Below are 57671 nucleotides of genomic sequence, written 5' to 3' on the forward strand. Positions count from 1 at the left end.
CGTAGCGATTGCCGAAGGCCTGAAAGGCACTTCAATTTTATCTACAAACTTGCCTGTCGACCCATCTATAACGGAAATGATGTTTGGTTTGCAAGTGCAGGCATAGGAAAAGTAGATCTTATTTGTAGCAGAGTTTACGGCCAAGTAAGTAGGAGGGGAGTTTGCAGTCAGTGTTGAATTGGTATCAGTCCAAGTGATTGTTTGCTTGATCTTTTTAGTTTCATCGTCAATGGCAAGAATTGAGAATTGTTGAAAGTTTGCTACATACACGGTGTTCGTAACTGTATTAACAGCAATGCTCTTAGAAATTACCCCGGTCGTTACGGGCTGAGGCAGCATTTCTGCGAGAGCGGGCCCGGGGACAAAATAAAACATTGACAGAATTGTCGCAATCAAAGCCATTATCGAAATGGATTTTTGTTGACTCACGCCAAATCTCGTCTTTTGTTAAAAAATAGGCCAGGGCATTAAAAAATTCACCTTCATAATTGAATTATTTAACAAAGCTGGAGCGCCTCTGCTAGATTCTATCGCGACAGTAGTGAACAGGACAGTTTATGTATTTTATATACTACGGGCAGCTAACTAGGTTAATTCATGCAACTTGTGCAGCTGTCAGACATTCACATAGGCGGGCTGTTTATTCAGGAGATTTTTGACAAGGTCGTTAACGAAGTTAACGAGCTCAAGCCCGACGCGATTATCATCACAGGGGACTTGACCGACGATGGGCTTCTTGTGCAATTTGAAAAGGCCAGACAAGAGATAAAGCGCTTCAGCTGTCCGAACATAATCGTCCTTGCGGGCAACCACGACTACCGGCATACCGGCTATTTGCTATTCAAAAAATTCTTTCCCTCAAAGCAGATTTATGAATTCCCCGATGCTGCGATAGTCACTCTTGGCACTGCAAGGCCAGATAGAGATGAAGGCGAAGTCGGTTATAGGCAAAACCAGTGGATGGAAAAGACTCTTGCAAAGTTTCATGACAAAGTCAAGATCGTCGCGATGCACCATCATCTTATCGGAATACCGGACACCGGCACCGACAAGATTATCATCCTAGACGCCGGCGATGCGCTTCGCACCTGCCTCCAGTCGAGAGTGAACCTGGTCCTTTGCGGACACAAGCACCGCCCTTGGGTCTGGAAGCTAGGCTCTCTAGAAATTGCCTACGCCGGTACTACATCCTCGCTGCGGTTCCGGGGTTTTTTTGAGAACTGCTATAACATAATCAACATCGAGAAAGGGAAAGCCCCGCGTGTGGATTTGAAAATAGTCGGCAAGAAGGGTTTTCCCCTTTCCGAACTAGTCGAGATGTACAAACCCTTCCTCGAACAATGACTTTCGGAGGAAATCTTCCGTGAACGCCCGCAATGCGTGGGATGCCCAAGCTTACGAGCATGTTTCCAAAGTGCAACAGGGGTGGGGCATCAGGCTTCTCAGGTCAAGAAAGTGGGGCGGAAGCGAAACGGTCATGGATGCCGGCTGCGGTCCTGGCACTTTAACGAAAGTTTTGGCAGGCGTGGTTGCACGCGGAAAGGTCTATGCCGTGGATAAGGATGCAGGGATGGCTGGAAGGGCCAAAACAAACCTCAGGGGGATTGGCAACGTCGAAGTGATTTGCGCGGATATGTCCAGGACTGGGCTGCCAGGTGCCGTGGATGTCGTATTTTCAAACGCGGCCATCCACTGGGTCATGGACCATAGCACGCTGTTTGCCCACTTCAAAGAGCTCCTAGCGGAAGGAGGCGAACTCTTGCTCCAGTTCGGAGGCGAAGGCAACCTAGAACATGAATTGCAAATTGCAGATCGGGTAATGGAAAATGAGCATTTTGCACCGCATTTCTCCGACTGGAAGGCACCGTGGAATTTTTCTACTCGGCAGGAAACGTCTGACCTGCTCGGCCGTCTCGGATTCCGGGATATAGTTTCAGAGATCTCATTCGAGTCTCCTGTATTCTCGACAAAGCGCGAATTTGAAGATTTTTTGCGGACTGTGATTCTGCGCCCATATCTCCAAGGCCTGCAGCCTGACGATAAAGACCGATTTGTACAAGAGTTTCTAGCCCTGTACGCAAAAGACCGCGCTAAAATGACTCTTGATTACGTCCGGCTGACAGTAACTGCCAAAAAATAATAGTCCGGACGAACCTTCCGTGGTTGGCAGCAGTGAAGACTCAGAGTTAATACTGATCGATGAAGTGAAGGCATTTGACTGAGCTGCCTTATTTTTCGGCATTGACTCATATTCGAGTGTAGGCCTATCCGGTTCAGAATGGGATCGAGGAGTCTATTGCTAGGCACTGATGCTAATCACTGATGCTCATTCTCATGTAGCGACATTTTATTGATGATTATATGGTATTGTTTGCGTTTCTTGCATCATTGTTCATGATATACTATAGTTTCTATCAGCATCTTTTCTAATTCTAGAATGTCATGTTAATATACCACTATTGCAAGATGTTATTCATGGCTCAGATGCCAGCACTGATACCAAAAGAAGTCGAAATTCAGAGACTGAAGAAGATCTACATCATGGTCATCATGCTGGGTTCTATTGCAGCCTCAGTAGAAGTCGACAACTTTGTCGACGGCTCACTGCACCAGACCGCAATCAGAGACAGTGCCTTTACGCCGGCACACTGGTGGCTCTACAGCCACTTCGTAGCTCTCCCGCTTGGATGGGGCTTTGTCGCTATGTACGACAGAAGAGTACCAATCCTGAGGGGTCCAGGCAACTCGATGAACACTGGTCTAAAGATCACGATCATCGGTTACTTGGCAACAATGTTCACAATCGGCGTTAACGAGCTCTGGCACTTCTGGTTCGTCGAAGAAATCTTCTCAGTTCCGAACCACTGGATGTTCAACATGGGTGTAGTCGTTGCATTCATGGGCGCTCTGGCATACGTAGTCAGAGTATACGCCAGACTGGTCGAACTGGGTGCAGAAACACCAGCAAAGAACCCATACGTCGCAGAAATGTACAAGCTCGCACTCGAAGGCAAGCTGTACAGCAGATCCATACCTTAGAATTTCGACACATCCTGGAGAAATCCAGGCCTTTTTCCTTTTTATCTTACAAACTCAGCCTTCTTGCGCTAGCCATTAAGCGTAAACGAGTTCTCGATGAGGTTTTCACCCATCAATTAAAGAGCGTATCGAAAGGCAATTGGACAGCTGTCCGACTCTGCATTACCACCATGTATTGATGTAAGGGGAAGCGCAGCTGGCTACCTTCCACAAACCGCATGCTAGCCGCAAGTTTCTCGAGATCTTGGTGACTTATTCTCTTCTCAGAGCAACTATTGGCGGCAGTCTTGATGCTTTCCAGGCAGGATAAATTCCTGCGAATATGGCGAGTCCTACTGAAAGCCCCCATACTTGTGCGAGGTCCGCCGGCCGAAAAACCGGTACAAGGCCCGCCGTTGCGTCCGAGCCTCTCGATGCAAAGCCTGTTACGAGAGCGTATCCTCCGCCTATTCCGGTCAGGAGGCCCAGAGTTGCACCTATAACGCCAATTATCAGAGCCTCCACGAGAAACAGGACAAGGATGAAGCTGTTCTGCGCGCCGATTGCCTTCATCGTTCCGATCTCCCGGATTCGCTCGGTGACTGAAGTGTACAGCGTCGTGATAATGCCTACGCCTCCAACCAAAAGCGCCACAAGGGCAATGCTGAGAATAAACGAGGTAAACCCGGTGGTAAACTGCTGTATGGTTTCAAGAATCGCCTTCGGGGTCGTGATCCCGATGTCATTCCCGTAAAGCCTCCTTATCTCGTCCTGAACGACGTCAACAAACTCGCCGGACTTGGCAGCCACCAAAAGCGCGTCGAACTTGCTGTTCTTGTTCAGCAAATCGTTTCCTGCAAGCCGGTTAAACACAACTGCCGAGTCCACGGTCGGGTTCCCGGTCGGCTTGATTATGCCGGTTACGACAAAACTCTTGGTGTGAGTGACCTCTTTCCCGGTCTTGTCGTCAACGTAGGTATATTGAGCAAGGATGGTCTGCCCCACCGTGGCAAAGGGCGTCTTGTCGCCGGGCGGGTTTGCAATCTTGTCGGAAAGAATGATGGCCGACGGGTCGTTCTGCCGGACAGACGAGCCGTCAACAAACTTGATAGTGGGCGCTATGACGTACAGCTTTTGCGGGTCTATCGAGAACACCGTTGTCTGGATGGTCTTGCCCTGCGACTTTAGTGCGACCTGCCCCTGATAGGAAGGGATGACGTCGCTTACAAAGGGAAGCGACCTTATCCTCGATACGACGACCTCGTTCAGGGTTATCTTGGGGGCCGGAGGAGGGCCGCTACCGCCGAACGGGTTTGAGTTGCTGGCCTGCGCGCTTGTCACAAAGAGCACGTTTGGGGCCAGCTTGTTGAACTGGTTGTTGATAAAGTCGCCAAAGCCTGCCCCAAGGCCGTTCAGGGCGACCATGAGGCTACTCCCGACCACTACCATCAGGACTGTGAGCGCCGACCTGACCTTGCGCTCGCGGAGGGCGTCAAATGCGAGCGAAAATATCTGCGCGATATTCATTTGCGATCTTCAGTTCTTTTTTCGGGCCGGTGGCTGTCAAGGACGGACTCTATATTGCCTTCCTTTCTTGACTCAAACCGCTTCTTCAGTGCGCTGCGCTTGCGCCTTCTCGCAATTACAATGCCTGCGATTATAGCGACTATTACTATTGCAATGATTGCTATCATTGGTGCAGACTGGCCAATCGGGCCGGCCGAACCCTGCGATGATTGCGTGCTGTTTGTCTCTGCGACGAAATTGGCGCTCTGCGTTGTCTCGAACGTATGGCTCTGCCTGAGACTGTCTTTGTATGTGACTTTGAGGGAGACAGGATAGTTTGTCCCAGACGTCGCCCCTTTGCTTACCTGAATTGGAATGCTAAACGGAAGTGGCGAATTCTGATCCAAGTCGCCCAAATACTGCTGCGGGGGGAGGGACGTTACGAGCCCTTCTGCGTTTGTGAGCTCGATGGTCGTAAATAGCGCCTGCGTGTTTCCTTCGTTTAACAAATTGCCAATGACGTTTGGAATGCCTCCGATGTAACTGACGCCGACGTCGTACGCGGTGACGTTTATCTGGCCGTCCACATACGATCCAACGCTTACAGACTCTGTCCTGGACTGACCGCCGGATAGGTACTTGACGCTCAGGTTAAAGGTCACGGGACTTCCGATCATTGTAGTCGGCGCAAATACCTGCGTGGCAAATTCCTGGCTCGCACCAGCATCAAGAGTGGTGATTGACCACTTGGAATCTTTGAGAATCTTGAGCGTGTCGGAAGGCGATGCCAATGTGACCAGCAGGTCTGACAGCGGCCTGTCGGAGTTGTTTGTCACCTTGAACTTGTAGTCATATATCTGCCCTGCAGTAATGACATTGGAGCTGTTGCTGCCAGTCTCTGGAGTGATTGTTACTTCCGACTGGACGGCCTTTGGCAGCACGATAAGTCCGAAGGTAAGTGTCTGAAGCTGCTTGATGCCGTATGCGTCCCGGTACGACACTTGGAGCGAACCTACCTGCAACGTGTCAGCTGCATTGTTGCTTGCGTAGATTAGTGGCTTTATTTGTACTGACGAGCCTACTGGGATGGTCCCGATGTTAAAAGTTGAGACGCCTACACCCGCAACCATCGAACTAAGGTTGCTGGGGCCGCCTGCTCCCAGCGTAGCTATAACAGCCGAAGCGTTCGTGCTTCCGATGTTAGAAAGATTGATGGTGACCGGACTTGACGTCCCGGGCGACAGCTGGTCGCTTGAACTGGCTGACAGAACTATCTTTCCCGTAACCCTGAACGGCACGTCAATATTTGCATGCCGTGGGCTACCCGTCTCAACTACGCGCGAATAGTCGATGCCAAGTGAACCGGTGTACGCGCCCACCTTGGCGCTGTCTGTGACATCTACCTGGAAGAAAAGCGTAAAAGAATCCCCTGCCTTGACAATGCCACTCTGGCTTGCGTATGCGGTCGCCTGGTTTGTTCCGCTTGCCTTAAAACCAGGAGGGAGCGAGAGCGCCCCGGAAATCGATGTAATGTCAGAGAGGCCTCTGTTAGTTACAATGACTGCGAGTATCGAAGGTCCCTCGCCAGGACCGACCTCGACCTTGTCGAGACTGGTGCCAACAGGCGGAGCAGTTGTCCTGTCAGTCCAAAAAGCGTCGACAAAGACCGGGCCGCTTATCGGATTGTAGACCTGGCCCTGAACGCCGCTTTCCTGCGCGAACGATAGAGCAGGCGAGGATACCAGAATCGCAAATGAAAGCGCCGCCAATACCGATACGGTTAACCTTCTGTTCAATTTTTGTAGGCCACCTCTTTTTCGACAACGCCATCTCGTATAAAAATTGCCCTGTCGGTGCGCTCGGCAAGCTCTGGGTTGTGAGTAACCATTACGATTGTCCTTCGGAACTTGCTTGAGAGCATTCGCATAAGGTCAAACACCTCCCAGCCAGTTTTTGTATCCAGATTCCCTGTAGGCTCGTCTGCAAGAATTATCGCTGGGTCATTCATCAGCGACCTGGCAATCGCGACCCGCTGCTGCTGTCCACCGCTGAGGTTTGAGGGCTTGAAGCCGGCCTTGTTGCCTATCCCGAGAATCTCAAGGAGCTTGGCAGACCTCAGAGACCTCTGCGCGCCGGGCATGTCTGCAAGAATTCCGGGGAGCTCCACGTTCTTCTGGACCGTGGTCCTGTTTATCAAATTGTAGGATTGAAAAATAAAGCCGATGAGATGGTTGCGCATGGTCGCAATCTCACTGTCTGCCAGTTCAAAGATGTCGACGCCGCTGATAAAGACCTTGCCGGTGGTAGGCCGGTCAAGGGCCCCGATGATATTGAGCAGAGTGGACTTGCCGCTGCCAGACGGACCGACTATGGAGACGAACTCGCCCCTGTTTATTTCGATGTTGATCGAGTCCAGTGCAGTTACAACGCCGGCGGAGGACTGGAAGACCTTTGATATCCCGTCCACTTTCAGTACGGGACCCTCGGCTGCTGCATCCTCAAACACTTCCGAAGTGGATGAAACCTCATGACGGGACAATTATCGCTTCTATCGAGCCGTTTGAGCCTAATAAGTATAACTGACTTGCCGGTCAGTTTTAGATTATCTTTGAACCGGGTTCCTGCAGTTAGAATACTTGCGGGTAAAAATTAAATACGAATTGCATACTCTGCTTGCCAGCGTGCCAGTTGATCCGGTATGTGGTATTGAAATGGCTCAGGAACTGGCTGTGGCGCACGATCATAAGGGCAAGACCTACTATTTTTGCTGCGAGGGCTGCAAGCGGATTTTCGTAAAAAAACCGGGCAAGTACTCCCGCTAGGCTACCGTGGGTCGACGGGAAAGGCGCCGCAAGTTCTGCAGAATTTCCCCGCAGTTCTGAACAGCGCCCGACATTCCGGGCAGCGGCCTGCGGAATGATCCATTTCGGAAGAATATGAGTCTGGGGGGTCGAAATACTTGAGATAGCTTTGGTAGTAGAACATGTGTTCCTTTGACCTTAGTTTCACTTTTTGCGCTGCGGCGGCTTTGGCTCCTCTTGCAAAGTCATCGTCGCTGATGCCAGATTCCAGAATTGTCTTGATTTCACTCATCCCTGATCCTTCTTCCTGAGCCATCTTGCGCCTCCACGCTAGCTCTGGTCCTATCACCTCTTCAAAGCACCTCCGCAACAAGAACTTGCCCATAGAGACGCCGTCATGCGTCCCAACTTTTTCAGAGACATCAAGTGACTTGGAAAATTCCACGAACTCGCTGTCAAGATACGGGGTTGAAATTCTGACTCCTTCCGCATGCCCGAGTGCCAGGGATGAAAAGTGCATTACGGACCATAGCCTTTCAAGTTCTTTCTGCAGCCGGGGCAGGTCCGAATGATAGCGGGTTAGAAAGTTGTAGCCTGCAAACAGTTCGTCTGCCCCGTCGCCTGTCATTAGTTTATCGCATCCTTCGAGCTTGGCTGCGCGGATTCCTTCAAGCACCACAAGGGAATTTCTTATCTCTATAGGGTCAAACGTCTTCAGAGTTTTGATTACAGAGTCCACAAGCAAAGGAATAGACTTGTCGCTGACGATCGATATACTGTGACGCTTGCAGAACTTCACGGCCGCCATTTTAGAGTATGCAAAGTCCGGCGCATGAGCGGAAAGGACGACTGTCACTGCCAATTCAGGCCTTGACACCGACGCAAGGATTGCGCTGTCCAGGCCGCCTGAAAGCAGTACGGCGCAAGCGTTGTTTCGCGCACTGCACTTCTCCAGTATGCTGATAAGTTCGTGGCATCGGGTATTCTGAGCGCCGCTGTAACTCGAAAGTGCAGATGCGGAAGAACTATCCGGGAATCGGTTGCTACTGGTCAAGCTGCGACCGGCCCGCAGAAAGGCTGCGCTACTCGTGCTCTTGTCCGGAGGGTGCTTCGCAGAACTCTGTAAGAACCCCGTGCAGAGATTTTGGATGAATGAAAGTTATTCTTCTGCCGTACGAGCCGGTCCGGAGCCCCCCGAGCATCTTCATGCCGTTTGCGGATGCCCGCTCGACGTCCTTTTCAATGTCGTCGGCCGTTATGGCGATGTGGTGAATTCCCTCACCGCGGTCTGTCAGGAATTTGGAGATGGGGCTGTCCGGCGCAGTGGGCTCCATAAGCTCTATTCGGGTATCCTCAAGCATAAGCATAGCGACCTTTACCTTTTCGTTTGGCACTTCCTCGATTTTCAGCTCGTCAACATTGAGAATCTTCTTGTAGTCTTCAAGCGCCTTTTCAACGCTGCTTACCGCAATCGCAATATGGTCAACTCTCATGTCCTAGCCTAACCTGCGAGTAGTCGGTCTCTGATCGTTTTATACGTATTGCAGGATTGTTGGCGATTTATCTAGAACGATACCCGGGGTTCGTACCTGCCAAAGACTGTCCTCAAGGTGCTGCTGATTTCTCCAAGCGTTGTGTGGCTCTTGACTGAATTTATGATAAGGGGCATCAGATTCTCGTCCGGCCTTTCGGCGGCCTTTTGCAATTCCGACAATGCGGCTGACGCCTTTGAGGAGTCCCGGCCATTCTTGAATTCGCGAAGCCTGGCCAGCTGCTTTGCCTCAAGCTCGGGGTCGATCCTGTTCAACTTGGGCTCGACGTCATGTGCATCCTGGTACTTGTTGACGCCAACAATAACCCGCTTGTTTTCATCGATCTCCTTCTTTAGTCTGTATGCATTGTTTCGGATTTCCTCCTGGAAGAACCCTTTCTCAACGGCTGCGAGCGCGCCTCCCATTTTGTCAATTCTCTTGAGGTATTTTTCAACCCCGTCTTCGATTTCGGAAGTCAGGTACTCTATGTAGTAAGAGCCCGCCAGCGGGTCGGCGGTTTTGACAACCCCGGTTTCGCTGGCGATTATCTGTTGCGTCCTCAGGGCGACCTTTACGGACTCCTCGGTCGGAAGTGCCAGCGCCTCGTCGCGAGAGTTGGTATGCAATGACTGGCAGCCTCCCAGTACTGCGGCAAGTGCTTCCGTTGCGACTCGGACGATGTTATTGTCCACCTGCTGCGCTGTAAGCGACTCGCCAGAGGTTTGCACGTGGAAGCGCAGGTGCATCGACTTGTCGTTCTTTGCCCTGAAACGCTTCTTCATAATGTTGGCGTAAATTCTCCTGGCCGCCCTGAACTTGGCAATCTCTTCGCAGAACTCCATCGTGCAGCAGAAAAAGAATGAGAGCCTCGGGGCAAAGTCGTCGACCTTGAGTCCCCTGTCAGTACAGGTCTCGATGTAGGCGATGGCGTTTGCGAATGTAAATGCGAGCTCCTGCACCGCGTTGCTACCAGCCTCGCGCATGTGGTAGCCGGAGATACTGATAGGGTACCACTGTGGAACCTTTTTGGAGCAGTACTCTATCATGTCTCCAATGAGCCTCATGGAGGGCTTGGGGGGATAGATGTACGTGTTTCTGGCAATGTACTCCTTCAGGATATCGTTCTGCGTAGTGCCTCGAAGCTGGTCCGGGCTAACCCCCTGTGATTCTGCGACGGTTACGTACAGCGACAACAGAGTAGAGGCAGTAGAGTTGATTGTCATTGACGTGCTAACCTTGTCGAGAGGAATCCCGTCAAAGCAGGTCAGCATGTCCTTAATGGACGAGATGGCGACGCCGGTTCTTCCTACCTCGCCTTCAGATTGTGCTTCGTCAGAGTCCCTGCCGGTTTGCGTCGGCAGGTCAAAAGCAAGCGAGAGACCGGTCTGACCGTGGTCCAGCAGGAATTTGAAGCGCTTGTTTGTTTCCTCGGCGCTGCCAAAGCCGCTGTACTGCCGCATGGTCCAGACGCGCTCGCGGTACATGTCGGGGTACAGGCCGCGGGTAAATGGAAACTTGCCGGGTTCCTCGCTGGCGCCGGCTGGTATGGCATCCTTTCGGGAATAGAAACGCTTCACGGCTATGCCAGAGTCTGTGACAAAGTCAGCCTGACCTTTGGATGCCGAAGCGGGGGCCTTTCGAGCAGTCTTTTTGCCTGCCAACTTGATCACCTGATAAAATTGGCAGAAATCCTTTCTGCCGCCGTGTACGGGTCAATTTCCTTCCGGGCCAGACTCTCTACTAGCTCTGAAAATTTCGGATCCTTTTCAAGAATCAACGCGACCTTGCTTTCAATATTGTCAAGCACCAATTCTCGCAGCTCCTCTTCCAACATCTTTCTATTGCGTTCTTTATAATTACTGCTCTTATCCTTTAGCGACTTTTCTACACTTCTTGCTAACTCTTTCAGTCCGGCCCCGGTCTTTGCGGAGACCTTGAGAACCGGGGGTTTTCTTTCAGTGTCGCCTATCAGGTCAAGCAGTGTCGTATAGAGCTCCGACGATCCGTCCAAGTCTGCCTTGTTTACCACGTACATGTCCCCGATTTCAGTCAGTCCCGCCTTGACGGCCTGAACGTTATCCCCGGTGTTGGGAGTGAAAACAACTATCGTAAGGTCCACTACCTTCGAGATCTCTATTTCCAGCTGGCCGGCGCCGACGCTTTCCACGAGAATGAGGTCGTAACCCGCCGCGTCGAGCACCCTGATTGCGTTTCGGAGCGACTTGGACACGCCGCCGACTGCCCCGCGAGATGCCATGCTCCGCATGAATACCTCGCTGTCCAGACTGCTCTGCATCCGGACCCTGTCGCCCAAAATTGCTCCGCCAGTAAGCGGGCTAGTAGGGTCCACAGCAAGGACCGCGACTTTGTGCTTGAGGGCCACAAACTCCGGGATCAGCCTGCCTACTAGCGAGCTTTTACCTGCGCCTCCCGGCCCCGTCAGGCCGACGGTTTTGGCCTTGCCGGTCTTAGCGAATATTTCGAGTATTATCTTCCGAGAGTCTTTTTCGTCATTATCTATCGACGAGATGGCCCGGGCAAGAGAGCGCCGGTCGCCGGCAAGAAGTCCCTTTACGATAGGGAGCATGCACGCGGTGGTCTTTTCCGAGAAATATTAACGAACTCCTATGCCTCACTCTAGAGACTGCAAAATGACCCTTGCAAGCGACTCCTTTCCGCTGCGCTTGTATATCTCTGCTTCGTGAAGCAATTGTTCCTTTAACTGCTTGTAAAGGTCGACCTGATGACGGACGGAGTCTTCTTCCTGGCCTTGAAGCAGTCGCCGTTCGCTTTCATCTGTCGTCATGCACACAGGTACTTTTTGATATTATTTATGGCGTCAGTACGTAAGGACTGGTATTTACTTCTCGGATTTGAACTGAATAAATTATTTAAGAGGCAGACTCGGATCTAGTGCTAGAATGTCATCGCACTCCCTTCAGGAGCAACAGCTCGCAAAACGCCCCATCAGGGTTCTCGTTTCCAAGCTCGGACTAGACGGACACGATAGGGGCGCGCTCGTCATCTGCAGGGCATTTCGTGATGCAGGCATGGAAGTCATTTACTCTGGGCTGTTTTGCACACCTGAGCAGGTAGCAAATATTGCGATTGACGAAGATGTTGACGCCGTGGCAATGAGCCTGCTAAACGGCGCCCATCTAACGCTCTTTCCAAAGGTCGCCAGACTCTTGAAGGAAAAAGGCGCCGAAGACATACTGGTAGTAGGAGGCGGCATCATACCGGAAAGCGACAGAAAGGAGCTTGAGAGCCGGGGCGTAACCGGCAACTTTGGTCCCGGCACCCCGCTGCCGGTGATAATAAGGCACATTCAGGAGAACGTAAAAAAGCCGAGAGACTAGACCTCTTCGGCCTTGGGCCACATCATCCTTCGCATCTCCTTGCCGACCTTTTCTATCTGGTGGGCCTCTATTTCCTTCATGTAACGCGCAAACGAGTTCTTGCCCTCCTTCTTGTACATGCTAACCCACTCGTTCGCAAACTCGCCGGACTGAATTTCGCCGAGCACCTGCTTCATCTTCTTTTTGCTCTCCTTGTCGACAACTCTAGGTCCGCGGGTAAGCCCGCCGTACCTTGCAGTCTCGCTGACGCGGTTGTACATGCCTGTTATGCCGTACTTTTGGATTAGGTCCACGATGAGCTTTAGCTCGTGCAGGCACTCAAAGTAGGCGACTTCAGGCTGATAGCCGGCCTCAACAAGGGTTTCAAAAGCGTTCATGACAAGCGCATGAGCACCTCCGCAAAGGTCGACCTGCTCGCCGAACCAGTCGGTTTCGACCTCCTCCTTGAAGTTGGTCTGCAGAACCCCCGGCCTTGTGCTCCCTATCGCCTTGGAAAGCGCTAGAACCCTGTCAAGCGCCTTGCCGGTAAAGTCCTGATAGACGGCAACAAGCGAAGGTGTGCCAAAGCCTTCCTGGTAAAGCTCCCTTACTCGCTGGCCCGGACCCTTTGGGGCAACCATGATAACGTCTACGTCTTTTGGGGGCACTATCCACTTCCAGTGAATTGCAGCGCCATGAGAAAAGCAGAGCGCCTTTCCCTTAGTGACGTGCTTTGAAATTTCTTTGCTGTACGTGTCTGCCTGCTCCATGTCGGGAATCAGGACATGGATAATGTCGCCTAGCTTGGCGGCCTCTGACACTTCCATTACCTTGTGGCCGTCGTCTTCAGCCTGCTTCCATGTCTTGCCCCCCTTGCGAAGTCCCACAACTACCTTGAGTCCCGAGTCCTTCATGTTTGAGGCCTGCGCGCGGCCCTGGATGCCGTATCCTATTACTGCAACCGTCTGATTCTTGAGAGCGTCAAGAGTAACTTGGTCGTCAAGCCATTTCTTGGCTGGCATAAGTTGAGACGTCTTGACGCATAATATTATCCTAATGAGGCGTATCCGGCCATGGTTCTCTGGCCGCGGTTTTGCAGGATCAGTAGGTTTTTAATGCATGGAGGCGTCTTCATTTCGTCGTCTGATGCAAGCCAGACAGCAAGGACTCGACGAGATTGACAAGGCGTTGCTAAACGACATACAGTGGGTTTTTCCTCTCGCTGAAAGGCCTTACCTTGAGATCGGCAAAAAGCACGGCATATCCGAGCAGGAAGTAATGAGCAGGATTTCGGGCTTGAAGCAGATGGGACTAATCCGGCAGATAAACGCGATTTTTGATACGAGAAGGCTGGGCTACAAGAGCGCGCTGGTAGCATTTTCAGTAATCCCCGATAAACTCGACTGGGTGGCAGAACAGGTCAACAAGCACCCGGGAGTCAGCCACAACTATGAGCGAAACCACGAGTACAACATGTGGTTTACACTGGCTGTTCCCCCCGGCTCCGACATGAAGGCCGACCTGGACAGGATGGCTTCGCTTGATGGCGTGATAAAGTACCGCCTGCTTCCCACCCTGAAACTGTACAAGATAGGCGTGAGGCTGGACATGGTAAATTCGGACGCCGAAAAGCCGCAGCCGACAGACGAGGTCAAGCACATGAGCTCTGAAAAGTTGGAGATAACAGAACGCGACAAAGAGTTTGTCCGCCAGCTTCAGAAAGACCTTCCGGTAGTCGAAGAACCGTTTGCATCTGCCGCTCGGAGCCTGGGCATAACCACAGAGGAACTTTTTGCCAAGGCACGCGAGTACGAGGCAAGCGGCCTGATGAGGCGCTTTGCAGCGATTCTCAGGCACAGGGACGCGGGCTTTGTAGCAAACGGCATGGTGGTATGGAACGTGCCCGAGGACAGGGTGGACGAGGCTGGCTTCAAGCTTGCCGAGTTTCCACAGGTCAGCCACTGCTACAGGCGCCCCGTGTATCCGGACTGGAACTACAATGTGTTTAGCATGGTGCATGCAAGATCGCTTGCCGCCGCGGAAAAGATGGCCGCTGAAATGTCCGCAGCGATTCGGATTGACGATTATAGAATCCTGTTTAGCTCGCGGGAATTCAAAAAAGAGCGCGTGAAGTACTTTGAATAGCTAGCCGGTCGGGGATACGGCCTGCTGTTCAGGGCGGGGTTGGACGTAAAAGTTGCTTTCGTACATTCGCTCGATTTGCTCCAGCTCCTTGTGAGTCAGGTAGCTCCCGTCAGAGTAGGAGCAGAATAGCTCTATTTCCTCGATGCTAATCATAGTCGGCAGCACGACTGAAACCTGCTTTTGCGAGAGAATGAACTTGATGGCTAGCTCGGGAACGGTCCAGTTCCTGTTTTCTGCTATTGGCCGGAGGTGGTCAATTTTTTCCATTGCCTCCAGAATGAACTCCCGCTTCCTGAAACTGCGATGGTCATTCTTGTCAAACTTGGTCTCGGCAGTAACCTTGCCGGTAAGGAGGCCTGAAGCATCCGGCACGCGGACCATTATCCCCACGCTGTCATTGCAATTTGAGGCTTCGGACATGAAAGCCCTCCCCGGATCCTGCTCCAGTATATTATAGACAGTTTGCAGGCATGTGATGTTTCTTTTCCTTATTGCCTCGAGACCTTCGTCCTTCCAGCCAATTGCGGGCCCAAGTGCCACACCGTGGCTTTTTATTTTGCCATCCCTTACCAGTGCGTCGAGGGCAGCGAACAGCGAGTCATTCTGGATGGCATCCATCTTTGGATTATGCAGGCTGTAGACGTCGACATAATCGGTCTGGAGCCTTGACATGCTCTGAGAGAGCGCATAATCTAGAAATTCAGGGTTGTGTTTTTGGGGCAGTTCGCCGTGGCCGATCTGTTCGGCGTTGTACATGTCATAGCCCCATTTTGTAGAATAGACAACTTCCCCTCGGCGGCCTTCAAACGCCTTTGCAAGCAGCTTTTCGCTCCTGCCCTTGCCGTACATGTCGGCAGTCTCGTAAAAGTTGATGCCAAGGTCAAATGCGCGGTTGAGCATCTTGATGCCCTCCTCTTCGTCAATCTTCTTGCCCCACCAGTCAAGGCCGATTGTCCATGCGCCAAAGCCTATTTCGCTGACCTTGAGGCCGCTTCGACCAAGTCTCCTGTATTTCATGCCGGAACTGATAACACCCGCCTCACCTTAGAAGCTACTCTTGAAAAGTCGTGCTCGTCCATGACCGGAACTGCGCTTTCAAGTTCAATATCAACAGGAAGCCAGGACTTGCAGCCGGCCCACTCCGGCTTTGGATCGACGGCAACAGGACTTGCCAGCCTGTAAATGCGGAGTAACAAGACGCTCATTGGTTTGCTAGGGTTATATTCCATCCTCGCGTTAACATAGCTTTCGGTCCAGATGTGAAAAGGCTCGAGAGCAGGGAGCACGGATTTGTCTGAAATCTCCTTAACCTCGGCGACCTCTGCATAATATTCAAGGGTTGTGTGATTTGATCGGGGGATCTGGCTGCCAGAAAACTCGGCTTCAAAAACGTGGCGATAGTCGCCCTGTATATAATTTGCATCTTGGTGCTCGAATGTCGGGTAGAGCAGGAACCTGTCGTGCTTTACCTGAAAGCCCTGTCGGTATTCCATGATTCCTCCCTTGCGCAGCAGGACAACCTGCCGGCCGGTTCCAAGGGCCCTGCACACTATGGCCCATTCCTTGAGTGCCTGTACCCTCATGCCAGACTCTTGATGATGTCCTCGATTGGCTTATAAACGCAGACAATCATGGGAGTGTCCCTCACCACGTGACGGCTTACCTGTGTCTCCCGAAGCTGCATGATAAGGTCCTGAAAGGCCCTCAGGTCCTGAGTCTCAAAGGCAAGCATAAAGTCTTGATCGTCAAGGCCAAACGAATACGTCGTGTTGAGCCTTACCTGCGGGAATTTCCGGCCCACGGTAATGTGCTCTTCCATCATTTTCTTTCGCTCCTCAAAGGGGAGAAGGTACCATTCCCGTGTCTTGACGAAAGGATAGACAACGACGTACTTCATTGGCAACTCGTCTGTCATAAAGCCGGGGACAATCTGCCTCTTCGAGTAGGCCGAGGGGCGCGATGCCGAAAGAAAAACATGGGCCAGCTCGACGTACTTGCCAAGAACAGTCGAATAGATTTTCGATGCAAGGACCTGCATTTTTTCTACCGACTCGGATATCATCCAGATCATAAAGTCGCAGTCCTTGCGAAGTCCCAGCGTCGAGTAGGTCCTCACCTTCATTTTGGTATTTGCGACCTCGATTAGCGTGGCAAACTCTTTAGCCGCCTCGTCCCTCCCAACTTCGTTTAGCCACCTCCACTTAGGGTCAACCTTGAAGAACGAAAAATTCAGAAAGAATTGCGATGCCTCGGCGCCTGCTGCCTTGTCAACCTTGCCTGCCTCGCCAGACATTGAAAAAAGTTAAGGCAAAGCCTAATTTAACTTGAATCTGACCTACGTGTCCTCGAGGCCGAGCCATCCGTAGCCCTTGGTTTCCAGTTCCTCGGAAAGCTCTTTTCCTCCTGACTTGATTACCTTGCCTTTGGCCACGACGTGGACATAGTCGAGCTTTTTCAGGTATCGGAGAATTCGAGCGTAGTGGGTTATAACGAGGATCCCGGCGCCGGCCTCTATGAGCTTGTTAATAGCCTCGGCGACAGCCTTGACCGCGTCGATGTCAAGACCGGAGTCCGGCTCGTCAAGAATGGCAATGTGAGGTTTGAGCACCAGCATCTGCATAACCTCCGACCTCTTTTTCTCGCCGCCTGAAAACCCTTCGTTCAGGTACCTTCCCAGGAACGACTGGTCAAGCCCTACGGCGGCAAGGTTCTTCTTCACGTATTCGTGAAATTCCCTCACGGTGAGAAACACTTCGCGGTTCTGATCTTCAGAAAGAGATTTGTTTAAAGTGTTGTAGGCGTTGCGCAGAAAGTGGCTGTAGCCGACGCCTGATATTTCCGTCGGGTACTGAAATCCAAGGAAAATGCCCTTCCTCGCCCGAAGGTCAGTCGAGAGGTCCTTGATGCTCTCGCCTTTGACGAGGATGTCGCCGCCTGTTATCCTGTACTTTGGGTGCCCGAGGATTGCATTGGCAAGCGTGCTCTTGCCGGAGCCGTTGGGACCCATGATGGCGTGGACTTCGCCCCTGTCTATTGACAAGTTGAGCCCCGTGAGAATCTCCTTATCGTCGATATTTACCCGCAAATCCTTGACTTCGAGAAACGCCATATAACGGTGTTTTACCAGAACTTGATATAAGCGTAATGGTCTTTCGGGTGCCGTTCTGCGGGACGCAAATCACACTGCCGTTGCGAGGTACACTCAAAAGGCGCCTAGCATTTTAGAGCCACAAAACATGAGACTTGGTCGATCTGAAGGCGTATTAGTCAGGCCGCTTGAGAGGTCCGAATTGGACGAGGCCGACAGGATAACCAGACTGGCCTTTGGGACGTTTCTTGGGATGCCGGATCCCATGAAATTCATGGGAGACGCGGATTTTGTAAGAACCAGGTTTGAGACAAACCCGGAAGGAGCACTTGCAGCTGAAGTAAACGGCAGGCTCGTGGGCTCGAACTTTTTGCTCGACTGGGGAAGCGTGGGAATTTTCGGGCCTCTCACAATCCACCCTGACTACTGGCAGAAGGGTATCGCCCAAGCGCTGCTCGACAGGACCTTGGCTATATTCGAAAAGTGGGGTACGCGCCACGTGGGGCTATTTACATTCGCCCAGAGTTCAAAGCATGTCCACCTCTACCAGAAATACGGTTTTTGGCCGCGTTTTCTCGTCGCAATCATGTCCAAAGATCTTGCCGCGGGCGATCCAGGCAGATTAAGTGGCAACTCTAGTGTCGTCATGTATTCAGAACTTTCAGACGACGAAAAGATGGCGTCAACTAAAATGTGCGCTGAAATGACTAACCAGCTTTTTTCTGGCCTTGACCTTCGCAGGGAAATTGCGGCGGTGCACAAACAAGAGCTCGGCGACACCCTGCTGCTAAGGTCAAGGGAAGGACGGGTTCTGGCAATGGCAATTTGCCATCTGGGGCCGGGCACCGAGGCCGGCGGCGGAAACTGCTACGTAAAGTTTGGCGCCGTCAGCCCAGTGCAAGAATCTGACACGGTATTTACCGACTTGATTGCCGCGTGCGAGCGTTTTGCCAAGTCAAGAGGAATTAACCGACTGACAGCCGGTGCAAACACTGCCCGGCATAACTCATACAAGAAAATGATCGAGCTTGGATTCAAGACCGACATGCATGGTGTGGCGATGGACAGGCCAAATGAGCCTGCATACAACAGACCTGAAGTCTATGCCCTCGATGACTGGCGATGACCGGTGTGCGCAAGGTAACCGTAGGGGCATGAGAAATTAGGTGCGAGCTTTGGACGGCTCTTATTCCTCGTCCTCCCCGTTGTCCTCCTCTTCTTCCTGGTCTTCGTCCTCGACCTGATGGGTTTCGTCTTTTATTTCGTCTCTTTCGGAGTCCTTTTCGCTCATTGAAGGCATCTTGGCGCCGCTTGACTAATTGAGCTTTCGCCAAATATCTCTCGGCAGAGGCTTCCGCGAGCAGAATGCCCGATCCCCTTGTGTCTCTAATTCAGTGCGTTTTGCCAATGCGGCATGCCTGGCATGCCTCGCAACTGTCACAGTCGACTATTGAAGCGGATGATTCTCCAACTGCGTACAGCATTGAGGCGTGAACGGAGCACAGCAAACCACCTTCGCCCAACAGGCCGCCCGCGGCGGGCCTTTCGCGAGTGCTGTTTTTTACGGGCATGCAAACATAATCACCAACGATGACTATAATTTTTTCTCCCCTTGGAAAGCAACAGAGACCTCCGCGTTCCAGCATCCGGACTTCGCACATGTGCGCCTGAAGGTTCTTGCGAAGAATTCCCACAGAGCAAGCATCATGAGTTCTTGCCTGCCAGACTGACGGGCGATTCGATTCAGGATTGTTTATGTAAAACCGGCGCTAAGTGTTACTCCAATGAAAAGCCTTGACGGTCAGGGTTTCAAGTACCAGAACTACGCGTCAAAGGAAATTAACGGGTCTTTTGGCAGGCCCGACTGGATTTGCGACAAGTGCAGGGCGGTTTTTTCTGGGTATGAGCGTCTTAGGGAGCACAAGCGCGAGAATCACGCGTATGCCATTATCGCCGCCGTGTGCGGGGTCGAGTTGCTGAGCGCAATTTCGTCGGCACCTTGCTGCTAGATTCCTTTCCGGATTTTGCAAAAGAAAAGGTAAGCGCCGGCTACAGAGGCGTGATGTTTACGTTGCTAAAAGTCACCTGTGAATCCTCTGCATAAAGTCCGATGGTCCCGCTGCTGTATGTCGACGTATCGTAAAAGTCAAACACCTTGACACCGTTGACAATGATCACCACGTGGCTGCCCTGAACCGTAATGTCCCAGTGCATTCCTCCGCCAATTGTAGCTCTGGGGGTTGTAGAGGTCTGGAGTATTTTCTGGTCAGTGGGATTTACACCTCCGTCGTACTTGCCGGATTCAGAACCATCGGTCTTTACGAGAAAGTACTTGAAGTGCGTGTTGTCATTGTAATGCCAGAATATCCAGGCTACCTCCCAGTTGTTAGGGGAACTGTAGAGCCGGGTCTGCTTGTTGGTAGAAACATCAAGCGACAGTTCAAAGTTCTTGAATGTTTGCGTCGAAAGTGTGAGGGCTGATTGCGATTGCGAGCTTTGAGTCACAGGATTTGTGTTCTCAAAATATACGTTCTTGCCGCCAATCGGCGTCACTCCAAATGCTCCGGCTCCATTCCAGACGCCATACCACTTACCGTTTGGACTGGTATAGGTAGGCGTCAGGGTATAGGTAGAGGGAAAGCTGTCATAGAGGGAATAGGTAACGTAGACCTCGGACCAGTTCTGGTTTCCAGCGTTATCAGTTGCCCTTGCCAGAATTCTATAGTGTCCCACCGCCAGCGAACTCAGGTCAATCGAGACAGACCATGTAGACCAGTCGCCCGCAGCGCGGGGTGTAGCCAGACGATATGCAGTGTCGTTCAACCTCACTTCGACTCGGTTTATGCCGCTTCCAACGTCTTGCGCGGTGCCCTGCACTAGCAGCGCGCCGGAGCTGACCTTCGCACCCCCCACCGGACTTGTTATGGATAGGTTTGGAAGAGTCGTATCGGTTGGAGATTGCGAGATCGCCGAGGCCTGATTCAAAAGTCCGGGAATCACAGAATAGGGCGGTGTCAAAGTGCAGATCAATAGTGCAGACAATATTAGATAAGATTTCTTCATTTTTCGGGGAAGACGAACCCATGCGATATAGTGATTGATGAGCGCTTGGCTGAGAACACGAGAATTGCCAAGGATTCTGGCTCATGCTGAATTCTTGAGTTTCGCATTCCATCGCGGGTGCGGGGTTATTATACGGCGGGCGATCACTCAAGATGTTGGCCTTGCGCCTTGTAGAGATCGCAAAATGAAACCGATAATTCTAGTGACCTATCCCGACGATTTTGCCATGGAGGAGGCAACCAGCCTGGTCGAATCTGCAGACAGGACCGTGCTCAAGGTTTACACCCAGAAATACCTTAACCATTCAAAGTACGGAATCGGGGCGGGCAAGGCCGAGGAAATCACCGAGTTTGTGCAGGAATCAAAGGCCGAACAGGTGATCGTTGACGAACACCTGACATCAAAGCAAATTCACAACCTGGAAAAATTGACAGGAGTGCAGGTCATTGACAGGGAGCGACTGATACTTGACATTTTTTACTCCCGGGCAACAACGAACGAGGCGAAATTGCAGATTCAGCTGGCCGAGGTTCAGTACGAGATGCCGCGCGTAAGGGAGATGGCCAAGCTTCTAAGTGGCGACGAGAGGCCCGGCAAAGGCGGCAGCGGCGAGTACACAGTGGACGTCAAGTTCCGCGACCTGAAAAGAAGGATGGGGTTTATCAGGGCAAAATTAAGGGAAGCAGAGAGCAAGCGGCAGCTTTACCAGCAGCAGAGAGCAAGGACGGGGACGCCCATCGTTTCGCTGGTTGGATACACAAGCGCCGGCAAGACCACGCTTTTCAACCTGCTGACGCAGGAACAAAAGGAAACTTCGGCCAGCCTTTTTACGACGCTCTCGACAACCACCAGATCTGCAAAGCTTGACGAGCAGACCGGCGTGCTTATGACTGACACGGTGGGTTTTATCAGCAGGCTCCCGACGTACATGATAGACGCTTTCAAGTCGACGCTTGAAGAGTCGCTTCATGCAGACCTTATCCTGCTGCTCGTCGATTGTTCAGAAAATCTGGATGAAATCCGGATCAAGTACCACAGCTGCCTAAACGTGCTAAAGGAGCTGCATGCCGACGAATCCAAAATCCAGGTAGTGCTGACCAAGCAGGATCGTGCTGAGAATCAGCCCGCGGATCAGGTCGCCAGTATGCTCGGCCTTCAGGATCCCGTCATCCTTTCGTCCAAATCCGGCTATGGGCTTCGAAAGCTAAAAAATACAATTCGAGAGCGCCTGAAGGCAGTTCGTCAGTAGGATCAATTTCGCACAGCGAGCTGCGAAATGGAGACGCCGCTTAGGCTCGAAGGCACTTGGAGGTTGTCGACCACAAACACCCTCAGCTCATAGTTGCCTCCAGCTGAGGGGACCCATGCGCCGGTTGAATTGATTGCAAAGGTTTGTTCGTTCTTTGCAGGGTCGGCAGCGCCGTAGTCAAGATATTCCGTGACGCCGGTTTCAAGCGATCTTACTTCAAAGATAGCGAATATTTTGCCAGTTCCGGACGTGCGGATCGAAGTGGCGTTTATCGCAAAGTGAACCTTGTCGCCGGCTGCAGGTGTGACAGTGGAAGCAGGCATTTTTCCCTCGATAGACCCGAAGGGTTTTGAGATTTCCACCGAGCGCGAGGTCAGGTTATCCGCTGTCACGACCAAGCTGATAACATAATCCTGCAGATGCGGCTTGGAGGTGCTGGTCGGATATGGTGAGACGTTTTGCAGGGTCACCGTAAGGCCATCAAGCGCGCCTGTAACTGAAGCGCCCGACCCGGCTGGCGCGGTCAAATTCAGTTGCGCCATTGGCTGGTCGCTGTCCGCTGCTTTGGCGTTTAGCAACACCGAAACACGTCCTGCCCAGATGCATCGAACGTCAGATGGACAGCGCGAGTCCTCGGTGACATTTGCAAAATGTAGCGCAAGGTTAGCATCCTTCACAGTCACCGACTGGTTATAGGCGAGAAGAAAAGGCTCGCCGAGTGTGGCATTTGCCGGCAAGATGTTGACCGTCAGAGACTGCGTCACGTCGGAGGGAGAACCGGCACCGCCCCCGGTCTGGTACTCAAAGTGGACCGTGGCATTATCCGATCCTGACTGGTTTGCCTCGAGGTACTGGCCAACCAGGCCGGGGATTTTTACGCTATCTGTCTGGCCGGGCTGGAGCTGCCTGAGCACTGGCATGATGTTGCACGGCCTACCCTGATAGCTTGCCAAGCCTTTGGCAAAGGAAACTGAAAAGGACGGGCTGCAGGAAGGGCTGTATTGAATCGTCTGGGTCGAGTTGTTTACGACTGTTGCGTTAATCCAGAAGGGGACGCCCGCTCGGATTACCGGTGGAATAATCCTTGCCTTCAGTGTGACAGGGTTCCCGGTTTGCTGTCCGTTTGATTGAGGCGGGCTTACGATGCTCACCACCCCACCAGAGTTCTGCAACACCACGTTCTGGCTCGAGCTTGCCTGCGGATTTGGAGTCACCGCGTTATAAGGCGGAGTTGCGGCGGGAACCGAAGTATATACGTCAAAGCCGTGCACCGTAAACTGGGCCACGCTTGGAAATTCCACGCCACTAAGCGTGGCGCCGAATGGGGGATTTTGCATGTTTTCGGTACCGCTTGAAACTTGAATTACGAGGTCAAACATGGCGGTGTTCTGTCCTTCCTCGATAAACATGGCGCCGGTATAGTTCATTGTCCCGCCAGTAACTGAAAGTACGGATGCATTGGCTGGAAACCGATCTATTGCGGTAGGGTCAATGTTTGCATTCTGGTCCGAGATTGTAAGGACAATCCTGTTGCCATCTCCTGCGGTAGTCCTGTCGACGCTTGCGACTGCGATTGACTTGGAAAACTGGATTATCTGTGACTGGCCGCCATAACTCACTGATACGGAATCCCCGTCGCGCATGTAATTGCCCGAGCCCAGTGCAAGCGAGAAATCTCGCGGTCCGAGCTGCGGGCTCGAGTTAATCCTACCAACCTCGTAATCATTTGGGAAGGTTGGGTTTGCCGGAACGAGTGCGTTTGAAGTGGTGAGGTAGAGCTCGAAAGTGCCGGAAGAGCCCTCGCTCGCAATCAGGGTGTCGGCGCTGGCAAGGACTGTAGAACCGCGTCTGGCTTCGATATGCGGCGTGATTGTCGAGCCGGCGGTGTTCTTGAGCGGGTCGGAAATAACGACCCGGACAAGTCCTGGCCCGTACCAGTGATCCGCGCTCGGGGTAATGGTTGTGGAAAGCGCTGAAGAGAGATTTGGAGGTGATACAGCCAGCATTAAAGTCGCTACAAGGCAAAGCGTCCCGGCCAAAATCCGGCGCAGTGGCAGGGTTCTTGAAAAATTTTGAAGCATTAACGGCAGCAATTATGGGCCCTGCAGGTTATAACCCATCCGGAGCTGCCACTCTTGACTTGAAATTCCCGTAGCCTTCCTCTGGCCCGAGGGTTCCTAGTGATCATGTCTCCTTTGCGCGGTCTGCAGCACTCATTAGTCATTTTGTGCATACCAAAGCGTTGGCGGCCAAACGGAAAACCACGCTTGTAGACATGTCGGGAAAGAACAGACTCCCGGCGTGGAGGGCTGAAGAAAACGCCAATACTAGTGTATCAGATTGCCCAGCTCGGCCAAGGCTATCGCAACAGCGGCGAGAAGAGCCCCAGAGCCAAGAATCTTGAATATGCGTCTGCTTCGAGGCGCGTCAAGGACGCTTGATGTCTGCATCACAGGAGCAGTTCAACAGGCATTCAATAGCTTAGTGGTGAAAGTGATTTCACAAATAGCTAACAATTTACCGGCACATTCTACTTGGACTTTGAGTCCACTGCAGGAGCTTGCCCATCAGCGCGGATTCAGCAGCCTGCATGGAGGCATGGGAATTGCACTGCAAATTCATTCTGCCGCTTGCCAGAGAGACAAAACCCGAATACGCATGAACCCCGTCGGCAGCCGCCGAATAGAGATTCGCACACAAGAAAGTACAAAGTTCTAGAACGCTTCTGCCTCTGATCTTAAATTAGAGTTCTTTTGTAGCAACGGTATTTGACGCTTATCTCGGATAAGGAAATCACCCAGGTCTGGGAGGGCGCGGACATCACGCTTCGTGAAAGCCTGAGGGTCCTGTACGGGCTGAAGAAGAGCCTAGACGTATGCGGTGATGCAATTAGCCCCTCGGTGATGCTTTCTGTGCATCCCGTCAAAGCTGCATACACCGCCATTCATAACCGGGGCATCAGGATACGCTTCATTACCGAGATCACTCGGACCAATCTTTCATTTTGCAAAGAAATGATGCAGATAGCAGAAGTGCGTCACCTTGACGGTATCAAGGGGAATTTCTCAATCGCAGATAGCAGCGACTATGCGGGCATCTCTAATCTTACTGACTCAAGGCCGATAACCCAGCTGATTGTCAGCAATGTCGAAGGCTTTGTTGAACAGCAGCAATATTTCTTTGAAACGTTGTGGGGCAAGGCCATCCCGGCAAAGCAGAGAATTGCGGAGCTGGAGGAGGGACGGACTCGGACAAGCACGAAGGTCGTCGAGGAGCCGGGCAAGATACTATCAGAGACCAAACGGATGGTGTTTGAATCAGAAAGCTATGTAGTTTGCTCTGTTCCCGATGGCCTGAAATATGCATACTATTACGCAAGGGATGTTTTCACCGAAGTCCTTGAGCGCCACAAAGCCGGCAGGCATGGAGGCATCAGGTGGCTTACCACAATAGACGGCAAGGACGCCGAGGTGCTCGAGCTTGCAAAAAAATTTGCATCGCTTGGAATGGAGGTCCGGCACACCGATGTCCTGCCGCCCATGAGCTTTGGTGTTTCCGACAGGGAGACAGGCGTGACTATAGAAAAACTGGAAGGAGGCGAGCTGAATTCCAGTGCGATATTCAGTGACGACCCGCTGTATCTAAAGTACTATTCCTCAATGATTGACGAGCTCTGGCGTACGGCAATGCCCCTTGAAAAGAGAATACAAGAGATCGAGTCCGGCGTGGAGCACGCCAGGGTCAGGATAATCTCTGATGCCAGAGAATCGCTTGCGATTGCCAGAAGCACCGTGTCCGGTGCAAAGAATGAAGTGCTCGTGATGTTTGCCTCCGCCGCCGCGTTCATCAGGCAGATGAGGATGGGCAGCTTGCGGCAGCTTTCAGAGGCGCTGACAAACGGGGCATCAGCCAGGATTATTGTTCCCGACCACCTAGGAGTCGTAGAGTCTGTCAAGATAGCAAGCGATGCATGCCCCCGCGCTGACTTTAGGATTGTAGACAGCAGGCTCGAATCGGACATGACGATCGTGCTGGTTGATGGAACAAAATGCATCGTATTTGAGCTTGGCGACGACAGCCTTGCCGACTCGCTCCAGGCAGTGGGGTTTGCCATCTACATGAACAGCCGCAAGCTGGCTTCGTCGTACAGGGCGATCTTTGAAAGCTTTTGGAAGCAGACTGAATTGTACGAAAGGATCCAAAGGCATGACGCGATGCAGCGAGAATTTATCAATGTCGCCGCTCACGAGCTCAAGACGCCAATGCAGCCGATTGTAGGTATTGCTGAACTTGTCGCAGAGAGGTCTCCAGGTCAGGAGGTGCTTGAAATTTCGAGGACTGAGATGGAAATAATTCTGCGAAACGCAAGGAGGCTGGAACGGCTGTCATCCGCTATTCTCGACACGGCGAAGATAGAGTCGGGGACGCTCGCGATACACAGGTCGCGGTTTGAGCTTGACAGTATAATTAGGCCTGCAGTCGAGGAAGCCAGGCAGAGGCTCAGTGGCAGGCAAGTAACCGTCATTTACCTCCCCGCTCGAATGGAAATCGAGGCAGACAGGGACAAAATCGCGCAGGTCGTGCAAAACCTCTTTGACAATGCCATAAAATCGACTGCTACCGGAACCATCGCAATAGCGATCACGCAGAGCGATGACAGGGCGATATTTGCGATAAAGGATACGGGCCGCGGGATCCCGGCCGAGATACTCACCAGGTTATTTACCAAGTTTGCCACAAGGTCGGAAAGGGGAACGGGTCTTGGGCTGTTTATCTCAAAGAGTATCATAGAGGCCCACGGCGGAACTATTTCCGGACAGAACAACGCCGACGGCCCCGGCGCTACCTTCACTTTCAGCATACCAATGAAGGGCGACTAGCCGCCTTGGCTCGGCACCATACCGTCATAAATCCCACCGTGCAGCCATTAACTGTATGAAAGGATATCAAAAATTTCTGATAATAGGCACCATCCTGCTGGTAGCAGGGATTGCTATAGCGGGAGCCTCAATCTTTGGCGTTGCAAAAGAAGTGCTGCGAAACTCTGTTCCGGTTGACAGCACTCTTGACGCGGGAAAATCCCAGGTGTTTATCCTGCCAAACCTTCCCGCCGGACAGCAGGTCCTGATGTCTCTTTCGGGCGGGGGCATTAACAAGCCCTTTGAGGCCAGCGTTACTGGGCCGAACGGAAACAAGGTTGCCTCATTTAACGTAACGTCAACCCCTTTTGTAGGGCAGGCGACAACGAAGGAAGAAGGCAACTACACTGTGACGCTGGCTAACGCCGGTCCGGGCCAGGTACTTGTACAGGGGCAGGTTACCGTTCTGTCCACGGGCATCCAGGGCGGCTCGGCGCAGGGCGCAAAACTGCAATCCGTCGTCGCATACGGCGCTGGCGTTGCAGGAGGCTTTGCCATTGTAATCGCGGGCATTACGATGCTCGTAATCGGATTGATCAAGTATTTCAGGGACAGGAATCCGAGCCACCAAGGATATGGCAGATAGCAACTTCCCCAGATTTATCGGGAAAGCAGATCCCCAGCGGGGATTAAATACGCGTCTTGCGGATAAGAATCGTGTCCGAGAAAACGGAGCAGATGGTCCCGATGTTCTCCATCGTCTCAAACGACTTTGAGAAAGACCTTGGAGTGATCAGGGGACTTTTTGCCGGCTTGGAGAGAATGAGTCATAGCGACAACGCATACAGGCTAAGCGAAAGGGCTGAATTTGCGGCCGGCTGGTGGTTCTATGACGTCTATATGACAGAAGAATTTGCAAAGCAGCTGTTCGCTTTGATAGTCCCAGGCGCGATGCGCAACCCAAAACGCGCGACAGCTGAACTTGTCGAGGCGCTTCAGGGACAGCTAAAAAAGTACGGTACTGACGCCAAGATAAAGCTGCACGGCAGTCACCCGTTTGCCGCGCGCTGGTTTGCATGGCTCATGAGCTAGCGGCCAGCTGATCTTCAGAGGATTCGCCGGCCTGATATGAAATCTTAATCCGCAATGTCTGCGTCTTTGACTGTCGGCAATTGAGCTCAGCCTTTGGCATCTTCCTCCTAGTAGTACTCTTCTTTACATCCCTTTCAGCGATCCTATTGGAACTTGCGCTTACACGCATATTTTCCATAGTTCTCTGGTACGACTACGCATTCATGGCAATATCTATCGCCTTTTTTGGCCTGGGGGTTGGTTCTCTCGTCTCGCACCTGCAGGGGCAGAGCGCAAGATGGAAGGACAGGTACGGGACCAGGGAGGGCATCAGCGGGAGGATTGTGTACTTTGCCGTGGGGTATGCCGTATCAGTTCCCCTTTTTATTTTTGCGTTATCCAGGATTCCACCAAGCACGGCCGATATTTACCTGTTCTACATCGTCTCTTCAGTACCTTTTTTCTTTGCGGGAATGGTGATGGCACTAGTATTTCACGCGATGCCCAGGAAGATCAACAAGCTGTATTTCGCGGATCTTGTAGGCGCTGCAGCGGCGACTCTGCTGCTCGACCCGCTCATGCAGGTGGCAGGGGCCGAGCAGGTCATCATGATAACGGCGCCGCTTGTCGCTGGCTCGGCCATCTTGGCTGCGGCATTTGCGCGAAGATTTGCTCCCGCGGAATTGGTGTCCATCTCGCCGCGGCTCCAGGCACTCGGCATTGCGGTTCTGGCATTTACGATACTTGCGCCGGCCCTTGAGAAGGCATCCGGCGCCGGTTTTCTTGACGTAAACCCGGGTCCAAACAAGGGCCTGTACTATCAGCTGGTAAATCCGTCGCGCTTCCAGCATCTTTCGGAGCAGTGGAATTCTTTCTCAAGGATTGACGTCACACGCAAGACGCCCCTATTGTCAAATGCGACCTCGGGAATCGAGTCGCAGAGGGAGCTGGCATCCATAATCATAGATGCCGACGCGGGCACTCCGATTTTCGCCTGGAACGGCAGCAGGTCAGACCTTTCCTGGCTTCGTTCCTATGCGGACTATTTGCCCTACAGGCTCGTAGCTGCAAATTCCTCGCTTGTCATAGGGGGCGGGGGCGGAGAGGACATCCAGATGGCCCTTGCGGGAGGTTCAAGGAACGTGACGGTGGTGGAGCTGAACCCGCTGATAGTCTCGGCCGTCAATAGGTTTGGAAGCCAGGGTCCAGGCGACGTATATCACAGAAACGACGTGCATCTTTACATAGACGACGGCAGGCACTTTGTCGGCGCAAGCACTGAGGCATATGACGTAATAACTATCAAGCTGGTCGATTCGTGGGCCGCGCAGCTTGCAGGCGGCTATGCACTCTCCGAGAACTACCTATACACGACGGAGGCTTTTCAAAAGTACCTTGGCCACTTGACCCAGCACGGCATGCTTGCCATGGTAAGATGGAACTTTGAGCTGCCCAGGCTGATGCCTCTGGTTGTTGATGCGGTCATGAAGAGCACAGGCGAGAGCCGCGAGGAGGCAGCAAAGAACATTGTCGTAATTGAGGACAGGCCGGGTCTCTATTTCGGCAGGAGCTCTGACAGTCAGACATACTACCCCATGCTTGTCATGGTAAAGCCCACGCCCTTCACCCCTGCTCAGCTTGATACTGCAGCAGGAGCAGCTGCTCAGGGAAGGGCGGACGTGGCCATGCTTGGTGGCAGGTACGTCAGCCAGCATTACGCGCCGCTGTTCGACTCTCGGACATATCAGGGGTATCTTGCAGCCCTTGAAAACCCAAACATACCGTCTGACGACTCGCCGTTTTATTTTGCCAAGCAGCCCGTGCCCGTGCAGATGATTACGCTGCTTGCCACTGTTATTGCGTTAGCGGCTGCCCTTTTTGCAGTCCTTGCAATGTGGACCAGGCGCAGAAACGCAGCTTCAAGGCTGCCCTTTGCAAAGACTGTGCCCTTGCTCTTTTTTGCAGGCCTTATCGGCCTCGGCTTCATGGCCCTTGAAGTGACTTTTATCCAGAAATTTCTTCTTCTCCTGGGGACCCCCATACTGGCGCTTACCGTCATATTGTTCTCCATACTGCTTTTTGGCGGCATAGGTGCATACCTGAGCGGGCGGCTTTTCGGCGGCAGGCCTTTTAAGGCTGCCCTTGTCACCCTGCCGCTGCTCGCAGGAGTCGTGCTGTTTGACGTCGTGTTTTTGCAGCAGATTATAGACTCGGCCGTCGCCGGCGACATGACCTACAGGATTGCGCTCACCGTGGGCCTGCTTATGCCTGCAGGGCTGCTGATGGGATTTCAGTTCCCTTCCCTTGTCGGCATGGCTGCCGCCGCGAAAAGCAGGTACGGCGACATTACCACGCTTCTCTGGGGAGTAAACGTCGTAGCATCCATCATTGGCACCGTGCTTGCAGCGACTCTGGCAATGGTCATCGGCTTTAGCGGCACCCTCCTGTTTGGTCTGGCAATGTACGCGGCCGCTGCCGCCTCTGCACTCGCCGCACACCATTCGTGGAACCGGCTGCGCGTTACAGTGCCCGGCAGCAGGCAGTCCGAGAGCGCTTAGCAGCTTTTTCGCTAAGAAAGCACCAGAGGGTTCAATAGCTTGCAACCGCAACCGGCTTGAGGTTTGCACCAGGCATTGAAAGAGACTATTGACAGGACATACAGATGCCTGAGGTGTGGCGCAACTTTTCTTTTCAGAGAGGATGTGGAGCGCCACAGGCAGGCGAGCTGCCGCGGCGGCTTTTCGGAACGCACGCTGCGAAGGCATTAGGCGATACTCTCAAGTAGCACATGCTGTTCACGACCAGTGTTGGGAAATGAGGGCATCAGCATTGCAGACTTTCTGATAGAGCACGGACAGAAGGTGCGCCTTGACAAGACTGACCCCGACGGGACGAAAGCGATAAAAAAGCAGGCGGTGCTTGCGGAAACCGAAAAGCTGGTCGAGAAGCTTTCAGGCCTTCAGGAGCTTCTCTATGCAGGACAGGAGCAAAAGGTGCTAATAGTCCTGCAGGCGATGGACACCGGCGGCAAGGACGGAACCATAAAGCATGTCTTTCAGGGCGTCAATCCGCAGGGCGTGAAGGTCGTGAACTTTAGGCAGCCGAGCCAGACAGAGCTGCAGCACGACTACCTCTGGAGGGTGCATCAGAATGTGCCGGCAAGCGGAGAGATTGTAATTTTTAACCGAAGCCACTATGAAAGTGTCACTGTCGTCAGGGTGCACAGACAGATATCCGACGAGGAGGCGAGCCGCCGCTTCAAGCAGATAAACAAGTTTGAGCGGTACCTGACCGAAGAGGGCATGACAATCTTGAAGTTCTACCTGCACATCGATTCCGCGGAGCAGAAAAAACGCCTAATCCAGCGGCTAAACGATCCTACAAAGCAGTGGAAGTTCAACATCAACGACCTCACCGAGCGGAAGCTGTGGACGAAGTACATGGAAGCGTACGAGCAGGCGATAGAAAACACCTCGACGGATTATGCGCCATGGTACATTGTTCCCGCGAACCACAACTTTCTCCGGAATTATATCGTGTCCAAGGTGATTGTCAAGAGCCTTGAAAAGCTCGGCCTTCGGTACCCGAAATTAAAACAGGACGTCAACCCCGCCGATATCCAGTAATCGGGCCTGCGGCCGTGGATCCGAAAGAAGCTTCAAAGGGGTCCGGCCTGCGGATAGATAAAACCCGGGTCAGGGACTCATGTACGTTACTGACTCGGGGCTTATCTTGAGCAATACCCGCTTTTCACCGGGCGCTCGAAATGGATACTTGTCCTGGTTCAGGTACTTCTTGGCCATCCGGTCGATGTGTGCGTCAGCGCCGCCTGTGTCCTGCTCGACTATCCTGCCACGCACGGAAACCATGGTGTAGGGATTTGAGCTGTCAGTGACTGAAACCGCAACCTTGGGGTTTCTCGAAACGTTTCTGAGCTTCGTCCTTCCCTGCGCGGTGTTTATCAGGATTCTTCCCTCAGCATAATCCACCCAGACCGGCGTGACCTGTGGCGACCCGTCTTCCATTACTGTTGCAAACGATGCAAAGTTTCGGTCCTTGAACAGCTTCTCGACTTCAGGCGTGATCTCTCTCAGTATCTTCATGGCAAGAGTAGCTGCCTCGTCGCTAAAATAACTTTGCAGTTTGCCCGGGAGGCCGGAGCGGCGCGGGCAACTTGATATAGCGAATGATGCTCTCCATTGCAGAGAGTCGTGGCCGGCAAGGCTGAACAGAAATTGTACTGGTCGCAATCTGCGGCTGCCATGGAGCGATGGCTGCCGGTTTCCAGGCAGGCTTCAGGACGCCTGGTAGAAAGAATGATCTCGCTTTCAAACATCCGGCCTAGAAGCAATGTTCTGGATATTGCCACGGGAATAGGCGACCCGGCAATTGACATCGCACGGAGCAACCCTTCCGCGCGCGTTGTCGGAATCGACATATCGCCGGAGAGGCTCCAGGTCGCCAGAAAAAGGAGTATCGAGGAGGGGCTGGGCAATACCGAGTTTGTGGAAGGCGACTTTGAGGAGATGCAGCTCGATAATCACTTTGACGCCGTGTTCTGCAAGTGGGGATTGATGTTCTTTGCCGACGTTCCAAAGGCGATACGCAAAGTCCATTCCATCCTGAGGCCCGGCGGCACTTTTACGGCCGCCGTCTGGGCAGAGAAAAGTCAGGTCCACAGCACAAAAATGACATCCGACTTGCTCGCACTGCTTGAAATTGCGCCCCCTCCGCAGGTAGTCGACCCTTTCCGGTTTTCAGACCATTCAAAGCTGGCAGGCATGCTGTCGGCCGCCGGCTTTGCCGGAACCTCGGTCGAGGCCGTTTCGGTGGACTATAGGTATGAATCGATAGAACTGTTGCAGGAATTTCTGTACGATGCAAACTATACCTTCAGGGAGGCGCTGAGCCTGGCAAAAGACGGTCCAGGCAAGGCAGAGGTCGAAAAGGCAATCCGCGAGGCGGCAAGACCGTACATGAACCGGCTGGCAGTGGTACTGCCGAACAAGAGCATCCTGCTTCATTGCACAAGGCCATGATCGCCTCCTGGCGCTTTGCAGGATTCCACTAGGACCTGCCTGCGGGGTAAGCAATTAAGTACAAAATTGTGATACTACTAGTGCGGAGAATCTTCAGTGGCTGTGCCCTGCATTTTGGCCCAATGGTTTGCAGCGGGAAGTAGCGGCATATGAGCCGGCCCGACCAGCCGTCCTCGGACCTATCGCCGCTTCGATATTCCATCTTTAGGGCGCTATGGCTTGCGGCAATTGCCTCCAACATTGGCTCGCTGATGGAGGCGGTCGGAGAAAGCTGGCTTATGGCATCTCTGACGTCGTCGGCCCTTTTGATAGCCCTTGCCTATGCCGCTGACAGCATCTCAATAGTGCTGCTCGCACTCCCAGCAGGCGCGCTTGCAGACATCGTAAACAGGCGGAGGCTCCTGATTGCAAGCCAGGCATGGATGCTTGCCGTTGCAGCAGCTCTCGGAGTAATGACTGCGCTTTCGCTGGTTACACCAGGAATGCTCTTGGCGCTGATTGCGCTCTTGGGAATCGGAGAGGCGGTAAGCCTTCCCGCCTTTTCACCGTTCATGCTTGGCAGCCTGCCAAGGTCTGAAACAAGGGGAGCAGTGACTCTCATAGGCGTCGCCATGAACCTTGGACGGGGGGTCGGGCCGGCTATCGGAGGCCTTGTCATAGCACTGTCCGGACCTGCGGCCGTGTTCTTCATAAACGCGGCTTCCTTTATGGGCGTGATAGCGGCGCTGTACTGGTCAAAAGACCAGTACAAGAACCCGACGCAGTCCTCCCTCCCGGCAGAGCGCATTGCAGGCGCGATCAAGGCAGGGGTAAGGTATGTTCGCCATAGCTCCCAGATTCGCGCCGTGCTAGCACGGTCCGCCGCTTTCACGGTCCCCATAAGCATAGTGCCGGCGTTGCTGCCGACTTTTGTCAAGTACGACCTCCGGCTGGGCTCCGAGGCGTACGGCATATTCTATGGGATTTTTGGCCTCGGGGCAATCGTGGGGGGCCTTGTTATAATACCGCGTCTCTCAAAACGCTACTCCCCGGATAGACTTGTGTTTGCAGGCACGCTGATGTTCATGGGAGCGCTCGCGCTTCTCTCGGTTACAAGCAGCCCCGTGCTTATTGCGCTGGCAATGGTTGTCGCAGGGACTGCACAACTTATGTCCTATGCGTCGCTTGGATACTCGCTCTATGGTTCGCTTCCAAACTGGGTGACTGCGAGAGTGGCATCTTTTTACCAGCTGGTCGTGCAGGCAGCGCTGGTAGGCGGGAGCATCGCATGGGGCTCGATTGCTGACGTGGTCGGTGTGAGAATATCCCTGATTGTTGCCGCTGCCTCGTTTGGGGCGGGTCTTGCAATCCGATACCGGTACAGGCTGATGGGCGAAAAGGCGCCGGACCTTTCTCCATCGGTAAGGTGGCCCGCGTCAGAGCTTATATCGTCGGCGGGGTATGACGAAGGCCCGGTAATGGTCCTGATTGAATACGTCATTGACCCGGCGAGGATTGAAGAATTTACCGCCGCGATGGACAGGGTGAGCGTAATTCGCAAGCGCGACGGCGCCTTCTTTTGGGGGCTCTTTCGACACGACTCAAAGCCGAACGTCTTTGTCGAGAGCTTTTTGGTCGACTCGTGGGTCGAGCATCTCCGCCAGCACGAACGCGTAACGGTTGCAGACAGGCAGGTGTTGGACAGGGCAATTTCATTTCACACGGGCGCAACCCCTCCGGCAGTGTCGCACTTTATTGCCGAGTCTTCAGCCTGACGGCTGGCGAGAATAGTAAAATTGGTCGCGTCCGGATGCAATGGTATTGCAGCTTCGTTGGGGCACATCTAGCATAAGCATGCTGAGGGGTGACATCGTGGACCAGGACGCCGACGCGATCGTGAATGCCGCGAACTCGAGTCTTTACGGCGGTGGCGGCGTTGATGGCGCAATTCACGCCAGAGGCGGGCCGCAGATACTCGCAGAGTGCAGGCGCGTCAGGCAGACCCTGTGGCCAAACGGGCTGCCGACAGGGATGGCGGCTGCCACCGGCGGAGGGAACTTGAAGGCCAGAATTGTGATCCACACCGTCGGGCCAGTATGGTCTGGCGGCCTCCTCGATGAGCCCAGGCTGCTGTCTGGCTGCTACCGCAACTGCCTGGCGATTGCAAACCAAAGTTCAGTGAAAAGCATTGCATTTCCCGGGATAAGCATCGGGGCGTACGGATATCCTTTGGAGGCGGCCACAAGAATTGCTTTATCGACTGTCTGGGAGTTTGCCGAAAAGAAAGGGGCCCCAGAAAGGATTGCCTTTGTTCTGTTTGACGAGCGGACGCTTCAGGTCTACCGGCAGACGGCTGCCGAGCTTGATCAAGGCCGCCTGAGCTCAGACAGACTTTAGGCGCTTTGCCATCCGCTGGCGAGCTTCAATTACCCGAAGCTGCTCTTCGAGCAGCGTCCTGTACCCAATGAGCATCCTCTCCTGGTCGGCATAGTCCTGTGTCTGAATGACTGCCATGGTTTGCTCAAACGAAGCAGCAAGGTTTTCCGCATATGGCGAAAGCCTGCTGATGTCCCTTGCGTCCCTTTTAGCGTCAATATTGTCCGGCCGCATCGCATCGCGGTTTTCAATCACCTTGTTTGTAGTCTCTTTCAGTTTTTCCTTTGCAGCCGTTCCGACTGCACTTGCAAGCTCCTTGAGGGACTCGCCGGCCTGGTGTGCCTTTGCCGATACCGTCTCCTCTGCCGGCTGACTCACTTCGCGCTTGTACGTTATCACGTCCGCACTGTCCGCGTCGACTATAATGTCAGAAGGCGAGACGGATTCAGAAGGACTTCTCTTGTGTTCAATAACCACGGTTTCTTCCTCGAGGCTCTCTTCAGGGTAATCGGGGTCTGCCCCGCTGACGCCTTCGCTTCCGCTCATACTGGATATTGACGCTCTCTAATGCTTATTACACCTTCCAAACAATCCTCAATAACCAATCATCATTTAACTGGCGGCTGCTAAAACAGTTAAACCCGATATTTTTCATGCTGTTATCATGAGCTATCCCACCCAGGAGGACGAACTGCGAGCCAAGGAGGCGCAGGCTGACAGCATCGCGCGAACCGAGCAGTCAAACTTTGTTGCCTCATTCCAGCAGATACCGAAAAGAAATGGCGCGAGACTGCAGGAGCTGTCGCAAAAGATAGTTCGCGAGTTCAACGGGACGATGGAGAGTGCAAGGCTCGAGCCATACGAGCGCCAGGAAGACCTGATGGCAGAGCTTAAAAAACTGCTACAGGAAGAGTCAAACGTGGTCCAGGCAAAAAAGGAATTTGCAGCCAAGGTGGCAGGGTCAAAGCACGAGCCTTAAGCCCCGGGCTTTAGCGTTCTGGCCAGGTCCATCCTTGCCTGAACAACCTGCATTTGTTCCCGCAGGAATTTTTGATAGCTGTCGAACAGCGCCGCCTGTTCTTCATAGCCCTCTTTTCCTATTTCCATTATAGCTTCTTCAAACAGCAGCAGAGTCTTGTCGATTCTGCTGCCAAGATGGCCTATTTCGCGGCTGTCCGCGGCAGCTGAAACATCAGAGTACGAGCGAGCTTTTTCGGCCGTATCTCTGGCCGCTTCCTTGGCCTTGGCCGCGACTGCGCGGGCCAGGTCGCCTACGGACTCTGCAGTCTTTTTCGCATTTGCTGACACCTGGTCGTCTGAAGCTGTGTCGTATTCCATCAAAGATAGATCTGCGCCAAGCCTAATAAGCCGTTTTTTGAGTGTGACAGCAGAATCATCTAGAAGTATCAGATCTGCGGTTCCGTCTATGCATTTCTAGAATCTGCAGATATCTATTTTAGCACATCTCCTGCAAAGATTCCGGACATGTCAAGAACGTTCGTCGCGGAGCAGTCGTACTACTTCAAGTCGCCGCCGGGAAAAGTGTTTGATTCGCTTACAGAGCCGGGGCTGCTTGTCAAGTGGTTTCTCTCCAAAGCAAAGTTGGACAAAAAAAGTGGCGGTGCATACCAGTTTGACTGGATTGGCGGCTACCACATGGAAGGCAAGGTGAAGGAGTTTGAAGAGGGCAAGAGGGTGACGTTTTCAAGGCATGACAAGATACCTAGCGGCGAGATGGTCGAGACCAGCGCGTCGTTTCAGGTTGAAAAAAAGGGCAGCGGGTCGATCCTGAGCCTGCGGCACTCTGGCTTTAGAGACCCCGAACACCTTGCGGAATGCTCGTCGAGGTGGGCGTACTATCTGACCAATCTAAAGTCGGTCCTTGAGTACGGCCACGACCTCCGGTCCGAATACGACTGGTAGAATCTATTTGAAAGCGTAGCTGTAACTCGGGCTTACAACCCTGCCGCCGTCGACTATTAGGTACTCGCGCTCTATCGGCTTTCCGGAGAGGAACCGATCGATGCAGTCCCGCACCCCGTCGGCGTACCTCTTTTGCGCCTCAAGCGTCGTGCCAGAGTAATGGGGAACCATCGCGTGGTTGGGCATGTGCCGCCAGGGGTGGCTGGACGGCGCAGGTTGCGGATACCAGACATCGCCGGCGTAACCCGCAAGGTGTCCTTTCTCAAGCGCCTCGACCAGCGCGGCGGTATCGACAATTTTCCCTCTGGCAGTGTTTACAAGGTAGGCGCCCTTTTTCATGCGAAACAGCACGTCGCGGCTAAACAGGCCGTCTGTTTCAGGGGTAAGCGGAGTGTTTATCGTAATGACGTCGGACCGCTCGATAATCTGGTCCAGCGGCGCGTACCTCGCGCCCAGGATTACTTCCTCCGCGGTCGTCAGCCGCCTGTTATCGTAATAAAACATTGTAACATCAAAGGCCTTTAGCCTGGCGCATACTCGCTGGCCGATCCTGCCGGTCCCGACGATCCCGACGGTCTTGCCTTCCAAGTCGTGCGCATTGGACGCTATTTCGGCAATGTCCCACCTTCCCTCAAGCACCTGCTTGTACGCGGGAATGTAGTTTCGTACTAGTGCAAGTATGTGCATTACAACCTGCTCTGCGACGCTGACAACGTTGCTGCCGGTGATTTCTGCGACAGTGATTCCCCGGCGGGCCGCTGCCGCTAGGTCGATGTGGTCGGAGCCGATTCCTGCGGTGAGCACGAGTCTGAGCTTGGGGGCCTTTGCGATGCGCTCCTGCGTGACGTATGCAGGCCAGAAGGGCGTGGTAATGAGAATGTCAGTATCGGGAAGATTCTTTTCAAGCTCTGTGTCCTTGTCTGTCAGGACCACAAGCTCGTGTCCCTTGTTCTTTAGAAAGTCACGGAGTCCCAAGGCATTTTCGGCACTTCCTAGCAGTTCGGGGTTGCGCTGCGCCGCTGCGCCACCAGAGTAGAGCACCGCCACTATTTTCAAGCATAGAGTATGCGACCAAGGTAAGAGATAAGCGCTTTGGTTGCAGTTACCCCGCGCCAGTGTACCTAACTATAAAGTCATGGGCCAGCCTTGCTGCATACGTGCTTTGAGAAATCCCTGTTGAATATGCCAAGGGGCTTTTCGCCGTCGGTAATCCGGTATATTGGCTTGTTGCACTGGTTACAGTTCTCATGGAACCGAGTCATGCCCATTCTCGGGCAATTCGATTTTAATCCTTCATCTAGTAATCTTGTACTACACTATGATAGAATGTGTTCCGCTTTCAGCCTTAGCGTAAATTGCCGCAAACATTTCTCTATTGTTAACTCGGGAGTACAAAAAAAGGGAGGTTAGTTGGCAGCGGCCAAACCAACTATTCCTTTCACGCTGCCGACCGTCTGAATCAGGCCGAGGGTCCCGTCAGAGTGTACCTTGAACGCCTGGATCTCGCTTGTGCCCGAGTCCACAACATACAGGTACTTGCTGCCGTGGCTCAGTGCCATGTCCGTGGGAGCAGCGTCCGTGCTTGCACTCAGTCCCTGCAACAGGCTGAGCGATCCATTGCCCGCGATAGAGTAGCTTGAGATGGTGTTGCTGTGGGCATTGGTGGTAAATGCAATCTTGTCGTCTGAGGTGATGACTACCCAGCAGGCCGCCGCATAGCCGTCAGTGACCGAGCCGCTAATCGTAGTTAGCGCGCCGGATTTGGACACCGAGTATGATGAGAGAGCTCCACTGACAGCCTCGCTTACTACAATGTGACCCCTGTTGTCAACTGCAAATCCAAACGGAGTAATGCCACGAGACGTGTTCAGTACTGGACCTGACGCAACACCCTTCGGGTCGACGGTGTAAGTGTCGATTGTGTTTGTCGACTTTTCAGTCACTATGAGAAGGTTACCCTGTGGATTGAAGGATATCTGGGCAGCTGCTGCTACTCCAGAGAGCGGCTTGATAGAATGCGGGATTGCGAAGAGCTTGCCTGACTCAAGGTGGTAGCCTGCAATGTTGCCTGCTGAGGTTGTGCCGTTGTCTAGCACGTAAACTACGTTACCACTTGCCGTGATGCTGATTGGCCTGATGCCGTTCGAGCTGACCTTGTCTGTTAGCGTAAGCGACAGCGCCGGGTTCTTGGTCAACTTGAAGACAGAGATTTCGTTGCTGCCTGCATTAACAGCTAAAAGCCAGTGGCCGTTGTCAGCAGTTGTAATCGAACCCTGACTTCCCAGTCCCGCACCTGTGCCTGACCCGCCGGTTGGAAATGTTCCTGCGATGCTGATGCTGCCGTTCGCTGCCCTGTCGTATGCGACGATGCTGTTGCCTGACGCAGAGTTTGTCATGGTAAACACGGCGCCTGCTGCCGCGCTATTGCTTGTCTCAGCTGCAGCAAACCGCCCTGTGCCTGAAACAACCAGGGACAGCAAAGCTGCCGCAAAGACCACGGATAGAAAACGCATCTTGTTCATTTCAAGCGAGCATCCTTCGCCTTTGTTATTACCATTTATCCAAATTCATTCCAGATCTCGGAAATCAGTCCAAAAAAGCGGGGGCAATGACTGTCGTAGGAGTGCATTTCTTTGGGCGAGCACATTGGCTGAATCGGCAGTCCGAAAAGTAGATAATTCATCAGTGTCATGTCTGGGCATTACCCACTAGATTCTAAATACTTGGAGCCACGATGCTTCGTCCGGTTTGGCTTACAGGATTCTAAGCGAGGAGCAAAAAAGGTACCTTGGCGAGCAGCTCGCGTTGGCAGTGCTGGACAAGGAGGCTCCGAATCCAGCTGACCTTGAGCGGGCGGCCCTGATTTTTTACGATGTCAGCCGGTTTGGATACATTTTAGTAGACGACGTGGTGCGAGAAATGCTTGCAAAGTCCGGCAGGCGCTATTCCGATGCAATGCTTATTCTGCTGGCGGATATGGCAAATGCGATTTCGTCGCTTGCGTCCGCGCTCAACAATCAGGGGATTCTCAGAAAGCGCATGGCAAAAGAGGACCTCGAGTCGCTCTCGCTCTCGGCGTAACAATTTCTAGGCAATCGCTCCGGATAAGCCTGAGCCTAGGCGCAAAAACGCGCATAATTGGGAAGAGCATATGCCTCAGTAAACACATCTGGTGTTCCTTAGGTAATCTAGAACCTGTCCATCAGTGGCAGGCTGCTCAACATGAACCCATTTGTACGCATTTGATGGTGATGGCTCAGTGCAGGTAGCGTTCATACTTACCAGCTTGGCATATGGATAATTCTGTATGTTGTCATATGTCTCGTCATACGTTACAAAAAGGTCCAGCCTGCGAACTGTTTCTTTGAATCCGTCGCCATTTGTATCGACTGACTTTCGAACAATATAGTCAAACGTAATGGTCTTGTCGCCTCTTGAAAAGCCATAAGTCGTAGCGTTGGAAGGGTATTTTGAAAAGAGAAGCTTTACCTCAGGGAGCTTGTTGGGAGTGTTAAATTCAAGCAGTTGACCTGAACCGGGAGGAGTGCCCTCTGAGAGTATGTATGAATAGAAATACCAGACGGATGCAATCAAGATGACGCCAACTGCCAGTCCCACAACGACGGGCAGAGTTAGGTGGTTCTTTTGCATCAGCCTTGACCAATACTATTCTAGCAGTAATTGAAACTATCGAACGGTGTCTGTAGCGAGTTAACAGCGAACTGTTCATACCTCAATGACCAGACAAGATTAAGCCCTGCAACTCAGCTCACAAAACTTATGGACAACCGAATTGCCATGCCTGTTTCGACACATTTTTCACTTGGCTGTCGATTCACGGAGTTTGATTTTCGGGCTTCAGGACTCAAATACCTCATCACGGGTCTTGCGGAAGAACAGTCGAGATGTCAAAGGCGGCTTTCGTAGTAATGTCGCAGCTGAGGTCAAGATTGTAATTAGCAGATTCAGATGTAATGTTAATCCTGCCAGCCGAGCAGTAGTAATGCGAGTACTCTATCCAGTACTGAAGCAGAACCAGGTACGTCTTGTTGTTTTGCAGGTGAGTCTTGTAGTGAGGTATGGCATTCTCGTCTGAGAAGTTGTAGACAGTATCAGCGCGTGTATAGTTCTTGGCTGACTCGTCAACAAAATATACAAAAGCTGTCTTGAGCGGCCGCGTGACATCTGGTCGCATTGATGGCGTCTGAGTCAAACTGTGCGTCAATATTGCGTCGCCTTCAATGGTAATGTTTGTTGGCAAACTTTTAGCGTTGGACGTGGTGTTGTTCTGGGCGGCAGCATAATAGGCCACAACAACTCCAAAAACGGCAGCAATGGAAAAACCGATAACTGCTTGTGCTTTCAACTGTAGGCGTTAGTTTCGGCTAGGTAATTACTTTTGTAGTCCAGTCGAGCAAGAATCCTTGGACGGACCTGAAACGCATCTGTTTTATCTCTATCAGGAAGCATAGAAGATGGCAAGGACGGCATTCGTCGCTCATTGTCGAGCATGCCTGAGGACTAGAAATTTTAAGAGTACAAGCAATCGTAAAGTTATGCCCCGCATCATGAAATGCACATGCGGCAGTAGAGAAATGGTAGAGCCAAGGTACGGTGATACGGACTTCCAGTACACAGGGCGCAGGAAATGCAGTAATTGTGGCAAGCGCGGCGAGTGGAAGATACTGTCTGAAGAAGAAGCAAAATTGGACTAGCCTGCAGCCACAGAGTCACAGAACCGTCAAAGCATGTATGCCCCAACAATCTCTACAACGGCAGAACCTGCATCAATTGGGATTCGTACAACTGTCCATGCTCTAGTATGATTCCATGTGACGGGCGTGTCAATATCATCTACGAACGCTGTCAGTGCACTGCTGTCGCTACTTCTTGGCGGGCATTTCGAGCAAGCAGGACTAATGAGCGCGTCCAATGTTGAATTTGGAAGGTACAGTATCAGCGTAGTTGCATTTGGTGCTTCGATGTTCACTCTAAGTCCCTGCCCGCCCGGGATTGCCGTCATGTTTACTACTTTAGCAACCCTGTCTTCAAACTGGTAGTGCATTGAGTAGCTATTGTTATCGATGGTTAAATCGTACGTCTGAAATTGATCCTTGGTAGAAATCGAAGAAGGAACCTGTAGCTGATGCACTGCGAATAATGCCAGCAAGCAAATGCCCGCAGCGAGTCCCGCAACGGCCGGTACTGCTAAACCTGGCATGTCTTACCAGCTGTTTTTCACAAGTAATTCAATGTTATCTAATTCTGATACGTCCCAATAATCGTGACCGAGCTTTGATATGCTTCAATTGGTATTGCAAGTATCCTGTACTTGTCAGGCATTTCGTTGATTCCAAGTTCCCTTGACCATTGGCTGTCTTTGCTCGATGGGTATTCAGTAAAGTTCTCAAGCACCCTACTATCGACTGCTACTTGGAAATGCTCGTCTCTATTGAGTGGAGTTTTCGAATCCAGCAGCTGCCTTGGTATTGCAATTTCAAGCGTTCCGCTTTCTAATGGGTTGATGGATATTTCCAGAGCTTTGGATACAGAGGCATTATCAAAGGTGATGTTTTGTATTGTTCCATGGAACTTTAATGGAATTTGATAGGTGTTGCCGCCTACCTCAAGCGTATACGAGCAAACTTGTCCAATTTGGCAGCTGACCTGATTGGTTGAATTGATTGTCAGATTGCTAGCAAGAGTCCATCCTTTCTGTTTCAGTAACGCCTCATGAGATAGCTTTACACAATATGGTTTTCCGTGCGTATCTAGAAACAATGCATATTGAGAAGCGGCTAACTCCTTTTGTGGGCAGATGACATCAGTTGGAGATACTCCTGCCTTTAGTTGTTGCAATGGGCTAATGGAGCCATCGTGCCTCGTTGGTACGTTCGGAACGACTGTTCGGGATATGCAGCTGTCAGGTACGCTATCGCCATGGAATGCCATCTCGCTTGGATAAGAAGTCCAAGCCAGCCCCACGGTTGAGGAGCTGTTTACTGGCAGCGAAATAACGTCAAAGCAATCCGTCGTTGTAATGACGCTGGCATCAAAAGGGGTGTCTACACCATTGACAAAGAATGCAAGCTGGTCTTGAACTGATGCTCCAGGGACATTGGTTAATGGATAAATTCGAGGGACCATTACGTCGAGAGTGCCATTATTTGAGTTGCCTATTCGGGCTGAAATACTACCCCCTTTAAAGTCAAACCTGTCTATTGTTGAATTCACGCCCCTATAGTATATCTTGAAAACCTGATCAGGTTTGTCTGTGTATAGAAACTGACCAACGCTATAGATAATGTTCCAATTTTTTTGCAAACTAAATCGCTCGTAAAATTGTGGCGAGGTGGTATCAGATAACAAAATCCTAAAGTCATCAATGGTTAATACTTGTATGCGAAGAGTAAAGTTTCCGCCGCTAGTTCCAATGGAGCAATGTCGAATATTGATCAAGCCACCAGGTTCGGCTAGCCAATCAGAAATGAAAGGATTCTGCATACCTGTAACTTGTGGCTGCATGCAATTTCCATCACTAGGCATTTCAGGATGCGTAAGGTTGAGCAACAATACTCCGCTCTCTGTTGAAAAATAATTGTCAAGCAATGTCTGATCGCCGCTCGGAGTTACTCGGTCAAGCGTCAATCGAAATGTTGCGCCATGTATAGTTTGATTTGTCTTTGAGTCGTAAAGGCGAATCTTCATTATCGTATCTTCATTGGGGCTATCTGAAACTGCTACAGGCGTTACCCAGAAGTCAATCGCAGCCGTTCGATTGCCCACAGTTCCATATGGAATAGAACGCGATTGTGCGTGGGCTGTAATCATTGGGGTGGAAAGTAGCAAAGTCAATGAAATTAATGCGAAAGTGAGTAATGACACTGGCGAGGCCTGCATCATGAATCGTTCATCATTTCAAGTGAACGAATTATGCTGTCGGTGTGATATAACTGCAAATACACCTACGATTGCAATTGCCATAACCACTATCGATATTCCAAATTCAGGCACCATATTAGTCCCTATTATCTGAATAGTGCTCACCCCAGAAGGATAATCGAACGATACGACTCTGGTATACCTGCCACATGTTTCGCTACCTATATGATGCACAAAGGCCGGATTGTTTGTTATGTTAGTAATAAATTGAATGTCATCGCCGCCAGCCTGCCAAGCAACAGAGCTGTCACCAGATTCGCTACAGCCAATTTGGTTTGTGGCTGAATGATTTGCATTAAAAATAGCGCGCGGAAATTCCACAGAGAACAACCTTTCTTGGTCGCTGGAATTATCGTAATAATCTTTGATTGTGACGGTAACTGTTTTAGTTGAGGTATTGGCGGTCATGTTCTCAATAGTTCCATTGTCCAAAAAGCCATAGCGTATCGGATATGTTTGATTTGCGATCGTTAGGTTGTATACGTGAGTAAGTCCGGCTTGAGGTATCGGCAATCCAAGTAAATGCAGTGGATGACAATCTGCTGAAATAGCACCGCCGGGGCGGATAAACGCCGTCACATTTTCAGGGTTAAGCCTATCTTTTGGTAGGCTGCACACAAAATTAGACTGAATTATGCCAAATTGAGGAATGTAATACCTGTCTTCAAGCATATTGCAATTTCCCTGGCTGTCAAAGCCTGTAATGTTGTATGTTATCCATTTCATATTTGTGGAATCATCAGGACGTGTCAGATTCATGTATGTAGGCCGACATGATTTGAGAAGGTCTGCGCATCCAGAATCCTGGCATCTAGGAACATCAGCTTGTGCCTGACGAGAGATGGTTCCTGCTTGAGCTAGGATTAGCGTTAGCACGAGAAAAAGGAAAAGTACTTTATGCTGCACTTTCTCCTAGCACGATAATACTTCGGCCAGATTAACCTTATTCACCAATGCTCCATTACGAACATCTCGAACGCCTTTGTTGACAAGAGTTGAGTTTCAAAAACACTCATGTTTGAGGAGCAAAACAGCCACTTGCGAAAGCGTCTATCATGCTTACATTTGACAAGGCTGCATTCAAGGTCATGCCGCCAACTCCGCATCCTATTTCCAAGGTCAGAGGATGAAGAGATTGTCCTAATACTGAAATGTAGAGGCGATGGGAACCAGATTCAATCATTGTAGGAGTATCGACCTGTCTATCTATTGCATATGTAACGCTTGTCATAGGCGTCCCATAGTCATATCTGTCTACACTGACAATTGCATCAGGGTACTTGTTCATGAAATACTTGACTTCTGGAACATTGCTGTACCGTGCAATCAATTCTTTGTCAGACAGCAGATTGTCTGAGCGAACAAATTCAGAGAATATTGCGATGGTAGCAATTCCCAAAGCCAGGCCAACTAATATGGGAATCACAGAGCCTGATTGCACAGTTGCGATTTCAAGAGAGGATGCAATTGAACTTTACGCTCATAAAATAAGTCAGTGTTTCGCCAGCCAAAATCAAGGCTCAATACGAGATTCGATTGCCTCAATGAGGAAAGTGGCAGTTAAGCAAAGCCTATATCTCAAGGCAACTGAATTGCTAATACGCACTTTCTGGTCTGCTTGCTGATATTCGCTTTGCTACTGGAGTGTTTACAAACGTCTGCGAGTTTCGCTGATCAACCCAGCAGCAATGTTTGGAATGTTGGCAAAGGCGTAGGTATTGGCACCTTTGTGAAATACCATGTCGTAGTTAGAGGCATCGGAGACATAGACGCCAAACAAATCAACCCATCGATAAATGACGTTTTTAACATAACGCTTCACTTCAAGAGTTTTGATAGCAAATACGGTGCATGGACGGTATCAGTAGACGAAGAAAACGTCTCTTCTGACCAAGACCAGGGCTTCCCACCACGAAACCTCAATGATACAATCTATCTTGCAGATCAAAACATGTCCATTTTTGCAGACAAGGACTCGCCGTATAGTGTTCTCAACCGGCAGTCCTTTGCCGTTCCAAATATCTATGGTGATGCGCTTGGTGCAGTGATAATTTGGTTTTCAAAACCCGCAAAAGACATTTCTGCGGACAGTTCGGTATGTGCCTACCAGTCTTGTGATTGGCGATACCATGTAATTGGAATAGAGAACACGACAACTCCTGCAGGTACTTTTTCCAACACTACAGTGCTTGCACTTTACGGACCAAACCAAATTGGCAAGTTCACTAGCACTGCCTATATCGACAAGGACTCTCCGTTTCCAATTAAAGGCTCAATACTTTCGCGGTCAGGTTGCGGCATAAACATAGGACAAGTGAATGGCACGTGCTCTGCAAATATTTCAGATTATGAGCTGATTGGATATCGAAATATCGCCAGTAATGGTAGTGAGCTGACTACCAAGAGCATTACTTGGAATGACCACAGCTATGAAATACGATACTCCATGGTCAATGGAACGGTATCATCTGCAAATGCCACTAGAGGAAATCTGCACCTATTCCTTAACGATACTGGTCAAGGAGCAGGTCTGCTGACGCTTGAATTACCCTTGCACCTTGTAAAACCACTGCTTGGAAACGGTAGCGATTCAGAATCCGTGGGAGAGCAACTTGCAGTCTTTGTCTACGACATAGACACAACTAACTTTGTAACAGAATCGACATGCGACACTCTGACAATAAAGATACCCACAGACTTGGGATCGGGTCAGGTCACCGTCGTTGGTTCTGATGGCATAATGGGTGAATATCCAGCACCAGCTCCTACTGACGTGGCAAACGTATCTCCTACATTGCAGGTCGATAACAAACAGTTTAGGCTTAATACTTTGACAAATGCAGATAGCTGCAGCTTTTCTTTGGACACTGGTACGAAGACTCTGCACGTTGCCATCCGAAATCCTGCCTTTAAATCTGGATATATGAAAATCACGCTGCCCCATGAGCTCCTTGGAGGTAACTATACGGTGCTTGCAGATGGCGAACCTTTTAGCAATTACACTATTCTCGCCGATAATTCAAATCGCACAACAATCGTGACATGGTATAGCCCAAAAGTGGCGTCACTCGATATAGTTGGTACATCCGTTGTTCCAGAGTTTCCATCAATACAAGCGGGATTTGCATCGTTAGCGGCTATTTTTAGTGTCATTATTGGTGTGCGAAGAACACGCCATTCCTAATGACTATGATGATTCGACTGGCTTTCAACCGGTAAAGATAGCATTCCGAACAGCTTGAATCTCTCAAGTAAATATTCTTAATAATTGGAATTGGCTTGCCAAAACCACGCCTTTCATTTCTTGTGCGAAGCTGGTCTTAGCCTCCTGCGTGACATTAGTTCTGCTTTGTCTGCCTGCTTATGGCTTTGCGCAGTCAAGGCTCAACTCTCCATTGGAAATTCAACCTCCACTTCAAGTTGCGTCGCCGGATGGTGATTACAAAGTTGTACTGAACTGGACGCCTGTTATCATACGATCAGCCAGCAACGTTACCTTCTCTATTGCCTTTGAAAAAACCAATGGCACAGCCCTGTCAAACGTCACCTATGACTTTGAAGTCAAGGCACAACAAGAACCGATAGTACAAAAGAGAAACATTTCAGCCTATGCTATTTCTGAGCAGCAATTGAGACTACCGAATATTGGGCTACAACCTTTGCAGGTCGGCATTTATGTTATATCTATCAACGGGATGCCCGTTGACCACAGTCAAACGTCTTCTTTCAATTTGTACATGATTCCAACAGACACTGAGATGCGGCAATGCAGTTCACTTGGTATTGTTGAAGATAACTGTAACATCGAGCATGTGGCATTTTTCTCGTCTACCAATCAACCTGTGTTTATCCTAAAGACGCAAGGTGGCAAAGTCCCTCTAGACGTAGGTGTTGAGCCAATCTGGGGCAGCGATGGCAACGTACAATTCAAAATCAACTTTTCTCCATTGCAACAAAACAATGCGCTTACTCCGTCTGTTCACTATGACCTCAAGATATTCAGAGACAATGGAACCGCTGTTTCAGCTGAACCTGTCTACGATTATGTGAGGACACTTATGATAAACTGTCCTCCTGTAGGATACTTTTGTTCCTTTGCCGTTGCACACAATGGGACAACTATAGTTCCAGACGTGTCTTCTAATTTGCCGCTAAAACTTGACGCAGGCAACTACAGGCTCAGAATTGAGGTGTACAGCGTATATGCCAATCAATCAGACGATCCTAATAGTCCTGCAGTTGTGGAAATGCCAATACAGGTTACGCCAGAATATCCATTTGCACAGGCAAGTATTGGAGTGCTGGCGGTTGCCTTTGGTGCAATTGTTGGTCTTGGACGAAAGACGCATTCTTTCAGATGACCGCAAGGCTTCGACTGGCTATCAAGTGGAAAGAATAGCAGCTGGATAAAACCTATATCTTAATGCAGATGCATTCGTCGTACGAATATCATACTTTATCTCACGATACTTTGCTGCTTTGCATTCTTGCTATCTCTGCCCTCAACATGTATTGCCCAAAAGCCGTTGAGTTCAAACAACACTAATCCAGACAATACTTGGTATTTCGGTAAGGGAATCAAGCCCCACAGTTACTTGCTCTACAAGTACGGAAGCTATTCTGTTGACAACAATGGAACAATGACCCTTGGTTCCAGTGAGTATTACTTTGCGGTGTACTATGACCACTTCGATAATTTGACAAGCTCTTGGAGCGGCAAGGTAATTACAAACCAAGTAAGCCCAACATCGATTAACAATTTCACCTTGGTTCCCCGTCGGGCTATCGGCGATACTAATCTTGTTTACAACTACCATGAGAATGCTGCTGGCTCGTTGACTAAGCGGCAGGAAGCCCTAGATCAAGCTGCAAGAAACTACAACTTTGGCGTACATATGCTGTACGAGTACGCTCCTTATCCCAGGAGCCTTTCTGACAGCAACTGGTCTTCAGTAGACCACCCGGCATCTTATGCCAAACTGAACGGAACCAAGATGGTGACCGTAGAAGCTGGAACATTCAACTGCACTGAATTGGACGTAAAGGATGGATACTGGGAGGACAACAAGGCATGGATAAACAAAGACCTGCCGTTGCCCGTCAAGGGCTCGTCTTATACGAGCTCTAACGGTACATCTCATCATTACGTCAAATACTATTCAACTTATCGTCTCGCGGCAATAGGCAACAACATGCCAACGGTGGCGGAGTTTCCACCAAAGACGGCTACTATGGTTTATTCCATGAATGGTCAAGTGCCAGTAGACGTGTCAGTCATGCCAATCTGGACGCAAGGGGGCAATGTACGATTTAACCTCACCTTTTTCCAAAAGGGGACGTCTATGCCACAGGCAGCAAACTATGATCTGTGGATTCTAAATCAAACGGGCAAGGTGGTTTACAAGGAAACAAGCTACGGGGTTTATACTGTGCCACCAGAATTGCAAGTCTCAAAGGGTGCAACTTCTCAAACAACGGTACCCGACGATCCGACAAGAAATATCCATCTTGAAAATGGAAACTATGTTGTCAGAGTGATAGTAGTCGGTGTTGATAATAATCCCATTGACACGGAGAGCGTAGATTTTCCAATGCAGGTGACACCGGAATTGCCATCAATGCAAACAGGGATTGCAGCATTGACAGTTGCCTTGGGCGTAATTATCAGTCTTCGAAGAATACGCCAATCGTAGCGGCTGCGCGCTGCTGGTTATCTCATGCAATGATAATATTCGCTGGCTTAGTAGCTATCAACTGTTATTATCTGGGATTTTCCCAAATCTGCAAAGCTGGTATTTGCATACAATGTATGGTAAACAGGCTCGGTAAAATTACTTACACCGGAAGGACGATATGACACCGTGTAAGGAGCAGCCTGTACCTGTATGTGTACAAAGTCGCCCGGAGTGAGCCGAGCGGTATTGAACAATTGTATATGCTGAGACGGCGGCAACTCCGCCCAGCCTTCGGTGCTGTCCGCTGCAAAGCAATCGCCGCTTTGTTCGTCGCAAACCCGATATCCAATTATCGATATTGTACGCGGCGACGCTACGAAAAGTGTATACATTGACACGTGACACGGAGAGAAAGGACAGGAGACAGGTGCTCTTAGCACATACTCGACCTTGGCGCTAATCTGAAGAGGATTAGCGGCAGACCAAGGGGCATCTCGCAATATGTCTGTAGCCTGCTGCTGAGGCGAAGGATAAGTAGTAGTCAAAAGGACCCAGACTGGCAGGATTATTCCAATTGCGATGGCGGTGCCAGCTAGTATCCATATTGTTTGCCTGCTCATGTCGCGTTCAGGTGCTGAATCTGACATGAATTCACTTGTACCACTGCGGGTCTGTAGGCAAACAGTCATAGTTCTTCAGTTCTTGAATGGCTGCAGTATCATAGCCGTTGTACGGCTCATTCGCATAGGAATGAGTTGCTCCTCCTCCCCCTATACTTCCAAATGAGCCTTGACTTATGCAATCATAGTCCGAGCTAACAGGCTGCCAAACTCCACCAGTATGGTTAACTCGAACGGAGAGGATCAGAGTCATAGAGAGACGCATCCGCTCATAATTTGAGGCTGTCACATTCCCAGTGCTGTTGTCAAATGGAATGCCACTAGGATTGAGAATGCCGCCTGTCTTGATGTCATGATATGCGATATAGGGTACATACTCCTCAAATCCAACTGTCGACGAGCCATTAGTACTCTGATTGTAGATAAGCGAACCGCTTGCTAAGCTGACATTTGCCTTTGGATAAAGGTAGAGAAATGCCCTTGCAATCGAAGTAGTCTTGGCACCATCGATAGCCGTTTCATTAGCCGGATTTGTAAAAGAGCCAAGAACTTGGATATTTGATGCAGGCGGTAAGACTGGGGCTAGTATGGCAAATACTACAATGAATGCAATGCCGGTTGCCAGACCCGTGACCACCGCAGCAGTCAAGGCGTTACCCTGAAGCACAGTTGTGATTTGAAGAGAAGTTCAAAATGAATTTTATGTTCGTGCAAAGTCCCGGTCGTGACTTCAATGACTTACTAGTGGCAATAAGGTCTAAGCAAAGCCTATATCTCAAGGCAACTGAAATGCTGATACGCACTTTCTGGTCTGCTTGCTGATATTCGCTTTGCTAGTGGGGTGTTTTCAAACGTCTGCGAGTTATGCTGATCAACCCAGCAGCAATGTTTGGTATGTTGGCAAAGGCATCAAGCCCAACACTTACTTGCTTTACAAGTTCGGGAGCTATTCTATCAATATTAATGGGACCGTAAGCTCGGACACTTCCAAAGACTACTATCTGGCAGTATACTTTGACCACTTCGACAACTCCACAGACTCTTGGAATGGCAAAGTTCTTACAAATCAGGTAAACCCGATTTCAATAAACAACTTCACGTTTTCTCCCCAGAAAGTGAATGGCTGGTATGTCGCCTATAACTATAATGCTCCCTGCATTGATTGCATAACACCACAAGAGGCTGCCCTAGACGAGGCTGCAAGAGTCTTTGGCTACCTTCAGCGATTTGGAGATTTCTTTCCATACCCCGGTAAGAGCCTAAGCACTAATTCAGTCACCTCGACAATTAGTCCTTTGAGTACTGCTATAATCAACGGAACGCGATTGATTACAGTCGAGGCTGGAACCTTCAATTGCACGGAATTGGAAGGTGAAGGCTCTACAGCATGGATAAACCATGAACTGCCGTTTCCAGTCAAGGGTTCGTCTTTTAATGGAGAATCATATTCGTCGGCTACAAAACAAGGATTCATGTATTACACCTCATACCGTCTTGTGGCTATGGGTAACAATTTTCCGACAGTGCCAGAATTCCCGTTTATGCCAGCAAGTATCGGAGTCTTGGCGGTTGCCTTTGGTGTTATTATTGGTCTGCGAAGAATGCATCAGCCTTAGCAACTGCCGGGAAATTTCGTTACTTTCGAGAGAGATGGCTGCTGGCTACGGACACAAAAAGTTTGCTAAGCTGTCCACATGATAAGAAGTCGATTCTCCCCGACATACCGCTCAATATTGGAGATATCAATGTGCGCCGCAAGCCATACGAGCTCTACGCACTAATTGTAAAGGCAGTGCAAATTGCCCCTGAACTAAAGATTATTCAAGGTAACGAGGAAGCACTCAAACTGAGAATTTCCATTCTAAACAAAGATTTGTCCGAGTCATCTTATGATATTGCAATAAAGTTCAAAGGTAATTACTCGATCGCAAGGATGACACCATTAAATTTGGGCGACTGGAATCGCATCTCGGCTCACAGGAAAGCTTTGGTAACTGCGCTAACTAGATACAGCTTGTATTAGACTTTGACATTGATAACGCCAATTTTCAATTATGCAAGCCAGTCTTGCTACCTTCCTAACGGTCATTGGTTCGGCCATTGTTCTTGCACGCAAGAGAACTCGCAGTTAACCTGCGAGGAAATCAGAAGGAACTTGTAATTTAGAATATCCTTGCGCTTGGATTTTGATTCATACTACGGCTGACCTGTGACCACCAGATTTACTCCTTGTGGCTCCGCCAATAACGTCGGCAGCCTGTTATCGGATACAATGAACTGAAGAATGGTATAATTGCCTGTTTTTTGAGGTGTCCATTGATCGCCAACCCAAACGCTCTGGAGAGCTGGAATTTGCACATTCAAAGTCCTGATTGAATCAGGGTAGCCATCTTTATCAAATACTGTCGTAACGACTGTACTATTTACCTGCTTGGCAAATGTATTGTCTATCGGCGTTTCTAGGTACTGTTTCTGACCAACAGGTATCTTGCCCATAAGCGCACTGTCTTCGAGCACCTCAAGCCTGTGGGATATTAACGGAAAATTGCCTTGAGAGAACAGCAAAGTCATATGCAGCAGGATTGCTGATGTTGTAGCAAGCATGGCAACTCAGTTCCGAACGAGGCAGAAGAATGTAGTGCTCAAATCGTCCTTGGAGGCGTGAGACCAAAGTTATAGCAGAATTTCGCGAACCTGGCTCGCCAAAAATATTGGTTATATCTCCTCGTCTTGATTGGAACTTGTTGCGGACAATTCTCTATCGGACAATCGTCGCCGTTTTCCTTTTAGTCTCTTGGGTTTTCGTCACCTGCGATGGCGCGTCATTCATTGTATTTCCGACCGCTTATGGCGCTGTTCCGGACAAGTTCACCTCATTTGTGCTGCACTCATCGGATAACCAGAATTATGTGATTAGCGGCAGAACTGACTGCAGCGACCTTATGGCAAACTACACAAGCGGATTTACTGTTAGCCCCCAAGACCGGTCTATTGAAATTCATTTCAAGGGTCGGAATGGAGATAATTATCCCGGATGTGTAATCGAGCTCGCACTTCCTCGCTCCCTTATCGACAATTTAACCTACATCGATATCGACGCGTCAGATTACCGCGTGGGTGCCCATATCGTAAAGTCTTCTGTTAACGCGACACACACTGTTGTCAGTTTTAATGCGTCCGACAGTGACCATCACGACATTATTATGACAGGGATGATGGTAGTCCCTGAATTTGGCGGAAAGCTGATAGCCCCTCTGAGCATAGCTTTGGCAGTATTAATGCCGCTTGTGATTAAGCAGCGTTTCCGAATCAAGAATGGCAAAATGTGAATACTGCATCTTCCAACACCGATTGTGGAGAGGAGGATGCACTGAGTGGTATTGAAATGTCATATCGATAAGAAAATTGCGGTCTCTAAAGTGAGCGGATCATGACACTTTGTGGGAGGAAAGGCATCACTCGTGAAGGTTACAGCACCGATTGCAGTCATCTGAAGGAACGCGGCTTTCGTCCAAGACCAATAATTACACCAAAGGCAACCGCAAGTACTCCAGTACCAATTTGAGCAAATTGAAATTCAGGGACCGGTTCAATCTTGGCAGAGTCGCCGACCCGCCAGTCTGACACAAAGTGAGGAGCTGTGCTATCAGAAAATAGTTGTCTCGCATAGTCTACAGTGAGTATCGTAATCTCGGCGTGATACCTGCCGGGCTTCAAGAGTTCATTGCTTTTGAGTGCGATTGGCAAGGCAGTAGCTTGATTGTCCTCGGACGAATAGTTGGCGGCAAATGCATCGTTAAAGGGATCTTCCTTTGCATAAACCAGGGCAAGCCCCTTTGTGGAGAGCTCTGCTGAACCGCAATGGGCATTAGTCCTGTTGCTCTCGAGACAGTTCACGTCATTCGGATTGGGTCTGCCAATATCAAGGACAAGGCTTCCAGCTCTTGACAGAAAAACATCGTCCAGAATAAATCTCGCGCCGGACTGATTATCGTAGGTTCTTGTGATGTTTATCACGTACGTAACCCACATTGCAGTAGAGTTTGTTTTCAGGTCCCTTAGGTTGAAAATCAGTCTCAGTCCATTGTCACTCTGAACGCCCACCGAGTCTCTGTCGTCAGATGACTTGGCATTGTAATTGCTAGCGTTAAACTCCAAGTCAAAGACTCTATTGCCAATTGCAAGGGGCGGGTACTCCAGATTTGAGAGTGTATGCCCGTATGCAAGAAGTTCAAACTCATAGGCATCGTAATTACCACATCCGCCTCCGCCGGTAGCTGCGTGGCAAGCCGAAGCTCCCGTGAACCTTCCGTTTACAGGGTACGGCAAGTTCCTGTCAATGTAGGCATAGAAGGTCTCGTTGCCAGCTTTCAGCTTTTCGACGTTTACGTTAAATGAGCCGGCCGTCGTAATGACATTTTCTTGCCCAAGGCCAGCATAAGAGAATGCACAGTGAGGGCACCCGGCAGTTGTATTTGCATAAAGATCTCTGCCTGGTTTTCCAAACCATTCATTTGCATAACCTATCGAGCGGTAAAAGTAGTCGGAGTCTAGCGATTCATTGCGATTGGGAGAATTGGGATCACTAACGTCAGTCATGTTGCGGTCTGCAATGTACAGTGTATCGCCAGGAGCAAGCAGCATCTTGGTAGCATCGTCCTGAACGTTAATCAAGACTGTCCATACATGTGTAGAATTGTCAAAGTCCCTTACGTAAATATTCATCGTGACGTTTGCCACCGATAGAGGAGCAGTTTTGTTAGAAACAGTGCTGCCATAGTGTGTATGAATTATGCTATATGAAAAAAAGTCGCCGGCTGTCAAGCCTTTGCCGACATACCAGTGGTTATCGGAACTGGCGGTGGGCGTTTGTTGAGCAAAAACCTCGTTGGGAGAAATAAACAGGCTGACAAAAATGCCGAGGACTATCAAAGGGCCTTGGAACCGCGTATGTGAATCCCATGGACTTGGGAATATAGACATTTTGAAATTAGCCAGGTCCATTGTGATAATGGTCTTGCAATGGTGGTTTGATTGGCAGTAGTTCTTCCGAAGTGTTAATTTGTATATTGGGCAAGAATATCAGAGCGACATGATATCATTGTCAAATACTCGTTGAGAGGGAAGACTCAATTCACGTGGTAAACGTTTTTAGTTGAAGATTATTACGGTGTGTCTGATGGAGAGTATAGGTCATGCCCGTGTCCCAATTCAAATAGGTCGAGAGCAGTGGCAGGAATTTGTTAAAGAGCATAACGATGATCAGAGACAATTTTTCATTGAAAGGCTAAGCAGAGAAGTGACATATACTCCGCTCACCGTTGGGGCGGTTAATGCTGTTGCCGACCTCCAAGATAATCTGGAAAAAGCGAAAAAGACAATCGCGCTGGGAGTGATTAACCCTATTGGAACGGAATTGACGGAGCTTGTCTCAACGTTAACACAAAAGGAACTTGTTCTGTTATCTCAGGCAATCTGGGATTACAGCGTGCCTTCGGATGAACTAACCAAAGAGGTTGCTAAATCTCAGGACGTTTTGATCCCGCTTACACACATGATGCAAAGAACCCGTTGGACATTAGATGACCTCACCCAGTTGTCATATGATGATTTGACTCTGTTGATTGACAGCATTAACAAGAGTGATGAAGTATTTCAATTCCTGTCGGAAAAATATGGCATGAAGCGTCCGGATTTGCTTGAACAAGAATTTACAGACTTTATAATGTCCCTTATTCCGGATTATGACAAGGCAATTAAGGAGTATGAGTCGAAGCAGCGACGCAGGCGAATATAGTACTAGCGCACTCGGCAAAAACAAAGTCGAGCCCAAAAGGAAGAAAAGGTGCTATAATTTTCACGGGTGATGCCTTTCCTCCCACAAAGTGTCATCATCCGCCAACGTTACAGAACCCTAATTACTAGTCTCAGGCTTCTGCAAGCGCTTTGAAGCCTTTCATCGTAAATCTGTGGATCCGCTTGACTGTCGTCTTGAAGATTATTGCCTTGATAAATGAAAGTGCGCCAATAGTTTCAAAGTTAGTTTGGCGGGTCAGGGTTGTAGAATCAGAAGTTTGCTCCAGAGTAAACGTGTCATGCATTTCTCGAATGTGCCTGTACAAGCCGATTGTGTCAGACGTAGCGACAAAGGTGAGACGACGCGGAGGAAGCCACTCAGTGATTCGCTGGTCAACAAAGCCTTGGTTTGTCTGGCACTGGCGATGAGCCCCTACGCCTGTTGTCTCGCCTACTATCCTGCATGTTTTCGGCGTGGGCACACCAAATTGAAAGCACCAAGGGGCTGTAGGCATATGAGCGTCGCACAGGTATTTCCAAACAATCTCCGGAGGGGCTCTGATTGCTATGCTGCTTGTGACCTGCACCTTGCCCATTAGTACGATGCTATGAACTCGTTGATTTATTTGCATTGGTAAATCTAGCAATGGACTGGAAGGACACCCAGTTTCTGTCTCCCTAATTCAACACTTTTTGCCGTCCCATCTCCCCTAATCAACGCGGGGTCAGTTTTTTAGCCGAATATTCACCAGTGTCCGCAATTTTGCTTTGTGATCCAAGTCTTAAAAGACTATACGGTACAGTACCCTCGAGATAAGCGCCGGGAGAGGGATTTGAACCCTCGGGACCCTCACGGGTCACGAGCTGGCTGGAAAACTCCAACTATTCCAGGCTCGCGCCCTTCCGGGCTAGGCGACCCCGGCACGCAGATTGCCTGAAGCCTACATACCGTATATATGTTAATTCTACAGATGGCGCATAACCTAGAAATGCCGGAAGTGCACAGCAACTGTGCTTTTGAGTACGCAGACCCTGTCCGAACTTTGCAAGGATGGGAACCATGTGGATTGTCAGGATTGCCTTTGCAGGTGCCACATCCCCGGTACCATGGAAAACCTTGCCAAAAAGATTGCCAGGCTCGACCGCAAGCGGCCGGGCATAGGCGAAAATCTTTAGCTCTTTCTCTTTCCCTTTTTTGTAACTAGTAATCGGCGTCGCTCTCGTTTTCGAGCTTTTCAAGGTTGACTGAGGAAGTCGGAAGCGGGGCAGATAGCGCCGGCCCGGCGTGGTCGCCGCGAGTCCTCCACCCTTTTGGATAGGTGCCGGGTCTCATGATTATCCTGTTCATGACCAGCGCGACTCCCTTTGTGGCCTGCTCGATTTCGTCCTTTGTCATTGCGGCCTGGCCGAGTCCGATAATCTCGCCCTTTATGGTATACACTCCCACGAGCTCGCCCCTTGCAAGGTCGGCAGGCACCGACAGGACGCCGGGCACGGCTAGCGGCGCCCCGTGGCAGATTGCGTCCACCGCGGTGTCCCTGACGACTATGGCCCGTATCAATTCAAGCGACTCCTCGACGGGCCTTATGAGCCTCCTGAGCTTTTGCTCGTCGCCGCTCTCCTTGTACCTCTGGAACGCGTCCGCGAGGTC

60 protein-coding genes and 1 tRNA gene (1 of these 61 running past the window's edge) are annotated in these 57671 nt (G+C 50.8%); 26 read left to right on the forward strand and 35 right to left on the reverse strand.

The annotated features are described in order from the left end of the window. Positions 1-429, reverse strand: a 429-nt coding sequence (locus ABI361_10895) for a hypothetical protein (GenBank protein MEO9321170.1), incomplete at its 3' end; no start/stop codon positions are given. A gap of 168 nt (positions 430-597) precedes the next feature. Between ABI361_10895 and ABI361_10900 the strand changes: the two genes are divergently transcribed. From ABI361_10900 to ABI361_10910, 3 genes are all read left to right on the forward strand, one after another. Then, a complete protein-coding gene (locus tag ABI361_10900; GenBank protein MEO9321171.1) occupies positions 598-1344 on the forward strand; it encodes a metallophosphoesterase in 747 nt (248 codons plus the stop codon). 19 nt (positions 1345-1363) lie between these two features. Beyond that, positions 1364-2140: a methyltransferase domain-containing protein gene (locus tag ABI361_10905; protein ID MEO9321172.1), complete on the forward strand. Its 777-nt coding sequence runs from the start codon at positions 1364-1366 to the stop codon at positions 2138-2140. 335 nt (positions 2141-2475) lie between these two features. After that, a complete protein-coding gene (locus ABI361_10910) occupies positions 2476-3039 on the forward strand; it encodes a methane monooxygenase/ammonia monooxygenase subunit C (GenBank protein MEO9321173.1) in 564 nt (187 codons plus the stop codon). 252 nt (positions 3040-3291) lie between these two features. Here the strand turns inward: ABI361_10910 and ABI361_10915 are convergent, their stop codons facing one another. The 3 genes from ABI361_10915 to ABI361_10925 are packed head-to-tail and all read right to left on the reverse strand — an operon-like array spanning position 3292 to position 7063. Further along, positions 3292-4545, reverse strand: coding sequence for an ABC transporter permease (locus ABI361_10915; protein MEO9321174.1), 1254 nt, complete (start codon positions 4543-4545; stop codon positions 3292-3294). Further along, a complete protein-coding gene (locus ABI361_10920; protein ID MEO9321175.1) occupies positions 4542-6320 on the reverse strand; it encodes a hypothetical protein in 1779 nt (592 codons plus the stop codon). Before ABI361_10920 ends, ABI361_10915 begins: the two co-directional genes overlap by 4 nt. Beyond that, positions 6317-7063, reverse strand: a complete 747-nt coding sequence (locus tag ABI361_10925; GenBank protein MEO9321176.1) for an ABC transporter ATP-binding protein — start codon at positions 7061-7063, stop codon at positions 6317-6319. Before ABI361_10925 ends, ABI361_10920 begins: the two co-directional genes overlap by 4 nt. 142 nt (positions 7064-7205) lie before the next feature. Between ABI361_10925 and ABI361_10930 the strand changes: the two genes are divergently transcribed. Then, a complete protein-coding gene (locus ABI361_10930) occupies positions 7206-7346 on the forward strand; it encodes a YHS domain-containing protein (GenBank protein MEO9321177.1) in 141 nt (46 codons plus the stop codon). Position 7347: 1 nt separating this feature from the next. Here ABI361_10930 and ABI361_10935 read toward each other — a convergent pair whose 3' ends face one another. From ABI361_10935 to ABI361_10955, 5 genes are all read right to left on the reverse strand, one after another. Beyond that, a complete protein-coding gene (locus ABI361_10935; protein MEO9321178.1) occupies positions 7348-8379 on the reverse strand; it encodes an asparagine synthase-related protein in 1032 nt (343 codons plus the stop codon). Positions 8380-8407: 28 nt separating this feature from the next. Further along, entirely contained in the window at positions 8408-8818 is a 411-nt protein-coding gene (gene mce / locus ABI361_10940; protein ID MEO9321179.1) for a methylmalonyl-CoA epimerase, read from the reverse strand. Positions 8819-8889: 71 nt separating this feature from the next. Further along, positions 8890-10518, reverse strand: a complete 1629-nt coding sequence (locus tag ABI361_10945; GenBank protein ID MEO9321180.1) for a methylmalonyl-CoA mutase family protein — start codon at positions 10516-10518, stop codon at positions 8890-8892. A 5-nt stretch (positions 10519-10523) separates the two neighbouring features. Continuing rightward, positions 10524-11444, reverse strand: coding sequence for a methylmalonyl Co-A mutase-associated GTPase MeaB (gene meaB / locus ABI361_10950; GenBank protein ID MEO9321181.1), 921 nt, complete (start codon positions 11442-11444; stop codon positions 10524-10526). Between the two features lie 45 nt (positions 11445-11489). Beyond that, complete coding sequence (locus tag ABI361_10955) at positions 11490-11663, reverse strand: hypothetical protein (protein MEO9321182.1); 174 nt, start codon at positions 11661-11663, stop codon at positions 11490-11492. 115 nt (positions 11664-11778) lie between these two features. On the opposite strand from ABI361_10955, the gene ABI361_10960 reads away from it, so the two are divergent. After that, entirely contained in the window at positions 11779-12216 is a 438-nt protein-coding gene (locus ABI361_10960) for a cobalamin B12-binding domain-containing protein (GenBank protein ID MEO9321183.1), read from the forward strand. Here ABI361_10960 and ilvC read toward each other — a convergent pair. Continuing rightward, positions 12213-13217: a ketol-acid reductoisomerase gene (ilvC, locus tag ABI361_10965; GenBank protein ID MEO9321184.1), complete on the reverse strand. Its 1005-nt coding sequence runs from the start codon at positions 13215-13217 to the stop codon at positions 12213-12215. The two genes, ABI361_10960 and ilvC, sit on opposite strands and share 4 nt — an antisense overlap. Positions 13218-13341: 124 nt before the next feature. Between ilvC and ABI361_10970 the strand changes: the two genes are divergently transcribed. Continuing rightward, the gene (locus ABI361_10970; GenBank protein MEO9321185.1) at positions 13342-14340 is read left to right on the forward strand and encodes an Lrp/AsnC family transcriptional regulator; all 999 of its coding nucleotides are present in this window, start codon (positions 13342-13344) and stop codon (positions 14338-14340) included. Here ABI361_10970 and ABI361_10975 read toward each other — a convergent pair whose 3' ends face one another. The 4 genes from ABI361_10975 to sufC are packed head-to-tail and all read right to left on the reverse strand — an operon-like array spanning position 14341 to position 17449. Continuing rightward, positions 14341-15357, reverse strand: a complete 1017-nt coding sequence (locus ABI361_10975; protein ID MEO9321186.1) for an aldo/keto reductase — start codon at positions 15355-15357, stop codon at positions 14341-14343. Beyond that, the gene (locus ABI361_10980; GenBank protein ID MEO9321187.1) at positions 15354-15923 is read right to left on the reverse strand and encodes a DUF1802 family protein; all 570 of its coding nucleotides are present in this window, start codon (positions 15921-15923) and stop codon (positions 15354-15356) included. The genes ABI361_10975 and ABI361_10980 overlap by 4 nt, the downstream gene beginning before the upstream one ends. Beyond that, positions 15920-16633 carry a chlorite dismutase family protein gene (locus tag ABI361_10985; protein ID MEO9321188.1) on the reverse strand — a complete coding sequence of 238 codons (714 nt, stop codon included), beginning with the start codon at positions 16631-16633 and terminating at the stop codon, positions 15920-15922. The genes ABI361_10980 and ABI361_10985 overlap by 4 nt, the downstream gene beginning before the upstream one ends. A gap of 42 nt (positions 16634-16675) precedes the next feature. Next, a complete protein-coding gene (gene sufC / locus ABI361_10990) occupies positions 16676-17449 on the reverse strand; it encodes a Fe-S cluster assembly ATPase SufC (protein ID MEO9321189.1) in 774 nt (257 codons plus the stop codon). 127 nt (positions 17450-17576) lie between these two features. Here sufC and ABI361_10995 point away from each other — a divergent pair, with 127 nt between their 5' ends. Together ABI361_10995 and ABI361_11000 are read left to right on the forward strand one after the other, a co-directional pair. Further along, on the forward strand, positions 17577-18554 hold the full coding sequence (locus ABI361_10995; protein ID MEO9321190.1) for a GNAT family N-acetyltransferase: 978 nt from the start codon (positions 17577-17579) through the stop codon (positions 18552-18554). A 658-nt stretch (positions 18555-19212) separates the two neighbouring features. Then, the gene (locus tag ABI361_11000; GenBank protein MEO9321191.1) at positions 19213-19437 is read left to right on the forward strand and encodes a hypothetical protein; all 225 of its coding nucleotides are present in this window, start codon (positions 19213-19215) and stop codon (positions 19435-19437) included. A 40-nt stretch (positions 19438-19477) separates the two neighbouring features. Here ABI361_11000 and ABI361_11005 read toward each other — a convergent pair whose 3' ends face one another. Then, complete coding sequence (locus ABI361_11005) at positions 19478-20446, reverse strand: family 16 glycoside hydrolase (protein ID MEO9321192.1); 969 nt, start codon at positions 20444-20446, stop codon at positions 19478-19480. Positions 20447-20675: 229 nt separating this feature from the next. Between ABI361_11005 and hflX the strand changes: the two genes are divergently transcribed. Beyond that, entirely contained in the window at positions 20676-21740 is a 1065-nt protein-coding gene (gene hflX / locus ABI361_11010) for a GTPase HflX (protein ID MEO9321193.1), read from the forward strand. Positions 21741-21742: 2 nt separating this feature from the next. Here hflX and ABI361_11015 read toward each other — a convergent pair whose 3' ends face one another. Then, a complete protein-coding gene (locus ABI361_11015; protein ID MEO9321194.1) occupies positions 21743-23746 on the reverse strand; it encodes a hypothetical protein in 2004 nt (667 codons plus the stop codon). 321 nt (positions 23747-24067) lie between these two features. Further along, positions 24068-24190 carry a hypothetical protein gene (locus ABI361_11020; protein ID MEO9321195.1) on the reverse strand — a complete coding sequence of 41 codons (123 nt, stop codon included), beginning with the start codon at positions 24188-24190 and terminating at the stop codon, positions 24068-24070. Positions 24191-24508: 318 nt separating this feature from the next. Between ABI361_11020 and ABI361_11025 the strand changes: the two genes are divergently transcribed. From ABI361_11025 to ABI361_11045, 5 genes are all read left to right on the forward strand, one after another. Further along, a complete protein-coding gene (locus ABI361_11025; GenBank protein MEO9321196.1) occupies positions 24509-26620 on the forward strand; it encodes a HAMP domain-containing sensor histidine kinase in 2112 nt (703 codons plus the stop codon). Between the two features lie 55 nt (positions 26621-26675). Then, a complete protein-coding gene (locus ABI361_11030; GenBank protein ID MEO9321197.1) occupies positions 26676-27245 on the forward strand; it encodes a hypothetical protein in 570 nt (189 codons plus the stop codon). A 71-nt stretch (positions 27246-27316) separates the two neighbouring features. Beyond that, a complete protein-coding gene (locus tag ABI361_11035; GenBank protein MEO9321198.1) occupies positions 27317-27691 on the forward strand; it encodes a hypothetical protein in 375 nt (124 codons plus the stop codon). Between the two features lie 80 nt (positions 27692-27771). Further along, positions 27772-30228: a hypothetical protein gene (locus ABI361_11040; protein ID MEO9321199.1), complete on the forward strand. Its 2457-nt coding sequence runs from the start codon at positions 27772-27774 to the stop codon at positions 30226-30228. A gap of 246 nt (positions 30229-30474) precedes the next feature. Beyond that, a complete protein-coding gene (locus ABI361_11045) occupies positions 30475-31296 on the forward strand; it encodes a PPK2 family polyphosphate kinase (protein ID MEO9321200.1) in 822 nt (273 codons plus the stop codon). Positions 31297-31365: 69 nt separating this feature from the next. Here ABI361_11045 and ABI361_11050 read toward each other — a convergent pair whose 3' ends face one another. Next, on the reverse strand, positions 31366-31773 hold the full coding sequence (locus ABI361_11050; GenBank protein MEO9321201.1) for a PPOX class F420-dependent oxidoreductase: 408 nt from the start codon (positions 31771-31773) through the stop codon (positions 31366-31368). 108 nt (positions 31774-31881) lie between these two features. On the opposite strand from ABI361_11050, the gene ABI361_11055 reads away from it, so the two are divergent. The 3 genes from ABI361_11055 to ABI361_11065 all read left to right on the forward strand — a co-directional run bounded on the left by ABI361_11055 (position 31882) and on the right by ABI361_11065 (position 35085). After that, on the forward strand, positions 31882-32709 hold the full coding sequence (locus tag ABI361_11055; GenBank protein MEO9321202.1) for a methyltransferase domain-containing protein: 828 nt from the start codon (positions 31882-31884) through the stop codon (positions 32707-32709). A gap of 149 nt (positions 32710-32858) precedes the next feature. Beyond that, the gene (locus tag ABI361_11060) at positions 32859-34463 is read left to right on the forward strand and encodes an MFS transporter (protein ID MEO9321203.1); all 1605 of its coding nucleotides are present in this window, start codon (positions 32859-32861) and stop codon (positions 34461-34463) included. 40 nt (positions 34464-34503) lie between these two features. Continuing rightward, positions 34504-35085, forward strand: a complete 582-nt coding sequence (locus tag ABI361_11065) for an O-acetyl-ADP-ribose deacetylase (protein ID MEO9321204.1) — start codon at positions 34504-34506, stop codon at positions 35083-35085. Here ABI361_11065 and ABI361_11070 read toward each other — a convergent pair. After that, positions 35071-35610: a hypothetical protein gene (locus tag ABI361_11070; GenBank protein MEO9321205.1), complete on the reverse strand. Its 540-nt coding sequence runs from the start codon at positions 35608-35610 to the stop codon at positions 35071-35073. The two genes, ABI361_11065 and ABI361_11070, sit on opposite strands and share 15 nt — an antisense overlap. Before the next feature lie 118 nt (positions 35611-35728). On the opposite strand from ABI361_11070, the gene ABI361_11075 reads away from it, so the two are divergent. After that, entirely contained in the window at positions 35729-36043 is a 315-nt protein-coding gene (locus tag ABI361_11075) for a hypothetical protein (GenBank protein MEO9321206.1), read from the forward strand. Here ABI361_11075 and ABI361_11080 read toward each other — a convergent pair. Further along, the gene (locus tag ABI361_11080) at positions 36040-36402 is read right to left on the reverse strand and encodes a hypothetical protein (protein ID MEO9321207.1); all 363 of its coding nucleotides are present in this window, start codon (positions 36400-36402) and stop codon (positions 36040-36042) included. The two genes, ABI361_11075 and ABI361_11080, sit on opposite strands and share 4 nt — an antisense overlap. Positions 36403-36549: 147 nt before the next feature. On the opposite strand from ABI361_11080, the gene ABI361_11085 reads away from it, so the two are divergent. Further along, entirely contained in the window at positions 36550-36987 is a 438-nt protein-coding gene (locus ABI361_11085) for an SRPBCC domain-containing protein (protein ID MEO9321208.1), read from the forward strand. 3 nt (positions 36988-36990) lie between these two features. Here the strand turns inward: ABI361_11085 and ABI361_11090 are convergent, their stop codons facing one another. Beyond that, the gene (locus tag ABI361_11090; GenBank protein ID MEO9321209.1) at positions 36991-38034 is read right to left on the reverse strand and encodes an NAD-dependent formate dehydrogenase; all 1044 of its coding nucleotides are present in this window, start codon (positions 38032-38034) and stop codon (positions 36991-36993) included. Positions 38035-38393: 359 nt separating this feature from the next. Next, a complete protein-coding gene (locus ABI361_11095) occupies positions 38394-39509 on the reverse strand; it encodes a beta-propeller fold lactonase family protein (protein ID MEO9321210.1) in 1116 nt (371 codons plus the stop codon). 226 nt (positions 39510-39735) lie between these two features. Here ABI361_11095 and ABI361_11100 point away from each other — a divergent pair, with 226 nt between their 5' ends. Next, a complete protein-coding gene (locus ABI361_11100; GenBank protein ID MEO9321211.1) occupies positions 39736-40068 on the forward strand; it encodes a hypothetical protein in 333 nt (110 codons plus the stop codon). Positions 40069-40143: 75 nt separating this feature from the next. On the opposite strand, the gene ABI361_11105 is transcribed toward ABI361_11100, so the two are convergent. From ABI361_11105 to ABI361_11130, 6 genes are all read right to left on the reverse strand, one after another. Then, positions 40144-40638 carry a hypothetical protein gene (locus tag ABI361_11105; protein ID MEO9321212.1) on the reverse strand — a complete coding sequence of 165 codons (495 nt, stop codon included), beginning with the start codon at positions 40636-40638 and terminating at the stop codon, positions 40144-40146. A gap of 226 nt (positions 40639-40864) precedes the next feature. After that, positions 40865-41353, reverse strand: a complete 489-nt coding sequence (locus ABI361_11110; protein ID MEO9321213.1) for a hypothetical protein — start codon at positions 41351-41353, stop codon at positions 40865-40867. A gap of 375 nt (positions 41354-41728) precedes the next feature. Next, positions 41729-42208, reverse strand: coding sequence for a hypothetical protein (locus tag ABI361_11115; protein MEO9321214.1), 480 nt, complete (start codon positions 42206-42208; stop codon positions 41729-41731). Between the two features lie 38 nt (positions 42209-42246). Continuing rightward, complete coding sequence (locus ABI361_11120) at positions 42247-43890, reverse strand: hypothetical protein (GenBank protein MEO9321215.1); 1644 nt, start codon at positions 43888-43890, stop codon at positions 42247-42249. 15 nt (positions 43891-43905) lie between these two features. Beyond that, positions 43906-44688 (reverse strand): hypothetical protein, encoded by a 783-nt coding sequence (locus ABI361_11125; protein MEO9321216.1) that lies wholly within the window; start codon positions 44686-44688, stop codon positions 43906-43908. A 253-nt stretch (positions 44689-44941) separates the two neighbouring features. After that, positions 44942-45370, reverse strand: coding sequence for a hypothetical protein (locus ABI361_11130; protein MEO9321217.1), 429 nt, complete (start codon positions 45368-45370; stop codon positions 44942-44944). Positions 45371-45658: 288 nt separating this feature from the next. Here ABI361_11130 and ABI361_11135 point away from each other — a divergent pair, with 288 nt between their 5' ends. The 3 genes from ABI361_11135 to ABI361_11145 all read left to right on the forward strand — a co-directional run bounded on the left by ABI361_11135 (position 45659) and on the right by ABI361_11145 (position 49622). Further along, entirely contained in the window at positions 45659-47113 is a 1455-nt protein-coding gene (locus tag ABI361_11135; GenBank protein MEO9321218.1) for a hypothetical protein, read from the forward strand. A gap of 211 nt (positions 47114-47324) precedes the next feature. Then, on the forward strand, positions 47325-48290 hold the full coding sequence (locus tag ABI361_11140; protein ID MEO9321219.1) for a hypothetical protein: 966 nt from the start codon (positions 47325-47327) through the stop codon (positions 48288-48290). A gap of 165 nt (positions 48291-48455) precedes the next feature. Then, positions 48456-49622, forward strand: coding sequence for a hypothetical protein (locus tag ABI361_11145; protein MEO9321220.1), 1167 nt, complete (start codon positions 48456-48458; stop codon positions 49620-49622). A gap of 47 nt (positions 49623-49669) precedes the next feature. Here the strand turns inward: ABI361_11145 and ABI361_11150 are convergent, their stop codons facing one another. Next, the gene (locus ABI361_11150) at positions 49670-50251 is read right to left on the reverse strand and encodes a hypothetical protein (protein MEO9321221.1); all 582 of its coding nucleotides are present in this window, start codon (positions 50249-50251) and stop codon (positions 49670-49672) included. Positions 50252-50255: 4 nt separating this feature from the next. Beyond that, complete coding sequence (locus tag ABI361_11155; GenBank protein MEO9321222.1) at positions 50256-50873, reverse strand: hypothetical protein; 618 nt, start codon at positions 50871-50873, stop codon at positions 50256-50258. 277 nt (positions 50874-51150) lie between these two features. On the opposite strand from ABI361_11155, the gene ABI361_11160 reads away from it, so the two are divergent. Next, complete coding sequence (locus ABI361_11160; GenBank protein ID MEO9321223.1) at positions 51151-51840, forward strand: hypothetical protein; 690 nt, start codon at positions 51151-51153, stop codon at positions 51838-51840. 580 nt (positions 51841-52420) lie between these two features. Here the strand turns inward: ABI361_11160 and ABI361_11165 are convergent. After that, positions 52421-52741 carry a hypothetical protein gene (locus tag ABI361_11165; protein ID MEO9321224.1) on the reverse strand — a complete coding sequence of 107 codons (321 nt, stop codon included), beginning with the start codon at positions 52739-52741 and terminating at the stop codon, positions 52421-52423. Between the two features lie 227 nt (positions 52742-52968). On the opposite strand from ABI361_11165, the gene ABI361_11170 reads away from it, so the two are divergent. After that, the gene (locus ABI361_11170; GenBank protein ID MEO9321225.1) at positions 52969-53553 is read left to right on the forward strand and encodes a hypothetical protein; all 585 of its coding nucleotides are present in this window, start codon (positions 52969-52971) and stop codon (positions 53551-53553) included. A gap of 157 nt (positions 53554-53710) precedes the next feature. Here ABI361_11170 and ABI361_11175 read toward each other — a convergent pair whose 3' ends face one another. Then, complete coding sequence (locus ABI361_11175) at positions 53711-55156, reverse strand: hypothetical protein (protein ID MEO9321226.1); 1446 nt, start codon at positions 55154-55156, stop codon at positions 53711-53713. Between the two features lie 223 nt (positions 55157-55379). On the opposite strand from ABI361_11175, the gene ABI361_11180 reads away from it, so the two are divergent. Next, complete coding sequence (locus ABI361_11180; protein MEO9321227.1) at positions 55380-56021, forward strand: hypothetical protein; 642 nt, start codon at positions 55380-55382, stop codon at positions 56019-56021. Positions 56022-56151: 130 nt separating this feature from the next. Here ABI361_11180 and ABI361_11185 read toward each other — a convergent pair whose 3' ends face one another. From ABI361_11185 to ABI361_11195, 3 genes are all read right to left on the reverse strand, one after another. Further along, positions 56152-56616 carry an SRPBCC family protein gene (locus ABI361_11185; protein ID MEO9321228.1) on the reverse strand — a complete coding sequence of 155 codons (465 nt, stop codon included), beginning with the start codon at positions 56614-56616 and terminating at the stop codon, positions 56152-56154. Positions 56617-56838: 222 nt separating this feature from the next. After that, positions 56839-56943 (reverse strand) — tRNA-Ser (locus ABI361_11190). Between the two features lie 278 nt (positions 56944-57221). Next, a protein-coding gene (locus ABI361_11195; GenBank protein ID MEO9321229.1) for an RNA-guided pseudouridylation complex pseudouridine synthase subunit Cbf5 crosses the window boundary here: on the reverse strand, positions 57222-57671 show its 3' end. The gene runs 630 nt beyond the window's last position; the window shows 450 of its 1080 coding nt (coding positions 631-1080); the start codon falls outside the window, past its right edge; it ends in the stop codon at positions 57222-57224.

Origin of the sequence: Nitrososphaera sp. (assembly GCA_039938515.1) — an archaeon.
Classification (GTDB): Archaea; Thermoproteota; Nitrososphaeria; order Nitrososphaerales; family Nitrososphaeraceae; genus Nitrososphaera.

What these genes read in the sequence shown, in the direction of transcription:
- ABI361_11050 (MEO9321201.1), bottom strand. Translation starts at nt 31,773, where the DNA reads ATGAAGATACTGAGAGAGATCACGCCTGAAGTCGAGAAGCTGTTCAAG.
- ABI361_11020 (MEO9321195.1), bottom strand. Translation starts at nt 24,190, where the DNA reads ATGCAGACATCAAGCGTCCTTGACGCGCCTCGAAGCAGACGCATATTC.
- ABI361_11080 (MEO9321207.1), bottom strand. Translation starts at nt 36,402, where the DNA reads ATGGAATACGACACAGCTTCAGACGACCAGGTGTCAGCAAATGCGAAA.
- ABI361_11095 (MEO9321210.1), bottom strand. Translation starts at nt 39,509, where the DNA reads ATGAACAAGATGCGTTTTCTATCCGTGGTCTTTGCGGCAGCTTTGCTG.
- ABI361_10995 (MEO9321190.1), top strand. Translation starts at nt 17,577, where the DNA reads ATGAGACTTGGTCGATCTGAAGGCGTATTAGTCAGGCCGCTTGAGAGG.
- sufC (MEO9321189.1), bottom strand. Translation starts at nt 17,449, where the DNA reads ATGGCGTTTCTCGAAGTCAAGGATTTGCGGGTAAATATCGACGATAAG.
- ABI361_11105 (MEO9321212.1), bottom strand. Translation starts at nt 40,638, where the DNA reads ATGCAAAAGAACCACCTAACTCTGCCCGTCGTTGTGGGACTGGCAGTT.
- ABI361_10960 (MEO9321183.1), top strand. Translation starts at nt 11,779, where the DNA reads ATGTCATCGCACTCCCTTCAGGAGCAACAGCTCGCAAAACGCCCCATC.
- ABI361_10980 (MEO9321187.1), bottom strand. Translation starts at nt 15,923, where the DNA reads ATGAGGGTACAGGCACTCAAGGAATGGGCCATAGTGTGCAGGGCCCTT.
- ABI361_11075 (MEO9321206.1), top strand. Translation starts at nt 35,729, where the DNA reads ATGAGCTATCCCACCCAGGAGGACGAACTGCGAGCCAAGGAGGCGCAG.
- ABI361_11185 (MEO9321228.1), bottom strand. Translation starts at nt 56,616, where the DNA reads ATGGGCAAGGTGCAGGTCACAAGCAGCATAGCAATCAGAGCCCCTCCG.
- ABI361_11150 (MEO9321221.1), bottom strand. Translation starts at nt 50,251, where the DNA reads ATGTCAGATTCAGCACCTGAACGCGACATGAGCAGGCAAACAATATGG.
- ABI361_11070 (MEO9321205.1), bottom strand. Translation starts at nt 35,610, where the DNA reads ATGAGCGGAAGCGAAGGCGTCAGCGGGGCAGACCCCGATTACCCTGAA.
- ABI361_11030 (MEO9321197.1), top strand. Translation starts at nt 26,676, where the DNA reads ATGAAAGGATATCAAAAATTTCTGATAATAGGCACCATCCTGCTGGTA.
- hflX (MEO9321193.1), top strand. Translation starts at nt 20,676, where the DNA reads ATGAAACCGATAATTCTAGTGACCTATCCCGACGATTTTGCCATGGAG.
- ilvC (MEO9321184.1), bottom strand. Translation starts at nt 13,217, where the DNA reads ATGCCAGCCAAGAAATGGCTTGACGACCAAGTTACTCTTGACGCTCTC.
- ABI361_10975 (MEO9321186.1), bottom strand. Translation starts at nt 15,357, where the DNA reads ATGAAATACAGGAGACTTGGTCGAAGCGGCCTCAAGGTCAGCGAAATA.
- mce (MEO9321179.1), bottom strand. Translation starts at nt 8,818, where the DNA reads ATGAGAGTTGACCATATTGCGATTGCGGTAAGCAGCGTTGAAAAGGCG.
- ABI361_11015 (MEO9321194.1), bottom strand. Translation starts at nt 23,746, where the DNA reads ATGCTGGCTGTATCACCTCCAAATCTCTCTTCAGCGCTTTCCACAACC.
- ABI361_10915 (MEO9321174.1), bottom strand. Translation starts at nt 4,545, where the DNA reads ATGAATATCGCGCAGATATTTTCGCTCGCATTTGACGCCCTCCGCGAG.
- ABI361_11120 (MEO9321215.1), bottom strand. Translation starts at nt 43,890, where the DNA reads ATGATGCAGGCCTCGCCAGTGTCATTACTCACTTTCGCATTAATTTCA.
- ABI361_10985 (MEO9321188.1), bottom strand. Translation starts at nt 16,633, where the DNA reads ATGTCTGGCGAGGCAGGCAAGGTTGACAAGGCAGCAGGCGCCGAGGCA.
- ABI361_10955 (MEO9321182.1), bottom strand. Translation starts at nt 11,663, where the DNA reads ATGACGACAGATGAAAGCGAACGGCGACTGCTTCAAGGCCAGGAAGAA.
- ABI361_10900 (MEO9321171.1), top strand. Translation starts at nt 598, where the DNA reads ATGCAACTTGTGCAGCTGTCAGACATTCACATAGGCGGGCTGTTTATT.
- ABI361_11125 (MEO9321216.1), bottom strand. Translation starts at nt 44,688, where the DNA reads ATGAATCTGACACGTCCTGATGATTCCACAAATATGAAATGGATAACA.
- ABI361_11000 (MEO9321191.1), top strand. Translation starts at nt 19,213, where the DNA reads ATGAAAAGCCTTGACGGTCAGGGTTTCAAGTACCAGAACTACGCGTCA.
- meaB (MEO9321181.1), bottom strand. Translation starts at nt 11,444, where the DNA reads ATGCTCCCTATCGTAAAGGGACTTCTTGCCGGCGACCGGCGCTCTCTT.
- ABI361_11065 (MEO9321204.1), top strand. Translation starts at nt 34,504, where the DNA reads ATGGTATTGCAGCTTCGTTGGGGCACATCTAGCATAAGCATGCTGAGG.
- ABI361_11115 (MEO9321214.1), bottom strand. Translation starts at nt 42,208, where the DNA reads ATGCCAGGTTTAGCAGTACCGGCCGTTGCGGGACTCGCTGCGGGCATT.
- ABI361_10910 (MEO9321173.1), top strand. Translation starts at nt 2,476, where the DNA reads ATGGCTCAGATGCCAGCACTGATACCAAAAGAAGTCGAAATTCAGAGA.
- ABI361_11060 (MEO9321203.1), top strand. Translation starts at nt 32,859, where the DNA reads ATGAGCCGGCCCGACCAGCCGTCCTCGGACCTATCGCCGCTTCGATAT.
- ABI361_10970 (MEO9321185.1), top strand. Translation starts at nt 13,342, where the DNA reads ATGCAAGCCAGACAGCAAGGACTCGACGAGATTGACAAGGCGTTGCTA.
- ABI361_11085 (MEO9321208.1), top strand. Translation starts at nt 36,550, where the DNA reads ATGTCAAGAACGTTCGTCGCGGAGCAGTCGTACTACTTCAAGTCGCCG.